Below are 48,692 nucleotides of genomic sequence, written 5' to 3'. Positions count from 1 at the left end.
CGAGCTATGAGGACCTGGTGGAATCCGAGGGCCGGCCACGGCTGCGGATGTGGCTGGACCGGATGCACACCGACAACCTCCTGGAAGCCGCGGTGGTATACGGGTACTACCCCTGCCAGGCCGACGGCGACGACCTGATCATCCTGGACCCCGACACCGTCGACCCCGCACTCCTGCCCACCTCCCGCCACCACACGCTCCACGGCGTCGGCGCCGCACTGGCGGGCGTACCCGGCGGCGCGGGTGCGACGGCGGCCATGGCGACGGGAACAGGCACCGCCCTGCTGACCGCCCCCCGGCCGGTGACCGGCGGCGAACCGGCGGGCCGTGAACTGGTCCGCTTCTCCTTCCCCCGCCAGCGCCGGGACCGTCACCTGTGCCTGGCGGACTTCTTCCGCCCGGTGGGCTCGGGCCAGGTCGACGTGGTGGCCTTCCAGATCGCCACCATGGGCAACAGGATCGCCGAAGCCACCGGCGAGCTGTTCGCCAAGGACGCCTACCGCGACTACCTCGAACTCCACGGCCTGTCGGTCCAGCTCACCGAGGCCCTCGCCGAGTACTGGCACGCCCGCGTCCGCACCGAACTGGGCATCGGCGGCGACGAGTCGCTGGCCGACATGCTCAAGGTCAACATCGCCGGCTGCCGCTACTCCTTCGGCTACCCCGCCTGCCCCAACCTCGAGGACCAGGCCCAGCTGTTCACCCTCCTCGACCCCGCCCGCATCGGCGTCGAACTGTCCCCCGAGTACCAGCTCCACCCCGAGCAGTCCACCTCCGCCCTCGTCGCCCACCACCCCGAGGCCAAGTACTTCAACGTCTGACCTCACCCGGCGGGAACCGTCCCCACCCACCCCGCGATGCCGGGGTGGGTGAAGGGGAGGAGACCGCCGGGTTAATTGTTGGAGATTTGCCATGGGAGACGGTTAGAGGACAACGGGTGTGTAAGGGGGGGTGGTATGGATGCGGAGAGCGTGTTGCTGGTGTTGGTCGTGGTCACCGCGTTGAGCTTCGACTTCACCAACGGGTTTCATGACACGGCGAACGCCATGGCGACCTCGATCGCCACGGGGGCGTTGCAGCCCCGGGTGGCGGTGGCGTTGTCGGGGGTGCTCAACTTCGTGGGGGCGTTCCTGTCGCTGGAGGTGGCGGCGACCATCGCGAAGGGCATCGTGGACAGCGGGGCGATCTCGTTGAACGTGGTGTTCGCGGGGCTGGTGGGCGGGCTGCTGTGGAACCTCGTGACGTGGTACTTCGGGATCCCGTCGAGTTCGTCGCACGCGCTGATCGGCGGGGTGGTGGGGGCGACGCTGCTGGCGGCGGGCACGTCGGCGGTCAAGGGGGCGGGGCTCGTCTCCGACGTGATCATTCCCGCGGTCCTGGCGCCGGTGGCGGCGGTGTTCATCGCCACGATCGGGACCTTCCTCGTGTACCGGATCACCGCCCGGGTGTCGGAACGGATCCGGATCCGCGGCTTCCGCATAGGGCAGATCGGCTCGGCGTCGCTGGTGTCCCTCGCGCACGGCACCAACGACGCGCAGAAGACCATGGGGATCATAACGCTCGCCCTGATCACCAGCCACACGATCGGCCCGGACGACGGCACACCGCTGTGGGTGATCGTGTCCAGCGCGACGGCCATCGCCCTCGGCACCTACATCGGGGGCTGGCGCGTGATCCGCACCCTCGGCAAGGGCCTCACCGAGATCGAGAGCCCGCAGGGATTCGCCGCCGAGGGGTCCTCCTCCGCGGTCATCTTCGCCGCGTCGCACTTCGGCTTCCCGCTGTCGACCACGCACGTGTGCTCGGGCTCCATCGTGGGGTCGGGCATCGGCAAACGACTGGCCGAGATCCGCTGGGGCGTCGCCGGGCGGATGGCCGTCGCCTGGCTCGTCACCCTCCCCGCGGCGGCCGTCGGCGGCGCCGTCGCCTGGAAGGGCACCGACCTGATCGGCGGCGCCCTCGGCATGGGCGTGGTCTTCGCGCTCGCTGCCCTGGTCGCGGGCGGGCTGTACCTGGCGTCCCGCCGGTCGCCCGTCAACCACGCCAACGTGAACGCCCGCTGGACCGGCCGCACCCCCTCGGCCCACGCGGAGGAGCGTGCCGCATGAACGCATTCGAGAGAGGACGGACGGCATGAGCGACTACATCGACGTCGCCTCGCTGTGGAAGGTGCTGGCCGTCGGGCTGCTCGGCGGCGCCGGGCTGGTCGCCGTGTTCGCGCTCGGCCTCGTCGGCCTGTCCGCGTACGCCGACCGCCCACCGGGCGCGCGGGCCAGGGTGCCGGGGCTGGTGCTGGCCTGCGGGTGCTTCCTGGCCGTGGCCGGCGGCGCGGCGGCGGGCCTGGTCGCGATGCTGGCCAAGTGACGGCATTCCGACGGCATCCGGCGACACCGAAGGGGAGGCCTACGACGCCGGCCCGTACGCCTCCAGGCGGTCGGCCAGTTCCCGGGGACGGCTGAGGGCGACGGTGTGGCCGCCGTCCATCTCGTCCGGGGTGATGCCCAGCCGCTCCCCGGCGAGGCGGCGCAGGAAGGCGGCCGGGAGGAAGCGGTCGTCGCGGCACAGGAGGAACCTCGTGGGCACCTGGGGCCAGGACGGGAGAGGCCACGGGGTGGTGAACGGGGTGGCCGACTGGGGGCGGGATCGCTTGAGCGCCTCCTCGGCCAGCTCCCGGGGGACGTCGTGCAGGAACAGGGCGATGTCGTCGTCCGGGGCCCGGCCGTCGAGCTCGTCCTGTTCCCTGCGGGCCTGCTCCCAGCCGGTGTTCCCCCACCAGTCGCCGGGGGTCTCGCCCGGGACCGGGATCATCGCGTTCACCAGGACCAGCAGGCCGGCCGGGACGCGGTCGCAGACCAGCGGGGCGGTGAAGCCGCCGAAGGACTGGGCGACCACCGTCAGCCCGGTGCGACCGCCGATGGCGTCCACCACCGTGGCGGCGTACTCGGCGAGCCCCGCCTCGTCGTCGTCACAGGGCAGGTCGGGGGCCACCACGTCGTGGCCGCGGGCTCGCAGTTCGGCGGCCAGCAGATGCCAGTACCACGAGCCGGACGCGGCGCCGTGGATCAGTACGTAGGTCATTCGGGGTCCTTCCGGGTCGGTCTCCGTCGTTGAGACGGCACGGCGCCGGAAAAGGGGTCACGGCCAGGTCAGGGGGAGCCCGAACGCGGGGAACAGGCGGGGCTCGAACACGGTGATGTCCGTGATCCTGCCGTCCGCGACCCGCAGGACGTTGAGCACCTGCGCCCGGTACGCGGTGTCACCCGGCGCCCGGATGTAACCGGCCACGGCAGGTTGCCGGTTCGCACGCGTGGGCACACTGTGCCACCGCGCCCGGTACAGCGGCGACTCCGGCCCGAAGGCGTGCGCCGCGAAGGCCTCGACCGCCTCGCGGCCCGCGAACGTGAACGGCAGCGGCGGCATCGTCATCCGCACGTCCTCGCTCAGCAGCTTCGCCAGCGCCGCCGCGTCGGACCGCTCATGGGCCTCCATGAACCGCCGCACCAGATCCCGCTCCCTTGCGCTCGCGACCGGTGACACCCACTCCGAACGGCGCTCCGGCAGATGGTCCCGCAGCGTCGCCCGCGCCCGCCGTAGAGCGCTCTTGACCGAGTCCCCACTGGTACCGAGCAGGGCGGCGGTCTCCTTGGCGGGCCACCCGAGCACGTCCCGCAGGATCAGCACGGCCCGCTGACCCGGCGGCAGATGCTGCAGCGCCACGAGGAACGCCAGCTCGACGGTCTCCCGCCCGATCACGGCGACATCCGCCCCGCTCTCGCCGGCCGGCTCCAGAAGCCGATCCGGATACGGCTGCAGCCACGGAACCTCGTCCGTGCCGGGCCGGCGCGGGTGGCGGTCGAGATGGTCCAGGCAGGCGTTGGTCGCGATCCGGTACAGCCACGCACGGAAGGTGGCGCGCCCTTGAAACGTCGCCCGCCCCCGCCAGGCCCGCAGAAACGTCTCCTGCACCAGGTCCTCGGCCTCCTCGAACGACCCGAGCATCCGATAGCAGTGCACCCGCAACTCCCGCCGGTACCGCTCCGCGAGCACGCCGAACGCCGCCTCGTCCCCCTCCCGCGCCGCGACGGCGACCGCGCCCTCGTCCATCCGCACCCCCGGCCGGCGACTCAAGGCCTTCCTGGTCGCCGGTGCGATCCCCATCCTGCCGCGCACCCGGCGGGACGGCCACGCAGAATGTCGATCAGGGTCGTCCAGACGGGAGCGGATGGATGCTTAATCGAGTAGTGGTCGGTTCGTTGCTCGGTGTGATCGTGCTCCTCGTCGCGGTCATCGTGGTCATGCGCGTCACCGGTGACGATGACCCCGTGGCAGGCGCCTCGACCGGCACCTCGGCGACCGCTTCGGCCACCGCGCCCAGCCCAGTGGCGAGCCCGTCGCCGACGCCGTCGACCCCTTGGGCGAAGGGAGCGTGCGTCGACGTCGCCGCGGTGCCCGGCGGCACCCTCGTCTCGTCGAGCGGCGGATCGGCGGGAACCGTGACCAAGGTCGAATGCGGCGCGGACGGCGCCGGCGCGCAGATCCTGAGCCTCGTGGACCGCGGCGAGGGCCCCACCCGCTGCCCCCGTGACACCGACGGCTTCGTCGACACCCCCACCGGCCTGGGCGACCTGCGAACGGCCTGCGTGCGCAACCTCACCCGCCCCCACCCCGCCGAACGCGGCAAAGGCGGCGGGATCCTGATCGCCGGAGACTGCGTCTACGTCCCCGACGAAGGCGAGATCGAAGAACGCTCCTGCAAGGACTCCCGAGGCCCCGGCCGCGTCTGGGGCCTCTACAAGAAGAAGTCCCAGTGCAAGGACTCCCGAGGCTTCCTCGACTACCACTACTCCCACCGCCGCACCCACCCCACCCACCCCATCGTCTGCGCGGGCCCCGGCGACACCGCCCAGGAAACCACGGCCAAATACTCCAACGGCACCTGCTTCCGCAAACCCCCCACCCTGTCCACCAAACTGGGCGACCTGATAATCGGAGGCCTGGACGAAACCCCATGCGCCTCCAAGTCCGCCTGGGCAAAAGTAATAGCCACCGCCCCCACCGCCGAAGACTGCCCGTCCCGCGCCACCACCTCCATAAACGACAACGACCACTACCCCGGCACCACCTGCCTCCGCAAACTCCGCTGACCGCGTCCATCAGCCCTGATATCACCGCCCTCTTCCATCGCTTTCGACACCGGGTTCGCGTCGCCCGATGTACGGGTTTTCCTGGATACCGGTCTGTTGACCGCGTGAAATCATTTGCCGGGTGACCTGGTGCGTCATCGGGTCACCGTGCGGTGGCCGGCGGAGATCGATCGTTTCGTCGGTGAATTCCGTCGGGTGAGGCTCGTGTGATCGTTGTTGCTCTCACATGATTATCAAGAGGTTGGCTGTGCGGACTTTGATGACCACTGATCATCTGTCTGTCGGTGACCGGCTGGCCCATTTCCGGGAGGCGGTCCTGCTGGATGCCGCTCCGGCCGAGACGTACAGCGACCAGGACGCCGGATTCTGCGGGCGTATGGAGGGCGGCACGCTGGGGGCCGTCACCATGGTGCAGGTGGCCACTCGGAGCGAGGTGGGCCGCCGGGGGTTGCGGCGCGGCGCGAGGTTGATTCGTCAGGCGGATCCCTGCCGCTACCAGCTGGTGCTTTGCCGTAAAGGGCCCACCGTGGTGGCTCACAACGGTCGTCACGCGGAGCTTCTTCCCGGTGACATGGTCCTGGTCGACACGTCCCGTCCTTACGACGGATGGCAGGAGTCAGGCAGGAGCAGTTTGCTGGGGGTGCACTTTCCGCGAGAACTGCTGCCGGTTTCCGGGACGGCCGCCCGAGACGTCATCGGGGCCCGGCTGTGCGGGCGGGACGGCATCGGTGCTCTGGTGTGGAACTTCGCGACCCGGGCCGCGGCGGACCTGGAAGGCTACGGCGGGACAGAGGCCGTGCGTGTGTCCACCACGCTGATCGATCTGATAGGCGGGCTGATCGCCGGCCGGCTGGAACGGGATGTCGTCCTGGCTCCCGAGTCGCATCAGGGAATACTGCGACAGCGGATTCAGGCGTTCATTCAGCAACGGCTCAAAGACCCGGATCTGGCACCGGCGATGATCGCCCAGGCTCATCACATCTCCATCCGGACCTTGCATCGGCTCTTCGAATCCCACGGCTGCACGGTCGTCGAGTGGATACGCGCCCTGCGCCTGAACCGCTGCCGGCGCGACCTCGCCGACCCCGCGCTGCGCGGTCATCCCATTCACGCCATCGCCGCCCGCTGGTGTTTCACGACCCCCGCGCATTTCAGCCGGGCCTTCCGCAACGCCTACGGGCTCAGCCCTCAGCAGTACCGCGATTCCACCGCCGCCGCCTCGCCCGAGCCGTTGAGCGATTTCGCCAGGACGACGACGCCGCACGCGCAGACGGCCACTATGGCCAGGCCTCCGCGAAGACCGGTCAGCGAGGCGATGTAGCCGATCACCGGCGGCCCCATGAGGAAACCGAAGTAACCGACGGTGGAGACCGCCGCGATCGCGCCGTCGACGCGGTCTCGCGCGTGACCGGCCGCCGCGGCGAGCGTGCTCGGGAAAACGACCGACAGCCCGGTGCCCAGGAAGGCGAATCCCGTCACGGCCACGATCGTGCTGGGCGTGAGCAGAATCACGACGGCTCCCAGCAGGGCGACGCCACCCGCCGCTCTCACCAGCCGGCGCGGGCCCCAGGCGACGCCGAGGCGGTCACCGATGAGCCGGCCTGCCGCCATGGCGCACGCGAAAGCCGCGTACCCGGTCCCCGCGGCGCCCGGGGAGGCGTCCATCTGATCACGCAGGTACACCGTGCTCCAGTCGGTGACCGCCCCTTCGCACAGCAGCCCGCAGAAGGCCAGGACGCCGAACGCGAGCAGGCCACGGTCCGGCAGCGCGAAGGCGGGCGTGCCCCGAGCCGGCGGGGCGTGTATCAGGAAGGGCGCGATCACCATGGCCAGGACCGTGAGGAGGGCGCCGGCCCCCGCCAGATGGACCGCGGGGCTGACTCCGGCATCGGCCAGAGCGCCCGAGGAGAGGGAGCCGCCGAGGGCGCCGAGGCTGAATATCCCGTGGCATGAGGACAGGATGGGAATGCCGAGACGTTGTTCGAACAACGAGGCCTGGGCGTTCATGGCCACGCCGAGCATTCCGTTCACCGCCCCGAAGAGCAGGAGCGCCAGGCACAGCCCCGCGTAGCCGGGGGCATGGGGGATGAGCGCCAGCGCGACGGCGAAGGCGACGGCGTAGTCCCGGGTGCCGGGGGCGGCGTCGCGCCTGGCGGCCAGGGCACCGGCCAGAGCCATCCCGATCAGCGAACCGATCGCGATGGCCAGCAGGGCGGTGCCCAGCATGGGCTTCGACAACGCGAACTCCGCCTGCACGTCCGGAATCCGGACCGCCCAGCTCCCGAAGCCCGACCCCAGGATGAAGAACAGCGCACTGATCGCCATCCGGGACCGTACCGGCCGGGGGAGCGGCCGGTTCGCGTGCGTGCTCACACGGACATCCCCGCCGCCAGCAGCAGAGGAACGGGCTCCTCGATCGGCGTGGTGGAGCGGGAATAGCAAAGCGAGGTCTTCAACGACCCTCGCGCCCCGTAGCCGGCGAAGGCCGAAACGACCAGGTCCTCGTCCGTCGCCGGGACGACATCGGTGATGAGCGACTCGGCCTGTATGACGCCGCTTTCGATCAGGGTGAGGGCGATCCGGGCCACGTGCGCCGAACGCGACATCGGGAACAGCCGGACGTCGAACGGTGTGGCTCGCACCTGAAGTCCCTTCGCGAGGATCATCCAGGTGTGAATCGGCTGCGCCAGCTCGGTGGCGCCGTAGATCACATACGTCCCGCCCGGCCGCAGCATGCTCATCCCCATGCGGCGCACGTCGTCGCCGTTGTCGACGGTCGCGACGTGGGGCAGCGCGTCGAAGACGTAGTCGGCGAAGTGGTCGCGATGCTCGCGGACGAGCCTCTTCAGCTCCCCGGACTGGGTGGCGATGTCGAAACCGTGCGTCGCCCCCAGCGAGAGTGCCGTCCGTATCCGCTCCGGATCCTTGTCGATGACCGTCACGGCCCCCGCGCCCAGCAACCGATCCAGCACCTGCGTCGCCAGGAGCCCGCTGGGCCCCGCGCCCAGCACGACGCACACGTCTCCCGGGCGAGGCGGATTGACCAGAAGCGACCGCAGGACCGAGGTCAGCGGCTCGACGAGGGTGGCGAGCCGCGAGGGCACCGTCTCGGGGACGACGATCGCCGCCGCCTGGTCGGCGTCGTAGAAGTTGCGCTCGGTGTACCACGACGTCTCACCGGCCTGGTTGGGCAGCAGCGGCCGGATCGCACGAAACTCGGCCATTCCCCCGAAATCCGTCTGCCCCCAATAGACCAGCCGATCACCCGGTCTGATCGGAGCCTCCACCCGGGAGCCGATCTCGACGACCTTGCCCACGTATTCGTGACCGGGGATGATCGGCCACTGCCCGGGGGAGAGGTGCCCTCGGAAATAAGAGACGTCCGTCGAGCAGATCGATACCGCCTCGGTACGCATCAGCACTTCATCCGGTCCACACACCGGCTCGCGCATGTCCTCGATTCCGACACATCCGGGACCACGCATCACAACGGCCTGCACGTCTACTCCTTTGTCCTGGCTTTCCCGCACGGCGGCCGAGATCTACCGGCCCTCGCCATGGGTGCGCTTCCTGGGTGTTTCCAGGTGCGCGATATCCCCTGACCGCGAGCCTGACGCTCGCGCCGTCTCGAGTATCGGGGACACAGGAAAAGGCGTCGTTATCCGGCAGTGCCTCCTCGTTGACGACGAGTGCCATACGGGTCCGCGGCCGTTGTGCGGCTCTCCGGCACGGCGAGCCTCGCCGTGCCGGAGAGCCGGCCTCCTCCGTTACCCGGCCGCCGGGGGGCCTACTGGAACGAGGCGTCGTCGATGGAGAAGCCGTCGGTGCCCGAGGACGTCTCCACGTAGAAGCTCGCGTTGGACAACGTGCCGGTCCATGACACGGCGGCCGTGCCGGAGAGCTGGATCCAGCCGCTTGAGTTCGCCGTCGCGGCCGGAGTGAGCTGGATGTAGCGCGTCGTGCCGTCGGCGGTCAGCGTCAGGGTCGCCTTCACGCTGGGCGTGCCGCTCTGCGCGCGCACCCAGACGCTCGTCGTGTAGTTCCTGCCGTTGACCAGCTTCGACGTCACGTTCTGGTGGGGGCCGTTCCACGACGCCGTGCGGCCGGTGATCTGCAGCGACCGTGTGCCGCCGTGCGCGGCGCTCGTGCTGGACGACAACGTTCCGCCGGACGCGGTCCAGCCCGTCGTGCCGCCCTCCATGTCGCCGTTGGTCAGCTGGTTCCCGCCGCCTCCGGAGGTGGTGAACTGCCACCAGTTCACGTTGAAGAGGTTGCCGCTGCCGCCGGTGAACCGCAGGAACAGGTCACGGGTCCCGGTCGCGCCGCTCACCGGGCAGGTGACGGTGGTCCAGGTCTGCCAGCCACCGGTGCCCGGGACGTCGCACGTCCCCACCAGCGTGCCGGTGGCGCTCCCGAGGCGCAGCTCGATCCTGCCGCCGCCGCTCCCCGAGGCCACCCGCGCGGTGAAGCCCGTGGCGCCGTTGCCGAAGGCGACGCCCCTGACCTTGACGTAGTCGCCGTTCTCGATGTAGCCGACGTTGATTCCGCCTTCGCCGGCGGGCTCGGTCTCCACGCCGGAGGACCAGGCGGCCGTCTCCGCCTCCTGGCGGACGTAGGGGTCGAGCGTGCCCACCTGGGGCGGGCCCGTCGTGGTCATGTTGATCGTCGGAATGGTGCCGTCGGCGTTGTAGCCGAACTTCTCCACCGCGACCGAGCGGGTGTAGCCGCCGCCGCCCGGCAGCGCGCCGTTGTGGTAGAAGAAGTACGAGCCGCCTTGGAAGTCGATGACGCCGGGGTGGTTGGTGAAGCTGCCGCCCTGGGTGGGCATGACGGTGCCGCGGTAGGTCCACGGGCCGGTGGGGCCGGTGGCGGTGGAGTAGGCGATGAACTCCGAGCAGCACTTGGCGGCGTACACGTTGTAGTATAGGCCGTTGCGCTTGTAGACCCAGGGCGCCTCTTCGTACAACGTGGGGCGGCCGGCGGTGCCGGTGCGGGTGCCGAACCCGGCGGTGGTGAGGGGGATCTGGGTGGGGCTGCCGGAGTAGGAGATCATGTCGGTGTTGAGGCGCACGTACCACAGGTTGGGGTTGCCCCAGTACAGGTAGGCCTGGCCGTTGTCGTCGATGAACACGTTGGGGTCGATCTCGCCGTTCCTAACCAGCGGGCGGCCCAGGGCGTCGCTGAACGGGCCGGTGGGGCTGGTGGACACCCCCACGCCGATGGCCATCTGGCCGCTGGCGCGGTCCTTGACCGGGACGTACCAGTAGAACTTGCCGTTGCGGTAGACGGTGTGCCCGGCCCAGGCGTCCTGGCTGGCCCAGCTGAAGGTGGCGAGGCTCATCGGCGAGCCGTGGTCGGTCCAGTTCACCATGTCGGCCGAGGAGAACACCCGCCAGTCCCGCATGGTGAAGTACGTCGAGCCGTCCTCGTCATGCCCGGTGTAGAGATAGACCCGTCCGTTGTAGACCAGCGGCGCCGGATCAGCCGTGTAAATCGTCTGGACGAGCGGATTGTCCGCCCTGGCCGGCGCGACCGGGAGCAATGCCACGACGCACAGCAGACTCACGATCCAAAGGACACTACGCCTGGATCCGCTGTCGATGAACGGAAATGCGACCTTCACAATCACCCTCCTGGTGAGTGGTGGATGGATCAGGCGATTGGATTTCCAGTGACCGGGCTCGGAACGCGGGCGGCACTCGAAAGCAGACGAGCTCAGAGCCCATATTTTGTTAGCGCTAACATATGATGTCTGGTGCCAATCACTTCCTTCTGCGGGGGGACCGGAGCCGGTGGTGGGGTGGAGCAAATACGACGCGATCGCTTTCGTCAACGGCTCGGCCTTCGATGTCACACCAGCTCCCGGCCCTCATGGCGGCCTGTCATGCGGATATCCGGCATCGGCGATGACGCTCGCGGGTCTGATGTAGGTGAAACTTTCATCGGCGGATATCCCATGTCCGTTCTCCCCCGCCCGGGGATCGACACGGGTGCCTGCTCGTGGCGGCATTGTTCCGGCAGTGGTCTTGGCATGTGTCTTTCTTGATCCCGCAGTCCGTGGTGGCGGACGTGATCGCGCCGCGCGTGGGGGCGGGTGGTCGTCTCCCGGCCCTAGGGACGAAAATTCATCTATGTCGTTGACCGAGCAGGCGATCGAGCACATCAGGCGGCTCATCATGGAAGGAGTGCTGTTGCCGGGTTCCCGGTTGCCTCCCGAACAGGAGCTGGCCGTGGAACTGGGTTTGTCCCGGAATCTGCTCAGGGAGGCCGTGCGCTCCCTCGTCACCATCCGCGTGCTGGAGGTGCGCAGGGGCGACGGCACGTTCGTGACGAGTCTCAAGCCCGACCTGCTGCTCGAAGGAGTCGGCCTCGCCGTCGAGATGATGCGGGGCGACGACCTCCTGGAGATCATGGAGGTGCGCCGGCTGTTCGAGCCCGTCGCCACCGGGCTGTCGGCCACGCGTATCAGCGCCGGCCAGCTCGCGGTGGTCGAGCGCCACCTCCAGGCGATGGTCGCCGCCCAGGACGACGTCGAGGCGCTCAACCACCACGACGACGCCTTCCACCGTGCCGTGTTCGAGGCGACGGGCAACAGATCGCTGTTCGCCCTGCTCGGCGGCATCTCGGGCCGGACACTCCGTGCCCGGGTGTGGCGCGGGCTGGTGGAGGACAACGTGGCCGGCCGCACCGTCGCCGAGCACACCGCCATCTACCAGGCACTGGCGGACGGCGACGCCTCCCTCGCCCACGCGGCGGCGCTCGTACACGTGAGCACCACGGAGACCTGGCTGAGGAGGAACCTCGCCAGATCGTTCACCGACGCCGAGGCGCGGGAGCGCACCGCTCGCACCGACGCCGATGGCGCGGTGGTCGCGCACTGAGAGGGGTGCGGCCGCCCGAGCCGTTCGTCAGGTGATCGTGCGGGCGGTTCGGTTTCGCCGCGGGCCGTCAGGCGGGTCAATGGGGCTGTTAGCGCTAACAGCGAAGCCTTGAATGACCGCCCCTTTCGTGCGCCGGGGGTGGCGGTGCGCGGAGCCCATACGACCCGGACGGTTCCCGTCAAGGCGCCGCGTCTCGCCCTCGCGGGCGCCGCGTCCGCGGGGGCCATGGACTCATCTGGTCCCGCGAGGGTCCGGTCGCACCGGGCCGGGGCGGAGCGGCGGTGAAACGTTCAACCGGGGCCCGACCCGCGGGCATGAAGTTTTCGGCGGGGTGCGGTGCTCCCATGTGTGACCGGCCCCCGAATCACGAGCACTCGGACCCCACTCGGCCCTCGGAAGGCCGAGGCCGGGCCTTGACGGGATTCAGATCCTTCGTATTTGCTCCGCCGTGTCATCGAATCCTTGGCGCTGCCGTCGAGTTAGTCCTTGCCGGGACGTTGTTCGCGCTAACAAACCTGGCTCCGCGTCGAGAGCCGGGGCTGTGCGGGGCTGTGATCGCCGCGAGGCCCGGGCGCATGGCTCTCCCCGCTCACCTGTAGGAGGAAACATTGCGAAAGGTGGGATCTCGCCCCCTCTCGGTCGCACTCGCCGCCGGGGTGCTCGCCGGCGGCCTGCTGGCCGTCCAGCCGGAGGCCGGCGCCCTGGAGAACGGCGTGGCGCGCACACCGCCCATGGGCTGGAACTCCTGGAACACGTTCGGCTGCAACATCAGCGAGTCGCTGATCAAGGGGATGGCCGACGCCATCGTCAACTCCGGGATGCGTGACCTGGGTTACCAGTACGTCGTGGTCGACGACTGCTGGATGAACTCCACCCGGGACTCGGCGGGGAACCTCCAGGCCAACGCGTCGCGGTTCCCGAGCGGGATGAAGGCGCTCGGGGACTACCTGCACGCCAGGGGGCTGAAGTTCGGCATCTACCAGGCTCCGCTGGACAGGACCTGCGCGCAGTACTTCGGGTCGTACCCGGGCGCGACCGGCGCTCAGGGACACGAGACCCAGGACGCCAGGCAGTTCGCCGCCTGGGGGGTGGACTACCTGAAGTACGACTGGTGCTCGCCGAGCGGCACCATCGACGACCAGGTGCGCACGTTCGCGAGGATGCGCGACGCGCTGGCGGCGGCCGGGCGGCCGATCCTGTACAGCATCAACTCCAACAGCATCCACGACAAGACCGGGCCGCGGCGCAACTGGGGCGACGTCGCCAACATCTGGCGGACCACCGAGGACATCACCAACGCGTGGAACACCGGTCAGACCAACGGGTACCCGATGGGCATCCAGAACATCGTCGACGTCACCGTCCCGCTCGCCTCGTACGCCAGGCCGGGGGCGTTCAACGACCCCGACATGATGGAGGTCGGCCGTGGCGGCATGACCGACACCGAGATGCGCAGCCACTTCGCCCTCTGGGCGATGATGGCCTCCCCCCTGATCGCCGGGAACGACCTGCGCAACATGAACGCCGCGACACAGACGATCCTGAAGAACCAGAACCTGATCGCGATCAACCAGGACACGCTCGGCCTGCAGGCCACCCAGATCAGCAACGACGGGTCGCGGCGCGTGCTGGCGAAGAGGCTCGGCAACGGCGACGTCGCGGTCGCCCTGTTCAACCAGAGCGGAAGCACCACGACCGTCAGCACCACCGCGTCCGCGATCGGTCTCTCCGGGGGCTCGTTCACCCTGCGCGACGCCTGGACGAACGCGAGCAGCAGCAGTACCGGCGCCATCTCGGCCAGCGTGCCGTCCCACGGCACGGTGGTGTACCGGGTCACCGCCGGCACGACCCCGACCCCCACCCCGACCGTGACGCCGACCGTGACGCCGACCGTGACACCGACACCGACCGTGACGCCGACCGTGACGCCGACGCCGACCCCCACGCCGAGCGGTCAGCCGGGCGGGTGCGCGGCGACGTACCGGCTGGTCAACAGCTGGGGCGGCGGCTTCCAGGCCGAGGTGACGGTCGCCAACACCGGGTCCCCGGCCATCAACGGCTGGACCGTGAGGATGACGCTGGCCGGCGGGCAGGCCATATCGAGCCTGTGGAACGGCGTGAACACCGGCACCAGCGGCACGATCTCCGTGGCGAACGCCCCCTACAACGGCGGCATCCCCGGCGGCGGCTCGACGACGTTCGGATTCACCGCCAACGGCGACGGCTCGGCCACCCCGACCGGCGTGTCCTGTACGAGCCGGTAAAACTCCCGTCGGTGACGGAGACATCACATGTCTCCGTCACCGACGCTCGTCTACGGGGACAGACATCGGATCACTGAGGGTAGTTCGCCACTATTTCCAGGGATTTTCGCGATTCTCACGCCGAGGTCTGGACACCGGCCGAGGTTTGGTCATAGAAAGACATCCCATGTCCTGTCGGTGATTGAGCGGGCCCGAGGCGATCCCCTGGAGATCCACCTGCCAGAGGCCTGGGCCCGTCTGAGTGCGATGCGGCCGGCGACGGCGACGCAGCCGTGTGCTTCAAGAGGAGAGACGATGGAACGCAGACGGTTCGCGCTCGTCGCGGCCTTGGCCATATCGGGGTGTCTGGTCGCGGCCTGCGGCGGGAACGGCGGGGGCGGGGGCGGAGGCGGGAGCACCGGGGCCGGGAGCGCGCCGGCGAAGCCGGTCATCGGCGTGGACTACCCGCGCTCGGACACCGACTTCTGGAACTCCTACATCAGCTATGTGCCGAAGAGCGCCGACGAGCTGGGGGCGGAGCTCAAGATCACCAACTCCCAGAACGACATCGCCAAGCTGACGGCCAACGTGCAGACCCTGATCGGGCAGGGTGTGCGCAGCGTGGTGATGGCGCCGCAGGACACCGCCGCCGTGGCTCCCACGCTTCAGCAGCTCGAGGGAAAGAAGATCCCCGCCGTGCTGGTGGACACGCGGCCGGACACCGGCAACGCCTTCATGGTCGTGCGCGCCGACAACCGGGCGTACGGGGAGAAGGCCTGCCGTTTCCTCGGCGAGAAGCTCCAGAGCACGGGCAAGGTGGTCATGCTGCAGGGCGACCTGGCGTCCATCAACGGCCGGGACCGCACCGAGGCGTTCAACGAGTGCATGAAGCAGAACTACCCCGGCATCAAGGTCTTCGGTGAGGCCACCAAGTGGGACGGGGCGATCGCCGCGCAGAAGCTGTCGACGGTCCTCACCGCGAACCCGGACGTCAAGGGCGTGTACATGCAGTCCAGCTTCGCCCTCGCCGGCACGCTCCAGCTGCTCAAGCAGCGCGGCCTCCTGGTCCCGCCGGGCGACCCCAAGCACGTCTTCGTGGTCTCCAACGACGGCATCCCGCAGGAGCTGAAGGAGATCGCCGCCGGGAACATCGACGCCACCGTCTCCCAGCCGGCCGACCTCTACGCGAAGTACGCGCTGATGTACGCCAAGGCGGCGGTCGACGGCAAGACCTTCCAGCCCGGCAAGACCGATCACGACAGCACGATCATCCAGGTCCGTCCGGGCCTGCTGGAGGACCAGCTGTCCGCGCCTCTCGTCACGGCCGACGGCGCCACGTACGGAGGGATCCCCAGCGTGAAGAACGACGACAAGTCGCTGTGGGGCAACAACCTGAGCTGAGAGGTCCTGTCATGGGCGAGTTCGCGGGAGGGCCCGCGAGCCCTTCACCCGCCCGAGGCGGCGAGCCGGTCCACACGGGCCGGCCCGCCCTGGCGGAGGCTGAGCGCATATCCAAGAGGTACGGCGAGACGGTGGCTCTGCACCGTGCGCACATCGCGATCGAACCGGGGGAGGCCCACGCCCTGGTGGGCCGCAACGGCGCGGGCAAGTCGACCCTGGTCTCCATCCTCACCGGCCTGCAGGGGCCGGACGAGGGCGAGGTCCGTTTCTCCGGGGTCCCCGCTCCACGGCTGTCCGATCGCGACGCGTGGCGCGCGCGGGTCGCCTGCGTGTACCAGAAGTCCACGATCATCCCTGAGCTGACCGTGGCGGAGAACCTGTTCCTGAACCGGCACGAACGCAACAGGCTGGGGCTGGTCGGCTGGAAGAACCTCTGGCGGAAGGCGGCCGGGCTGCTGGAGATGTGGTCGGTGGACGTCGACGTCCGGCGGCCGGCCGGCGAACTCGGGGTCGAGCAGCGGCAGTTCGTGGAGATCGCGCGGGCGCTGTCGTTCGGCGCGAGGTTCATCATCTTGGACGAGCCCACCGCCCAGCTCGACGGCGGGGCGATCTCCCGGCTCTTTGAGCGGATGCGGGCGATGCGGGAGCAGGGCGTCACCTTCCTGTTCATCAGCCATCACCTGCAGGAGATCTATGAGATCTGCGACACGGTCACGGTCTTCCGGGACGCCCGGCACATCCTCACCGCGCCGGTGGCGGAACTGCCGCAGGGGGACCTGGTGGCCGCGATGACCGGCGAGGCCGCGGGCCTTCGGCGGCACGTCGCCCGCCCACCGGTCCGGCCGGACGCCTCGGTCGTCCTGGACGCCGAGGGCCTGACCGACGGCGGCACCTACCACGAGGTGGACCTCCGGGTCCGCTCGGGTGAGATCGTCGGTCTGGCCGGTCTCGGGGGCAGCGGCAAGACGGAGCTCGCCGAGACCATCGTGGGCCTGCGGGCCCCGCGGGCGGGAACCGTGCGGGTGGCCGGCGGCAGTCCGCGTCCCGGGAGCGTACCGGCCTCGCTGGGCGCCGGCGTGGGGTTCGTGCCGCGGGACCGTCACCACCAGGGCCTGGTGCCGTTGATGTCGATCGCCGACAACGCCACGATGACCATTCCCGAACGGCTCGGCTCGGCGGGCTTCGTCAGCGGCAGGCGCCGGGACGAGCTGGCCCGCGAAATGATCGGCAATCTGGCGATCAAGACGCCCGGCCCCGAACTGCCCGTCTCGGGTCTGTCCGGCGGCAACCAGCAGAAGGTCGTCATGGCCCGCGCCCTGGCGAACGATCCCCGCCTGCTCGTGCTCATCACGCCGACCGCCGGCATCGACGTCCGATCGAAGGAATTCCTGCTGGGCAAGGTCGAGGAGATCGCCGGGAACGGGACCGGCGTCGTGATCGCCTCCGACGAACTCGACGATCTGCGGCTGTGCGACCGGGTGCTCGTGATGTTCCACGGCCGTGTCGTCGCGGAACTGGCCGCCGGATGGCACGACAACGAGATGGTGGCCGCCATGGAAGGAGTCGACCTCGATGCCTGAGACCACCGCCGCGCAGGCCGCGACGGGACGCCCGCCGGGCTCCCCGCCGCCGGAGGGCGGGCAGAGGCCTCGCGCCGGGCTCCGCCTGGCACGGCTGCGGGACCTCGCGCTGGTCCCCGCGGTCGTCGTGATCGCGGTCGTCGGGCAGATCGTCAACCCGATCTTCCTGCAGGGCGACAACGTGATCAACATCCTGCAGACGATGTCGGAGATCTCGCTGCTCGTGCTGGCGCAGACGCTCGTCCTGGTCGGCGGGAGGATGGACCTCTCGCTCGAGTCGACCTTCGGGCTGGCGCCCGGGGTGGCCGCCTGGATGACGGTCGCGGCGGGGGCCGGGCACGGGCTCGGGCTGCTTCCGGGGGCGTGGGCCATCCCGGTGACCCTCGCCGTCGGGGCGCTGGCGGGGGTGGTGAACGCGCTGTTCATCGTCCGTTTCGGGCTCAACGGCTTCATCGTCACCCTCGGCATGCTCATCGTGCTGCGCGGGCTCCTCACCGGCATCTCCGGGGGGCAGACCTTCTTCAACCTTCCGCCGTCCATGACCTACTTCGGCTCGACCATGTGGTTCGGCGTGCCCGCGTCGATCTGGATCTGCCTGCTGCTGTTCGCGCTGGGCATCGTGCTCCTGGGGTACACCCGGTTCGGCCGCTCGCTGTACGCCATCGGCGGGAACATCGACGCCGCCAAGGCGGCCGGCATCCACACCGGCCGGGTCCTGTGGATCACGCTCGTCTCCGCCAGCCTTCTGGCCGCGATCGGCGGCCTCCTGCTCTCGGGCCGGCTGGCCTCCGTCGCCGCGGGCCAGGGCAACGGAGCGATCTTCACGGTGTTCGCCGCCGCCGTCATCGGCGGCGTCAGCCTCAACGGCGGCAAGGGCACGGTGTTCGGCGCCTTCACCGGCATCCTGCTGCTCTACATGATCCAGAACGTCCTCACCCTCGCGGGCGTCCCGGCGCAGTGGATCGAGGCGCTCAACGGCGGGATCATCCTCACCGCCCTCGCCATCTCCCGCCTCACCGGCGGGAAGGTCCAGGAATGATCGGCCGCGGGGGCCGGCCGCTACGAAGGGAGCAGCGGCAGCAGCGCGTTGAGGCGGCCGGACGCGAACCCGGAGAGATCCAGCGAGCAGAACGTGAAGCCGGCGCCGCGGACCGCGGCGTCGACCCGCTCGCGCAGCTCACCGACGCGGGGGATCTCGGCTCGCGGCACCTCGATCCTGGCGACCGTGCCACCGGAGTGGGCGCGTACCCGGCACACCGGGAAGCCGAGATCGCGCAGCGCCGCCTCCGCGGCCTCGACCCTGCCGAGGACCTCGGGAGTGACCGGCTCTCCGTAGCTCACCCGCGAGGCCAGGCAGGGCGCGGCGGGCTTGTCCGCGGTGGACAGGCCAAGCTCCCGGCTGACCGTGCGGACGCCGGCCTTGGTCAGCCCGGCGTCCACCAGCGGCGCGATGGCCCCGCGCTCGGCGGCGGCGCGCTGCCCGGGCCGGTGGTCGCCGAGGTCGTCGAGGTTGGTGCCGAGGGCGACGCGCGCGCCCATCGCCGCCGCCAGCGGCGCCAGCGCGTCGAACAGCGCCGACTTGCAGTGGTAGCAGCGGTCGGCGCCGTTGGCGGCGTACTCGGGCCGGTCGGATTCGTCCGTGCACACTTCGAGGTGGGCCAGGCCGTGCCGTCGCGCGAACGCGCGGGCCGCCGTCCGTTCGGAGGCGGCCAGGCTGGGGGAGACCGCGGTCACGGCGAGCGCCCGCGCGCCGAGCACCCGGGAGGCGGCGAAGGCCAGCAGCGCGGAGTCGGCGCCGCCGGAGTAGGCGACGACGACGGCCTCCTCCCGGCGCAGCCGGGCCGTCAGGCGCTCCATGCCGTCGCCGGCCGGTCGCGCGGAGGCGGGGTGATCAGTCATCGACGGCACCGCCGAAGGCGTGCGCGCCGGTGAGGCTCTCCTCCACGCCGAGGACGTGCAGGGCGGCGTGGAGACGGGCCCGCTCGGGGTCTCGCTCCCGCAGGGCCCGGAGGATGGCCCGGTGCTCCCGCAGGGTGCGCCGGACCGCGCCGGGGTCGGTCACGCCGCGCCAGATCCTGGCCCGTACGGTGCGGCCGGACATGTTCTGGATGACGGCGGCGAGCACGGGGTTGCCGCAGTGCGAGATGATCAACGAGTGGAAGTCCTCGTCGAGGGCGATCAGTTTCCCGTGGTCGACCTCGCTCTCGGCGACGAGACTCTCGGCCTCGTCGAGCAGCTCGCCCAGGCGGTCGAGGTCGGCGCCGGGGATACGCGTGGCGGCCATCGTCGTCGCCTCCGACTCCAGGATCCTGCGCACCTGGAGGAACTGCCCGGCCCCGGCGGCCACGTGGAAGTCGGCGGCGAAGCCCATCCCGCCCAGCAGGACGTCGGGCGACAGGCTGGTGACGTAGGTGCCGTCGCCCTGGCGCGTCTGGAGGACCCGCATGGCGATCAGCGCCCGGACGGCCTCGCGCAGCGTGTTGCGGGCGACGCCGAGCTGCTCGGCGAGGTCTTTCTCGACGGGGAGCTTCTGTCCCGGGCGCAGCTCCCCATCGATGATCATCTGCTTGATCGTGTCGATCGCGCCTTCGATGACACCCATCTCAGCCTCCCCAACGGTGTCCATCAGGGTAGCGGTGGGCGGCCACGGATTCAGGGTGCATGCGGCCGCTGTAGCCGGGCGCCTCGGGCAACCGGTAGCGGCCGCGCTCGACGCGCACGGGGTCGGTGAAGTGCTCGTGCAGATGGTCGACGTATTCGAGGACGCGTCCTTCGAGGCTGCCACTCACGCAGACGTAGTCGACGATCGCCATGTGCTGGACGAGCTCGCACAGGCCCACGCCGCCGCCGTGCGGGCACACCGGCACCCCGAACTTGGCCGCCATCAGCAGGACCGGGACGATCTCGTTGACCGAGGCCAGGCGGCAGGAGTCGATCTGGCAGTAGTCGATCGCCCCCGCCTGCAGGAACTGCTTGAACATGACGCGGTTGTGGCAGTGCTCGCCGGTGGCCACTCCGACGGGCGCGACCGCCTTGCGGATGGCCGCGTGGCCGAGGATGTCGTCGGGGCTGGTCGGCTCCTCGATCCAGAGCGGCTCGTACGGTGCGAGCCGGTTCACCCACTCGATGGCGTGCGGCACGTCCCACACCTGGTTGGCGTCGATCATCAGCGTCCGGTCGCCCAGCTCCTCGCGGGCGATCGACAGCCGGCGGATGTCGTCCTCCACCTTCGCGCCGACCTTGAGCTTGACGTGGGTCCAGCCTTCGTCGACGGCCTCCCTGCACAGGCGGCGGAGCTTGTCGTCGTCGTAGCCGAGCCACCCGGGCGAGGTGGTGTAGGCGGGATACCCGTGTTCGGCGAGCTCGGCGATCCGCGCCTCGCGCGTGGGGGCGAGCGCGGCCAGCATCTCGACGGCCTCGGCAGGTGTGAGCACGTCGGACAGGTAGCGGAAGTCGCAGGCGGCGACCAGTTCCTCGGGCGGCATGTCCGCGACGAGGCGCCACAGCGGCTTGCCCGCCCGGCGCGCCGCCAGGTCCCAGGCGGCGTTCAGCACGGCCGCGGCGGACAGGTGCACCACGCCCTTCTCCGGCCCCAGCCAGCGCATCTGGCTGTCGGCCATGATGTCGCGGTACAGGTCACCGAGGCCGGCCGCCACCGCGTCCACGTCGCAGCCCGTCAGGCGTTTCGCGATCTGCGTGGCCGCGGCCACGCACAGGTCGGTTCCCCGGCCGATCGTGAACGTCAGGCCGTATCCCGCCAGGTCGCGGTCGTCGGTCTCCAGCACGACGTACGCCGCCGAGTAGTCGCCGTCCGGGTTCATCGCGTCCGAGCCGTCGAGGGTGAGGGAGGTCGGGAACCTGATGTCGATCACGTTCACGGAGGTGATCGTCGGCATGGGGCGACTCCAATTGACCCGATGAATACGCTTTCGACAGTAAGGTGCTGCATGGAAGAGGTCAAGCTAACCGGCAGATGTCATAGCAAAGGGCTTTACATTAACCCGATGAATCTGACAGTCTCGCCACAACACATGCTCTTGGGAACCAGCGGAGAAGGCAGACCGTGAAGCTGATGCGTGTGGGTCCACCGGGCCGGGAGCGGCCCTGTGTCATGGGTCCCGACGGCCGGGTGCTGGAACTGTCGTCACTGACGGCGGACATCGACGGCGCCTTCTTGGAAGGCGGAGGGATCGAGCGGGTGCGGTCCGCCCTGGCGGACGACCGGCTCCCCGAGGCCGGGCCGTACGAGCGGATCGGTGCGCCGGTGGCCAGACCGGGGAAGATCGTCTGTATCGGGCTGAACTACTCCGACCACGCGGAGGAGACCGGGGCCACGGTTCCTCCCGAGCCGGTGGTCTTCCTGAAGGCGCCGGACACGCTCGTCGGTCCGGACGACGAGGTCCTGGTGCCGCGCCGCAGCGTGAAGACCGACTACGAGGTCGAGCTGGCGGTGATCCTCGGCGGCAGGGCCCGTTACCTGTCCTCGCCGGAGCAGGCGGCGCGGGTGATCGCCGGGTACGCGATCGCCAACGACGTCTCGGAGCGCGAGTTCCAGCTCGAGCGCGGCGGCCAGTGGGACAAGGGCAAGTCGTGCGAGACGTTCAACCCGATGGGGCCCTGGCTGGTCACCGCGGACGAGGTCGGCGACCCCCAGGCTCTCGGCCTGCGGCTGTGGGTCAACGGCGAGCTCCGCCAGAACGGCAGCACCAAGAACCAGATCTTCGGCGTGCACCACGTGATCTGGTACCTCAGCCAGTTCATGGTGCTGGAGCCCGGCGACGTGGTGAACACCGGCACCCCGGCGGGAGTGGCGCTCGGCCGCGGCCCCCGGGCGTACCTGCGGGGAGGCGACGTGGTCGAACTGGAGATCGACGGCCTCGGCCGCCAGCGCCAGCGGATGGGCCAGGCATGAGCGAGCCGGCCGGCGCCGGCGGGGAGTTCGGCGGCCTGGTGGCCGTCGTCACCGGCGGCGCCTCGGGCATCGGCCAGGCGGTCGCCGGGGAACTGGCCGCGCGGGGCGCCCGGGTGGGGGTCCTGGACCTCAAGGACACCGAGTTCGTGTGCGACGTCACCGACGACGCCTCCGTACGGCGGGCGGTCACGGCCGTGGCGGAGCGGTTCGGCCGGATCGACGTGCTCGTCAACAACGCGGGCATCGGTGCGCAGGGTACGGTCGCCGACAACGAGGACGCCGAATGGCTCGGGGTGTTCGACGTCAACGTGGTCGGCATCGTCCGCGTGACCCGGGCGGCGCTGCCGTACCTGCGCCGGTCGCCGCACGCGGCGGTCGTCAACACCTGCTCGATCGCCGCCACCGCCGGGCTGCCGCAGCGGGCGCTGTACTCGGCGTCCAAGGGCGCGGTGCTCGCGCTGACCCGCGCGATGGCGGCCGACCACATCCGCGACGGCATCCGCGTCAACTGCGTCACCCCCGGCACGGTCGACACCCCCTGGGTGGGACGGCTGCTGGACGCGGCCCCCGACCCGGTCGCCGAGCGCGCGGCGCTGTGCGCCCGGCAACCGCACGGGCGGCTGGTGACGCCGCAGGAGGTCGCCCACGCCGTCGCCTACCTCGCCGGCCCCGCCGCCGGATCGACGGTCGGGATCGAGCTGCCCGTGGACGGCGGTATGGCGGGGCTGCGCCTGAGACCGGCGGCCTCATGACGGCCGGCTCCGAGCCGGCCGCGGCGCCGCGGGAGGAACCTGGCCGTGCGGATTGACCTGGCCTACGGCACGGACGGGCTCGCCGTGGACCTCCCGGACGACCGGACCACCGTGATCACGCCGGTCGACCGGCTCGCCGTGGCGGACGAGGCCGCCGAACTGCGGCGTGCCCTGCGCGACCCCGTCGCGGGGCCGCCGCTGCGCGAACGCGTGCGGCCGGGGCAGACGGTCGCCATATCCGCCTGCGACGGCACCAGGCCGCAGCCGAGGCACCTCATGATCCCGGCGATCCTCGCCGAGCTGGACGGCGTGATCGGCCTGGACGACATCGTGATCCTGATCGCCACGGGCACGCACCGCGGCAACACCGGCACCGAGCTGCGCGCGATGTTCGGAGACCAGGTCGTGGACGCCGTGCGGATCGTCAACCACGACGCGCGCGACGCCTCCTCGCTGCGCTGGGCGGGCCGGCACGGCAAGGACGTCCCGGTGTGGCTCAACCGGGAGTGGCTCGACGCGGACGTGCGGATCACGACCGGTTTCGTGGAGCCGCACTTCTTCGCCGGGTTCTCCGGCGGCCCCAAGCTCGTGGCGCCCGGGCTCGCGGCCCTGGAGACCGTGCTCACCCTGCACGACGCGGCCCGCATCGGCGACCCGCGGGCCACCTGGGGGGTCATCGAGGGCAACCCGGTCCACGACGACGTCCGGGCCATCGCCGCCGCGACCGGCGTCACCTTCGCCCTCGACGTCATGCTGAACCGCCGCCAGAGGATCGTGCGGGCGTTCGGCGGCGATCTGCTGCCGATGCACGCCGCGGCCACGGCCGCCGTCCGGGCGACGGCGATGCGGCCGGTCGCGAGGCCGTTCGACGTGGTGGTGACGACCAACGCGGGCTTCCCGCTCGACCAGAACCTCTACCAGTCGGTGAAGGGCATGAGCGCCGCCGCGCAGGTGGTCAGGCCCGGGGGGACCATCGTCTGCGCCGCCGAGTGCCGGGACGGCTTCCCCGACCACGGCTCCTACCGGGAGGTGCTCACCTCCGCGGCGTCTCCGGAGGCGCTGTTCGAGGAGATCTCCCGCCGCGCCGTAACCGTGCCCGACCAGTGGCAGGTGCAGATCCAGGCACGCATCCAGCGCGCCGCCCGCGTGATCATGTACACCTCCGGCCTCGGCGACGCCGACCTGGCCACCGCCCACCTGGAGCGGACCCACGACGTCGCCGCCACCGTCGAGGCCCTCGCCGGGCGGGTGTGCGTGTTGCCCGAGGGCCCCATGACCGTCCCCTACCTCGCGCAGGAGTAGCCGTGCTCCGCTGTCCCCCGATCCACCCCCCGCCGCCCGGCGCGCTCGCGGCGACCGGTGGCCTCCTGCCCGTCGCCGGCCACGTCGTTCCCGCATGAACGGATCGTCCGACCTCGGGTACGCGCGGGTCGATCTCGGCCGGGAGGCCCGCCAGGGGCTGCCGGAGATCGTCTACGGCCCGGGCAAACAGGTGACCGAGATCGCCGGAATCGTCACCACCCTGCTCGACGGGAACACCGGGCCCGTCCTGGTGACGCGCGTCGAGCCCGGCGCGGCCGCGGCGGTGCTCGCGTCCGTCCCCGCCGGCCGGTACGAGCCGGCCGCGCGGCTGCTGGTCTGGCGCGAGGCCCCTCCGGCCGGGCACACCGTGGCGGTGGTCACCGCGGGGACCGCGGACGGCCCGGTCGCCGCGGAGGCGGCCGCCGTCGCGTCCGCTCTCGGCCTGCGCGTGACGGTCGTGCGGGACGTGGGAGTGGCGGGGCTGCACCGGGTGCTGGCGGTCGCCGCGGACCTGCGCGCGGCCGGCAGCGTGATCGTGATCGCCGGTATGGAAGGGGCGCTGGCCAGCGTCGTCGGTGGCCTCGTCGAGACGCCGGTGATCGCGGTGCCCACCTCCACCGGCTACGGCGCGGCGCTGGAGGGGGTGACGGCCCTGCTGGCGATGCTCACCTCCTGCGCGGCCGGGATCACCGTCGTGAACATCGACTCCGGGTTCGGCGCCGCGCTCGCGGCCTACCGCCTCACCAGGAGGCCGAGGTGATCCTCCATCTGAATCCGTTCAGCGGCCTGGCCGGGGACATGCTGCTCGGGGCGCTGCTGGACGCGGGGGCCTCCCTCGACGCCGTCCGGCGCGCCGTCGCCCTCACCGGCCTGACCGGATGGACGGTGGACGCCGAGGAGGTCCGCACCGGCCCGCTGATCGCCGTCCGTGTCCGGGTCGAGGTCGAGGACGACGCCACGGAGCGCTCCGCGTCGGAGCTGCAGATGATGGCGGCCCGGACCGGCCTGCCGATCGCCGAGGCCGCGCTCACCGCGATCGCCGAGGCGGAGGGCGCCCTGCACGGCGTCCCGGCCGCCGACGTGCACCTGCACGAGCTCGGCGGGCACGACACGCTGATCGACATCGTCGGCTGCGCGGCTGCGCTTCTCGACCTCGGTGTGACGCGCGTCCACTGCGCGCCGCTGCCGCTCGGCCGCGGCACCGTGCGCACCCGTCACGGTGTGCTGCCCGTGCCCGCTCCCGCCACGCTCGCCCTGCTCGGGGGGGCGATCGTCCGGGACGGGGGGGAGGGGGAGGCGGTGACCCCGACCGGGGCCGCGCTGCTCCGCGCCGCCGGGACGGTCTACGGCGCGGTGCCCGAGATGACGCTGCGGGCCACCGGGTACGGCGCCGGCACCCGGGAGATACCGGACCGCCCGAACGTGGTCGTGGCGATGCTCGGGGAGCCCACGGCCGAGACCGTCCGTCAGGTGGTTCTCTCCACCAACCTGGACGACGTGACCGGCGAGGTCCTCGGGTACGTCATCGAGCGGGTCCTGGCCGCGGGCGCGGCCGACGCGTGGGTCACGCCCGCGGTCATGAAGAAGGGCCGCCCCGCCCATGTCCTGAACGTGCTCACCTCTCTGGAGCTGGCCGGCCGCCTGCAGAAGCTGATCCTCGCCGAGACGGGCAGCCTGGGGCTGCGGCGCGGCATGGTCGAGAAGGTCGCGCTACCCCGTCGCTTCGAGACCGTGCGACTGTACGGGCAGGAGGTGCGGATGAAGCATGGGCCGGGGGGCGTCAAGCCCGAGCACGACGACCTGGTAAGGCTGGCCGCGGTCACCGGCAGACCGCTGAGGGAACTCGCACGAGAGGCTCTGGACGCACTGTGACTCGAATCGACGCGCACCATCACATGTGGGATCTGTCCCGGCGGTCACAGTCCTGGCTGGAGTCCCCGGCGATGGCACCCATCCATCGTGACTTCACCCTCTCCGACCACGCCGCCGAGGCGGCGAAGGCGGAGATCGGCGGCTCCGTCCTGGTGCAGGTCCTGGCCGACGCGGAGGAGACGCGTGAGTTCCTCGCGCTGGCGGCGCGGTCGGAGACGGTCGCCGCGGTGGTGGGCTGGGCCGATCTGACCCGGCCCGGCCTCGGCGACGAACTCGCCGCGCTGGCCGGGTCGCCCGGTGGGGATCTGCTGCGCGGGATCCGTCACCTGGTCCAGGGAGAAGCCGACCCGCGCTGGCTGGCGCGGGACGACGTGCGCGGGGGGCTGCGGCGGGTGGCGGCGGCCGGGCTGGCCTACGACCTGCTCGTCCTGCCGCACCAGCTGCCCGCCGCGATCGAGACCGTACGCGCGCTGCCCGAGCTGAGCTTCGTCCTCGACCACCTGGCCAAGCCGCCGATCGCGTCCGGAGACCTTGAACCGTGGGCCGGCCTGATCCGCGAGCTCGCCGCGGAGCCCAACGTGACGGCCAAGCTCTCCGGCCTCATCACGGAAGCGGCGTCCGACTGGGACGCGGACGCCCTGTGGCCGTACGTCGACGTCGCACTCGACGCGTTCGGCCCCGGGCGCCTGATGTTCGGCTCCGACTGGCCGGTATGCCTCCTCGCCGGCTCCCTTCCCCTGTGGGCGGAGACGGTGACGGAGTTGCTGACGCGGGCCGGGCTGCCGGCCGCCGAGCGTGAGGCGGTGTTCCGGGGGACGGCGGCACGCGTCTATCGCCTGAGCGGATGAGCGCCCGGCGGGCCGTGACCCGTCCGCCCGTGCCGGACGAGTGGCGCCCCGCGAGGAGCCGAAGTCGGCGGCTTCGGCACCGTGCGGGCTCGCCCGGACAGGCGGACGGGAGCATGCGGGATCAAAGGACGGTGTGCGTCAGGCGCGGCACGGGTCTCGGCACGCGCGCGATCGGACCGGCGCCGTGCGGCCGTCTCGCGGGAGGAGGTTCCGAAGCGCTGACGTGGACATGGGATGTCTTTCTACGGCTTTGATCCTTTGGTTGTCCAGACCCTATGTGACGCCTCCGTGTAAGTCGAGGTGCGGGGTCCGCCTTGAGGCTTGACCCCAGGAGTTCTCCATGGTGTGATGCGGCGACATCCCATGTCTGTACTGAAATTTTCAGGTGAGACGCTTCATGCCCTCCTCTTTTCTCCGGTGGAGGAAGCCCCCGGCGTCCGCCGTCCGCACCGAAACTCCTGGTGCGGGCCATATCCCGCGTCATCGAGTCATAGATCCGATGTATTTCTTGATCGATGACCTCTTTAGACCCTTGACACTACGAAACACCCGCTTAACATCGGGTGTCTGAGGCAGAGAGCGGCATAATCACCGCTCAACCCTCATCTGGCAACAGCGCGACGGCGCGCGCCTTGCCTGACTGAAATCTTCATGTCAGGAGGGAACAGTCCCCATGTCCCGACGCCCGTGGCTCCGTGCTCTGGCCATGCCCCTCGCCGAGCTGGAGCCCCGTCCGCACCCCCCCTTCGGGATGGAGAAGGTAGATGTCCGACTTTTCGCGTAGGCAGCTGTTCAGGTTCGGTGCGGCGGGCGCCGGGGCGGCGTTGTTGCCGTTGCAGTGGACGGCGGTGGCGCGGGCCGCGTCGGTGGCGCCGTCGCAGGTGCTGGCGGCCAATGATCTGGCGTTGTGGTACGACGAGAGCGCGGGTACCGATTGGCTGCGTGCGCTTCCGATCGGTAACGGGCGTCTGGGTGCGATGGTGTACGGCAACGTCGATGTGGAGCGGTTGCAGCTCAACGAGGACACCGTCTGGGCCGGTGGGCCCTATGACCAGAGCAACACCCGGGGCGCGGGGGCGCTGGCGCAGATCCGGCAGCTGGTCTTCCAGAACCAGTGGAGTCAGGCGCAGACCCTGGTCGACCAGAACATGCTGGGCAGCCCCGCGGGCCAGCTCGCCTACCAGACCGTCGGCAACCTGCGGCTCACCTTCGGCGCCGGCGGGAGCGGGGTCTCGGAGTACAACCGCATCCTGGACCTGACCACGGCCACCACGGTGACGACGTACCTGCAGAACGGAATCCGGTACCGGCGCGAGACGTTCGCCAGCGCCCCCGACCAGGTCATCGCCATCCGGCTGACCGCCGACCGGGCCGGTTCCATCTCCTTCACCGCCACGTTCGACAGCCCGCAGCGCACCACCCGCACCAGCCCCGACACCACGACCGCGGGCCTGGACGGCATCTCGGGCGACATGGAGGGCAAATCCGGCTCGGTCCGGTTCCTCGCGCTGGCCCGGGCCATCACCGACGGCGGCAACGTCACCAGTTCCGGCGGCACGCTCCAGGTACGCGCCGCCAACAGCGTGACCGTGCTCATCTCCATCGGCTCCAGCTACGTCAACTACCAGAACGTCGGCGGCGACTACGGGGGCATCGCCCGCAACAACCTGAGCGCCGCCGCCGGCAGGTCCTACGACGACCTGCGGTCCCGGCACGTGGCCGACTACCAGCGGCTGTTCGGCCGCACCACCTTGGACCTGGGCCGTACCGCCGCGGCCGACCAGCCGACCGACGTGCGCATCGCCCAGCACAACAGCACCAACGACCCGCAGTTCTCGGTGCTGTTGTTCCAGTTCGGCCGGTACCTGCTGATCTCGTCGTCCCGGCCGGGCACCCAGCCGGCCAACCTGCAGGGCATCTGGAACGACTCGCTGGCCCCGTCGTGGGATTCGAAGTACACCATCAACGCCAACCTGCCGATGAACTACTGGCCGGCCGACACCACCAACCTCGCCGAGTGCTACGACCCGGTGTTCAAGATGATCAGCGACCTGTCGGTCACCGGTGCCCGCACCGCCAGGGTGCAGTACAACGCGGGGGGCTGGGTCACCCACCACAACACCGACGCCTGGCGTGCCTCGTCGGTCGTCGACGGGGCGCTGTGGGGCATGTGGCAGACCGGCGGCGCGTGGCTGGCCACCCTGATCTGGGACCACTACCAGTTCACCGGCGACACCGCGTTCCTCCAGCAGTACTACCCCGCGCTCAAGGGCGCCGCGCAGTTCTTCCTCGACACCCTGGTGAGCGAGCCCAGCCTGGGTTACCTGGTCACCAACCCCTCCAACTCCCCGGAGCTGCCGCACCACTCGGGGGTCAGCGTGTGCGCCGGGCCCACGATGGACAACCAGATCCTGCGCGACCTGTTCAACGCCTGCGCGCAGGCCAGCCAGGTACTCGGCACCGACACCGACTTCCGGTCGCGGGTGCTCGCGGCCCGGGACCGGCTGGCGCCGATGAAGGTCGGCTCACGCGGCAACATCCAGGAATGGCTCTACGACTGGGTGGAGACCGAGCCCAACCACCGGCACATCTCCCATCTGTACGGCCTGCACCCCAGCAACCAGATCACCCGGCGCGGCACCCCCGCCCTGCACACCGCCGCGCGGCGCACCCTGGAACTGCGCGGCGACGACGGCACCGGCTGGTCCCTCGCCTGGAAGATCAACTACTGGGCGCGCATGGAGGAGGGCGCCCGCGCGCACACCCTGATCCGCCTGCTGGTGACCACGGCCCGCCTCGCCCCCAACATGTTCGACCTGCACCCGCCGTTCCAGATCGACGGCAACTTCGGCGCCACCTCCGGCATCGCCGAGATGCTGCTGCAAAGCCACAACGGCGAACTCCACGTCCTCCCCGCCCTCCCCTCGGCCTGGCCCAGCGGCAAGGTTCAAGGTCTGCGGGGCCGCGGCGGCTACACCGTCGACACCACCTGGAGCTCCGCCGGAACCGACCAGATCCTCCTCAAGTTCGACCGCGCCGGGAGCGTCAACGTGCGCAGCCGCATGTTCACCGGCACCTACGAGGTCGTCGACACCACCACCGGGGAGGCCGTCGGCGTCACCAAACCCGAGACCGACGTCATCAGGCTCACCGGCCAAGCCGGCCGCACCTACCGCCTGACCGCCCTGCAACGCAGCAACGCCGTGGCCACCGTCTACGCCGACGCCAACTACTCCGGCGCCAGCGCCGCCCTGGCACCCGGCGACTACACCGCCGCGCAACTCCAGTCCCTCGGCATCGGCCTGCGGGCCATCTCCTCCCTGCGCGTCACCAGCGGATACCAGGTGACCGGCTTCGCCAACGACAACTTCACCGGCACCAGCTGGACCTTCACCGCCGACAACGCCAACCTCGGCAACACCGGCAACAACGACGCCATCGCCTCGCTGAGGGTGACCACCGCGGGCACGCCGGCGGGCTACGTGCGGATCGCCAACGGCACCACCGGCCTGGTGCTGGACAGCGGCGGCAACGTCGCCTCCGGGTCCAACGTCAAGCAGTGGAACTACGACGGCAGCACCAACCTGCAGTGGCAGCTCGTCGACCTCGGCGGCGGCTGGTACCGCATCGTCAACCGCACCAACGGCATGGTCATCGACAGCTTCGGCAACACCGCCAACGGCGCCCCCGCCAGGCAGGCCGCCTGGAGCGGCGGCAACAACCAGCAATGGCGCCTCAACAGCACGGGCAGCAACCGCTACCAGATCATCAACCGCGGCACCGGCACGAGCCTGGACGGCATGGGAAGCGCCACCGCCGGCTCCACCGTGGCCCTGTGGACCCCGAACTCCAGCACCAACAACCAATGGACCATCACGGGCGTGTGACGGCCTCCGGGCCGCCTCACGTGTGACCGGACATCTCCTTCGCCGCGACCGGCCACCGGTCGCGGCGAAGCCGTGTGCGCCCGGCCGGGGTCACACCGCGGCGATGGTCCACTGGAGGTTGGTGCTGGAGTCGGGAGCCCAGAGCTTGACGTTGGAGCCCGCCGTGGTGTTGCCTCCGCTGTCCAGTGCGGTGCCGGTGCCGCGGTTGACGATCTGGTTGCGGCCGTTGCCGAGGTTGTTGAGGCGCCATTGCTGGTTGTTGCCGCCGTTCCAGGCGGCCTGCATGCACAGGGCGCCGTTGGCGGTGTTTCCCCAGCTGTCGGCGACCATGCCGTTGGTGCGGTTGACGATGCGGTACCAGCCGCTGCCGAGGTCGGCGAGCTGCCACTGCAGGTTGGTGCTGCCGTCGTAGTTCCACTGCTTGAGCGCCGACCCGGAGGCGACGTTGCCGCCGCTGTCCAGCACCAGGCCGGTGGCGACGTTGGTGATCCTGACCCATCCGGTGGGGGTGGGGCCCGAGCCGAGAGGTGGGATGGTGCCGGAGAAGGTCAGCTTCACCACGTACGCCGGGGCGCTGAAGGGAGGGTTGGAGGACGGCATGGTGATGTGCAGGCCGGAGCCGTCCTGGGTGCGGGACGGGAGGTTGGTGTACTGGCCGGCCGTGGAGCCCAGCAGCTGCGCCGAGGCCAGCGTGCTCAGGTTGATCCGGTTGGAGCCCAGGCCGGTGATGTGGAAGGTGCCGCCGGGCCAGCCCATCACGGTGGCGTACAGCACCCGGTTGTCCTTGCTGCGGGTGAAGCGGATGTCCTGGTTGGTGCCCGGCCGCGGCGTGACGAAGGAACCGCCGCCCATCTGCGTCGGGCCCTCGCCGAAGGTCGTCCAGGCGCGGGTGGAGTAGATGGACTCGCCGAAGCGGCGCAGGTAGTCGCCGATGCCGAGCAGGATCGACCGTTGCCCCGAGGGGATGGTGCCGTCGGCCATGGGGGCGATGTTGAGCAGCATGTTGCCGTTCTTGCTGACCCTGTCGATGAGTGAGTGCAGCATGGCGTTGAGCGAGTAGTAGCCGATGCCGTTGGTGTAGCACCAGCTGGAGCTGGAGATGCTGTCGTCGGTCAGCCAGTAGGGGGTCTGGATGCCGGCCGGGCCGCCACGCTCGTAGTCGACGACCTCGCCCCTGGTGTTGAAGCCGTCCTTGTAGGTGGCGACGACGTCCTTGTTCCCGGCGACGGCCCGGTTGAAGTAGTACGAGAGGAAGTTCAGCCGGGTGCTCTCGGGGATGCGGCTGAGGTCGAAGTCCTGCCAGATGATGTCGGGCTGGTAGCCGTCGATCACTTCTTTGAGCTTGTCGTACCAGAGCTGGTACTCGGTGGCCGCGTCGAGCTGGCCGTACAGCTTGCGCAGGCTGGTGGTGGACTGGGCCGGCGCCCACTGGTAGAAGCCGGTGAAGTTGAACGCGTGATGCAGGGCCGTCAGCAGTTTGAGGCCCTTGGCGCGGATGGCGTCGGCGTGCAGCCGCAGCAGGTCCAGCCGGGGACCGGTGGCGACCGAGTTCCACTCGTTCACCTGGCTGTTCCACATCGAGTAGCCGTCGTGGTGCTCGGCCACCGGCCCGGCGAACCTTGCCCCGGCGTCGACGAACAGCTGTGCCCACTCCCCGGGGTCGAAGTTGCCGCCGGCGGACTTCAGCCGGGGGGCGAACTGCACGAAGTTACCGGCCCGGTCCCGGGCGCCGTTGATGAAGTTGTGGTACGGCCAGGCCGCCGGCTCGCCGTAGACGCTGCGGTGGTGGTTGTTCTCGCCGGAGCCGTTGTTGTACATGTTGCGCGGGTACCACTCGCTGGCGAAGGCGGGGACGCTGAAGACGCCCCAGTGGTAGTAGATGCCGAACTTCGCGTCCTGGAACCACTCGTGCGCCGGTGGGTGCTGGTCCACCGACGCCCAGGTCGCGCTGTAACTCTGCGGCCCGTCGGTGGCCCACGCGGTACGGACCCCTAGAAGGGCGGCGGCGGCGACACCCCCCGTCCCGGCGAGCAGTGCACGGCGACCGAACCGATATGAGGGCGAGGACATGGGGCGTGCCTTTCGGGGACGAGCGGCGCTCTCTTTCCGGCTCACACGAGGAGAGCTCCACTGTTGAGACATCGGATGTCTTTGTAAATCAGCCCGCACGGCAAGTCCAGACGCCTGCGACAAGCCCGCGAATGTGCCGACTTCCGGAGCGTGGCGACATGGGATGTCTCTGAAAATTTCAGTACACCGGTTCCCTGAGAGGCCGGGGCGTCCGGCGCGCGGAAGAGGCGTGGACACCGGAGAGTTCGAGGACGGGGCACGAAGACCTCGCGTATGCGGAGATGGCCACGGGACGCCTTCTCGGGGCGAGGGGAGCCTCTCTGGGGCTCATCTGAAGCCTCGTTGGGTGGACATTGGATGTCTTTGCCACGTCAGCCCGGGGCCGTACCTCCAGGGCTTCCGGCGAAGCAGGTTAACCGTGCCACGCATTGATCATATCGACATGGGATGTCTGTACGTGGTTCGCGGCGCCGTTCGGTGAAGGCCGCTCTGCGGCACGGGGTGGCGGTCGTCGCACCTGGCCCGTGAGCGTGCCGCGCTGAAACTTTCATGGCTACGACGTGTCCCAGGCGCCGGTACCGCGACGTGTCCGAGGGCCGGATAGGCGGCGGGGCCTGGGGGGTGTTCGCCGAGTGGGGGGCCGAAACTTTCTGGATAGGCTTGACACCTTTCGCCAGGCTTTTCACACTTGGTCCCCGGGACGGTCCTCCTGTCAGGTCGGTGGTGCGCGGGAGAGATCGCCATGTAACGCCCTGGTGGTGCGTGTTCCCTGCCGCCACCCCGGAGGCTCGGCCGGAGTCAACGACGAGACGAACGCCGCCATCAAGCCGGCTATGCCAATAGGAGTTACCGTCACATGCCTCCGCAGTACGCTCCCCCCAGCCGATCCGCGAGCATCCGGGACGTCGCCCGAGCCGCCGGTGCCTCTCCGGCGACCGTCTCCCGTGTCATCGACGACGAGACCCGGGTCGGCGAGGAGGCCCGGGCCAAGGTGTCGCGGGTCACAGCCGGGCTGGGCTTTCGCCCCGACCCGCTGGCCCAGGCGCCGGCCGGTGGCCGGGTGCCGTGGGTCACCGTGCTGACATCGGACATCGCCCCCTACGGCGCGGCCGCCACCCTGCGCGGGATGGAGGCGGAGGCGAGGGCGGCCGGGTTCTCGGTGGTCACGAGCGTGCTGCCGCACGGCTGCGACCAGATGGACCTGGCCATGCGGGTGAACCGGCCCGGAGAGGCCGTCATGGTGATCGCCTTTGACGACGTGGGCGTGCGCGCGCTGCGTGCGCTCCCCAGGGACGTCGCGGTGGCGGCCGTCGTCGAATGCCGTCCGGACGACGAGGATCCCGCCGCGTGGCAGGTTTGTCTCGACGGCCGGACCGCGGCCGCGCACGCGACCCGCCATCTGCTGAGCCTGGGGCACCGGACCGTTCACCACGTGGCCACACCTTCGCCGGGCGGGCGGCAGCGGATCCAGGGATGGCAGGACGCGCTGTCCGCCGCCGGACGGCCCGTGCCCGATTTCGCGTGGGCCGGATCGAGTCTCCGCTCCGGTCATCTCGCCGGACGCTCGCTGATGGAGGACCGTTCCGTGACCGCCGTCCTGTGCGGCGACGACGCCCTCGCGCTCGGCGTCATGCTGGCCGCGCGTGAGTCGGGGCGGAACATCCCCGGCGACCTCAGCGTGGTCGGCTTCGGCGACTCGCCGTCCTCCGCCTACCTCGTCCCCTCCCTCACCACGGTCCGTTTCGATTTCGAAGGGCTCGGCCGTGCCTGCTTCGGCCTGCTGCATCGCGACATGGGGCTGCGGACCTCCGCGGATGTCCACGCCTGGAGCGAGCCGGAGCTCGTCGTCCGGGAGAGCAGCGGCCCCGCGCCGGCTTGACCGCACCACCTCGCGCCGGATGCCGTCCGCCGGATGACCACCATCCGGCGCCCGACTCCCGCGGTTCATCCGGAACCTATTTCAAAGGCCGGAATATCCGGCGGGAAATGAGTCGTATCTAAACGATGGTCTGAGGGCTGTGGCCGGGTGAAAGTTTCAGGTTTGGCGTGCCGTCGCCGTTTCCGCCCACAGGGCTCTGGGGTCCAGCTCAGAAAGGGCGTCGCGGTTTGTGCCCCGGATCCGGGGAGACCGGGGCACTTGACCCTCTGCCGGGCATGGGATTGGCTCCGCGCGTAGCGGCGACGGTGGCCGCCTTGGCGTGACCCGCGGGGAATGTGTGCGGCGCGCCTCCCACAATCGAAGACATTCCTTTTTCGCCGAAGCTCTTATGTGAGCGCTAACAAAGGTCCGTTGAAGGGGCCCGCCAGGTGAACCCTCCTCCGGCCGCCATCTGGGAAAGGTGATCATGAGATTCGTGTCACCGGTATCGGTCAGCCCCGGGTTCAGGCGGGGGGTGGCCTGGGTCGCGGGCCTGATCTGCCTGATGGCTCTGCTGCCGGCCATGCCGGCCAGGGCGGACAATCCGCTGGTTCAGACGATCTACACGGCTGATCCCGCGCCGCTGGTGTACAACGGGCGGGTCTATCTCTACACCGGGCATGACGAGGACGGCTCGACGTACTTCACGATGCGGGACTGGCGGGTGTGGTCGTCGGCGGACATGGTGAACTGGACCGATCACGGTTCGCCGTTGAGCCTTTCCACGTTCAGCTGGGCGAGCGCGGACGCGTGGGCGGGTCAGACGGTGTACCGCAACGGCAAGTTCTACTGGTACGTGCCGGTGAAGGACCGCGCCAGCGGGCAGATGGCGATCGGGGTGGCGGTCTCCAGCAGCCCGACCGGGCCGTTCACCGATGCCATCGGCCGGCCGCTGGTCCGCAACGGTGAGATCGATCCGACGGTGTTCGTCGACGACAACGGGCAGGCTTACCTGTACTGGGGCAACCCCAACCTGTGGTACGTCCGCCTCAACACCGACATGATCTCCTATTCCGGCAGCCCGACGCAGATCGCGCTGACCACCGCGGGGTTCGGTACCCGGACCGGGAACGCCAGCCGGCCGACGTTGTACGAGGAAGGGCCGTGGGTGTTCAAACGCAACGGCCTGTACTACAACGTGTTCGCGGCCAAGTGCTGCTCGGAGTTCATCGGTTACTCCACCGCCACCGGGCCGACGGGACCGTGGACCTATCGCGGGACGGTCATGTCCACCCAGGGCAGTAGTTTCACCAACCATCCCGGCGTCGTCGACTTCCAGGGCGGGTCGTATTTCTTCTATCACAACGGTGCGCTGCCGGGCGGTGGTGGATACACCCGTTCGGCCGCGGTGGAGAAGTTCAGCTACAACACCGACGGCACGATCCCGGCGATCAACATGACCACCACCGGGCCGCCGCAGGTCGGCACGCTGAATCCCTATGTGCGGCAGGAGGCCGAGACCGCCGCCTGGTCGCAGGGGGTGGAGACCGAGACCGCCGGTGAGGGCGGCCGCAACGTCGGCTACATCGACAACGGCGACTACGTCAAGGTCAAGGGCGTCGCGTTCGGCTCCGGCGCGACGGGCTTCACCGCGCGGGTGGCGTCGGCGGCCAGTGGCGGCCGGATCGAACTGCGGCTGGACGGCACCGGCGGCACACTGGTGGGGACGTGCACCGTCGCCGGCACCGGCGGCTGGCAGACCTGGACCACCGTCACCTGCCCGGTGACCGGCGCCACCGGCACCCACGACCTGTTCCTGAGGTTCACCGGCGGCAGCGGCACCCTGTTCAACTTCAACTGGTGGCAGTTCAACGGCGGCGGAACACCCGACCCGACCCCGACGCCAACTCCGACGCCAACTCCGACCCCGACGCCCACCCCGACGCCGACACCAACGCCGACGCCGACGCCGACACCGACGCCGACGCCGACGCCGACGCCGACGCCGACACCAACTCCGACGCCGACCCCGACGGGGAGTGGTGCCTGCAGCGCGACCTACCGCACCGTCAGCACCTGGTCCGGCGGTTTCCAGGGCGAGGTCACGGTGACGGCCGGCGCTTCGGCCATCAACGGCTGGACCGTCAGATGGAGTCTGGCCAACGGCCAGACGATCAGCCAGGTCTGGAACGGCACGCTGACCACCAGCGGTACGACCGCGTCCGTGAGCAACGTCTCCTACAACGGCTCCCTCGCGCCGCGGGCCTCCACGACATGGGGCTTCCTCGCCGGTGGTGCGGCTTCCACACCGTCCCTGACCTGCACCGGTTCGTGATGGTGACGGCACCTTGACCGGTGCCCGTCGCCGGACGGCCCGTCACCGGCCTCAGCGGCGATGTCCGCGAGGCCGGTGACCGGCGTTCATGTCGGTCGTACCGTTCGAGTTGGGAACTCAGGTGCGGGTCCAGCGTTGGTTGGCGCCGCCGTTGCAGGACCATATGGCGAGTTTGGTGCCGTTGGCGGTGGCGTTGTTCGGCACGTCCAGGCACTTGTTCGCGCCGACGGCGGTGATGGAGCCGTCGGAGTTGAACCGCCACTTCTGGTTGTTCTGACCGTTGCAGTCCCAGATGATCACCGCGGCGCCGTTGGCGGTGCCCGCCCCGTTCACGTCCAGGCACTTGCCGCCGTAGACCCGCAGCTCACCGGAGCTGGTCGGTGTCCACTGCTGGTTGGTCTGGCCGTTGCAGTCCCAGATCTGCGCCTGCGCGCCGTTGGTCTGCGTGCCGCCGGTGACGTCCAGGCACTTGCCCGAGCCCGCGCCCCGGATCGCACCCGTGGCGGGGGGCGTGGGCGTCGGCGTCGGGGAGGGAGAGACCGTGCCGGCGGTGACGGTGAGGAGCACCGCTTCCCTGGCGGGCACGGTGGTGGTGTAGCTGCCGCTGTACGTGCCGGCGTCGGTGCCGGTCCACAGGTTCCGCACCGTCCCCGAGCCGCTCAGGCCGAGGTCCGTCCACCGGGCGGTGATGGAGGCGGCGGAGGTGGTCCGGTTGAGCAGGAGCACCGCCCGGCGGTTGGTCCCCGACAGGACCTTGCTGTACACCTGGCGTCCGGTCGAGTCCTCGGCGACCTTCACGCCCTGGCGCCCGAGCTCGTCCTGGTCGACGGCCAGGACCTCGCGGTTGGTCAGGATCGCCCTGGTCTCCGCGCTCATCTCGGTGAGCTTGTTGCCCGCCAGCAACGGTGCCCCCGAGATCGCCCACAGGCCCATGTGCGTGCGGTTCTGCGCGGGGGAGAAGCTCGGCATCCCGACGATGAGCATGTCCGGGTCGTTGTAATGACCGGGGCTCTGGGCGTTCGGATGCTGGGCGGAGTCGAAGTTGGCCAGCACCCGGTCCATGGACGCGCTCTGGCCCCAGTAGATGATGTCACCGCTGGTACGCCACATCGCCGACATGCCCGGTGCCCAGTCCCACGGGCTCGCGACTCCCCAGTTGCACACCGACAGCACCATCGGCCGCCCGGTCTGCGCGGTGGCCCGCCCGATCGCGTCGCTGATCGCCTGGTAGGTCCTGCGCGAGTCCAGGCCCTCGGCCGACCCCCCGCACCAGTCCACCTTGACGAAATCAAAACCCCACCGGGAGAACTGCAGGAAATCCTGGTCGTAATGACCCTCGCTCCCCGAACCCGGGGCCGCGGGACGCCCCGTCGGGTAGTAATACCCGCATCCGTCACGGCCCGCGTCGGTGTAGATGCCCGCCTTCAACCCCTTGCTGTGGATGTAGTCGGCGATCGCCTGCATCCCGCCCGGCCACTCCGCCGTGTCGACGGTGATGTTGCCCGCGGCGTCCCGCGTCCCCTGCCACCAGCCCTCATCGATGTTGACGTACTCGTATCCGGCGTCCTTCATGCCAGAGGACACCAGCGCGTCCACCTGCGCCTTGATCACGTTGTAGTTGATCTGCGCGGCGAAGGTGTTCCAGGACGCCCAGCCCATGGGTGGCTTCGTCACCGCGGCGGCCACGGCGGCCGGGATGGCCACTCTCCCTCCGGTGGCCGCCGCGCCGTCCGCGAGGGCCCATGCCGCCGCCACCGTCAGGATCACCAGTTGCACGGTGAGTGCCAGTCGTCGCCCGTGCCGTCGCCGGACTCCGCCGGCGGGTGAGGGATCCGTGCCCATGCCTGAGCCTCCACTGCTGTGTCGATTGGGGGGACCGCGAGGAAGTGCTCCGCGGGACGGCGCGCACCGGTCGAGGCCGTGCACGGCGAAATGTGCGACCGGCTTCACCGAAGGTTCCTGCCCGCTCACCACCGAATCCGGCAGGAGGCCGCTTGGGGACTCAGTGTGGAAATCAGTACGAAACATGTCAAGGCCGCGCCACCGGAGCTCTGGCCGGGACGGCGAGGCGTGCGGGCGTGAGTGACAGGGGTGACGAGGCTGGTCGCACGGATTCGAGAGGCAGGCCGGGTGCCAGGGAGATCCGTCGTTCTCGCTGAACGTTTCATCACCGGGCCGATCGGCGACGGTGCGATTGTGTACTCATCCGAGCAGATGGGAGACCCCTTACGGCGGGGAGGCCGGCGGGGGAGGGGGTGGGCGAAACCTTGACATCCCACGGCCGTGTCGTATTTGCTCCGCGCACCACCACCTCCCCTGCGACGAGAGGAGCAGCCATCCAAGGAACTGATTGTTAGCGCTAACAATAAATTAGTGATCTGCTGTGATATCGGATCGGACCGGCCTGACCCCGGTCCGGCCCGTCCGCACGCAAAGCTTCAGAGTGGTATCCCATGCCCAGCTTGTTAGCGCTAATCAATAGCGACGGCGAGTCGAGTACGCCCATGAGCACCTGGCGACGACGGCCGGCCGTCATGCCGGTGAGCCCTGCCCCGGCGGCGGCCCGGGACCGCCGCGAGCGCGATGTCCGATGGCGGGGGCTCCCGTCATGCCGCGGTTCGTCCTTCCTTGACTTGAGAGGAGTCGAATGAACAAGATCCTTCGATGGGTGCTGGCGGCGACGCTGGCGGCGGGGTCTCTGGTCGCGCTGGGTGGCGCGACGTCGCCGGCCACCGCCCTGGAGAACGGCCTGGCTCGCACCCCCCAGATGGGCTGGAACGACTGGAACAGCTTCTTCTGCAACGTCAACGAAGGCTTGATCCGGCAGACCGCGGACGTCATGGTGTCCAGCGGCATGGCGGCGGCGGGCTACAAGTACGTCAACATCGACGACTGCTGGTCCACCATGAGCCGCAACGGCAGCGGAGATCTGGTCGCGGACCCCGCGAAGTTCCCCAGCGGTATGAAAGCCCTGGCCGACTATGTCCACGGCAAAGGGCTGAAGCTCGGCATCTACTCCTCGGCGGGCACGACGACGTGCGCGGGGTACCCGGCCAGCCTTGGCAACGAGCGGCGGGACGCCGCTCTGTGGGCGTCCTGGGGGATCGACTATCTGAAGTACGACAACTGCGGCGACCACCAGGGCAGGAACGGGCAGCAGCGGTACACCGCCATGCGCGACGCGCTGGCCGCCACCGGCCGTCAGATCCTGTTCAGCCTGTGCAACTGGGGCCAGGAGAGCGTGTGGACCTGGGGTATGCCGGTGGGCAACTCCTGGCGCACGACGGGCGACATCGCCGCCAACTGGAACTCGATCACCGGCATCCTGGACCAGCAGGTCGGCCTGGAGGGGTACTCGGGGCCGGGCGGCTGGAACGACCCCGACATGCTGGAGGTCGGCGTCGGCTCGCTGACGGGGACCGAGGGCCGGGCGCACTTCAGCCTCTGGTCGTTGCTGAACGCCCCGCTCATCGCGGGCAACGACATCCGCTCGATGAGCGCCGAGACCCGCACGACCCTCACCAACACCGAGGTCATCGCGGTCAACCAGGACTGGGGCGGCCGGCAGGGCCACAAGATCAGCGACAACGGGAACCTGGAGGTGTGGCGCAAGCCCATGTCCAACGGCTCGGTCGCGGTCGTGCTGCTCAACCGGGGCACCGGCACCGCGACCGTCTCCACCACCGCCTCCGCTCTCGGTCTCGGCTCCGCGTCCTCCTACTCCGTGCGCGACCTGTGGGCCCACACCACCGGCACCTCCTCCGCGACGATCAGCGCGTCGGTCCCGGGGCACGGAGCCGCCATGTACATCGTGAGCGGCGGCGGCACTCCCTCCCCGACGCCGACGCCCACGGCCCCCGCCACGGGCGGGATCCGGGGCGCGGGCTCGGGCAAGTGCCTGGACGTCACCGGCGGCACGCAGACCAACGGCGCGCAGGCGCAGATCTGGGACTGCAACGGCCAGACCAACCAGCAGTGGACACCGACCAGCTCCGGTGAGCTGCGGGTCTACGGCAACAAGTGCCTGGACGTGTACAACCAGGGCACCGCCGACAACACCTCGGTGATCATCTGGGACTGCAACGGCCAGAACAACCAGAAGTGGCGGTTCAACTCCGACGGCTCCATCACCGCCGTCGGCGCGAACAAGTGCCTGGACGTGCCCGGCAACGCCACTGCCAACGGCACCAAACTCGTCATCTGGTCCTGCAACGGCGGCGCCAACCAGCGCTGGACCCGCACCTGACGAGCACCCACCTTCACGGTCGGGGCGTGAAGGTGGGTGGCCCCCGGCGCTCTCGTCACCTGGCGGGAGCGCCGGACCCGGCGCCTTGGTTCAGGCGGTCAGGTCGGTCGGAGGGGAGAAGATGCGTTGCTGGATCTCCCGGCGGTAGTCGTCCAGGGTGTTGTCGATGTGCATGGCCGCGGCCTGGGCGGCCGCCTCCGGGTCGCCGGCGCGAATGGCCTGGTGGATGGCCTCGTGCTCCTCGACGGCCTTGGCCGCGTGGCCGCCCACGGAGCCCCGCAGTCCGATGAAGCTGGACTGGGCCTGCAACCGGCGGGCCTCCCGCACCGCTATCTGGAGGAACATGTTGTGCGAGGCAGTGGCGATGTTGGTGTGGAAGGCGTCGTCGCCTTCGTTGAAGATGTCCTCGCGGCCGGTGTCGAATCCGAGGCGGCACCGGACGGCCGCCTTCTCGATGGCGCCGAGTTCCGCCGGGGTCGCGTGCAGGGCGGCCAACCGGCTGGTCTCCATCTCCTGTACCCGCCTGAACTCGAAGAGCATGTAGACGTGATCCAGGTCGGTGGGGAGAAAGAAGGACGCCCAGCGTCCCGTGCCGAGCATCCCTTCGTCGTCGGCCACATAGAGACCGCGACCCTTCTGCGCCCGTACCCTGCCGAGCGCGGAGAGAATCTTCACCGCCTCGCGCACCACGGTGCGACTGGTGCCGAGGCGCTGGGCCAATTCGTTCTCGGTGGGCAGGCGGTCGCCTGGATTCAGCCTTAACCGAACGATCAATTCCAGCACTTGCTCGGCGGCCACCTCATAACCCGGGCGGTATCCGCCCCCGGCGTGCGGGGTTTCGCTCATGGCGCCCCTCCCTCCCTGGTTCTGCAAGGGTACGACTTATTTGACCACCCTCAGTCCAGCGGAATAGACCGGCCTCCGCGACAAAGAGCCGTTAGGCGGCCTAGGTAAACGAGGTCGAGAGATCGATTCCGCGCACGGCGCGGTGTGCTCGGTGTTCCGTTTCAGGAGACAGGGTCACGGGGGCGCGCGGGCCCGGTCGTCCCGCGCAGCGAGATGGCCGGGGCGAGGAGGAGGTTGAGGTGCGGGGTGGCGGGGTCGGCGATGCGCTGGATGAGCAGCTCGACGGCGCGGGCGCCGAGTTCGTCGGCGGGTACGTCGGCGGCGGTGAGCGGCGGGTGCAGGTTCTCGGCCCAGTGCTGGGCGGCGACGCCGGCGACGGAGAAGTCCCGGGGCACGGCCAGGCCCGCCTGTTCGAGCGCGCGGTACATGCCGGGCATGGCCGCCTCGTTTATGGTGGCGATGGCGGTCAGGCCAGGGTGCTCACCGAGAAGTGCCTCGACGCAGGCCACCCCGGACTGAGCGTCGTCGGCGCAGCATTTCTGCACGCTGTCCAGCCCGCGCTCCGCGACGGCGCGCGCGAAACCGGTCTGGGCCCGGTGACCGGGGCCGTACCCCGCGGCCACCAGCTCGGCGGAGCGATTGACCAGGGCGATGCGGCGATGGCCGAGGTCCGCCAGGTGGTGCACGCACCTGGAGATCAGCGTCTCGTAGTCGATGTCCACCCAGGACATCTCCTCCGGGCGGTTGGTGCGGCCGATGCCGACGAACGGCAGTCCGGTCTGCCGCAGGCGGGTGACGCGGTCGTCCTCCAGCCGGATCTCCATCAGGACGACGCCGTCCACGCGTTTGCCGCCGACCATGCGCTCGAACGAGCGGTCGTGCTCGCCGCCTGACGGCGACAGCAGGACGTCCAGGTCGGCGCGGCCGGCGGCGTCGACGACGCTGGCCACGAAACCGAGCTGCATGTCGGTCAGGCGCCGGCCGGCCGGCGGGATCACCAGGCCGATGGTGCGGGTCCTGCCCTCCTTGAGGGCCCTGGCCGTGGCGTTGGGGCGGTAGCCGAGTTCGTCGATGACCGCCTGGATGCGCTGCTGGGTCACCTTCGACACCCGGCGCTTGCCACTCAAAGCATAGGAAACCGTGCTGCGCGACACGCCCGACCGCCGGGCGATCTCCCCGATGTTCACCTGGCGCTCCTCGTCTGGTCCTACCGACACGCGCCATCGTAAGTCGAATCGATCGTATTCCGGAACCGGTGCCTGGCTCCGGCGTGTTCTCATCGACCCCATTGACTAGTGGTGAGAGCGGGCCTATCTTCAGTCGAACCGATTCGACATCGGGGGATAAACAGCCGCGTCATGCGCAGCGGAGGTCACGAACATGGGATCAGCGGCAACTAACCGGCGTGCTGCCGGCCTGAGTTTGGCGGTCCTGACCGCCCTGGGAGGTCTGGCCGCGTGCTCATCGTCCGGCGAGGCGCCGGCGAACACGAGCCAAGCCGCTGGTGGCGGGAAATACACCATCTGGGACCCGTATCCCCAGTACGACGGCGCCTCCGCGTGGGTCAAGCTGCTCCAGGCGTGCGGCAGCCAGGCGGGCGTCACGGTCGAGCGCACCGCGTACGACACCAGCGACCTGACGAACAAGGCGCTGCTGGCGGCGCAGCAGGGCAACGCGCCCGACGTGCTCATCGTCGACAACCCGGTGGTGTCCACCCTGGCGGAGGCGGGAGTTCTCACCACGACGCAGGAGAACAAGCTCGACACCTCGGCCATCGCGCCGAACCTGCTGGCCGCCGGGCAGAGCGGGGGCAAGGCGTACGGTGTCCCGATCGGCGCCAACACCCTGGCCCTCTACTACAACAAGGAAGTACTCAAGAAGGCCGGTGTGGACATCGCGTCGGTCAAGGACTGGACATCGTTGACCGAGGCCCTGCGGAAGGTGAAGGCGTCCGGCGGTAAGGGCATCACGTTCTCCGCGATCGGCACGGAGGAGGGCAGCTTCCAGTTCCTGCCCTGGTTCTGGGGCTCCGGCGCCCAGCTGACCAAGCTCGACTCCCCAGAGGGGGTCGCGGCGGTGACGCTGTGGACGGACTGGCTGAAGAAGGGGTACGCCCCCAACTCGGTCATCAACAACACCCAGACCACGAGCTGGCAGGAGTTCGCCACCGGCGACTACGCCTTCGCCGAGAACGGCACCTGGCAGCTGGCCAACGCCGCGAAGGCCGGCTTCGGCTACGGCATCATCCCGATCCCCGGCAAGGACGGCGGGACGGCGCCGGCGCCGACGGGCGGCGAGTTCGTCGGCATTCCCGTGCAGAAGGACACCGCCCGCTACGCGACCTCGCAGAAGCTGGTCGCCTGCCTGACCAACACCGGCAACTCGCTCGCCACGACGACCACCCTGTCGTACGTCGCCCCCACCGAGCAGGTGCAGTCCGAGCAGGTGGCGCAGAACCCCGATCTGAAGGTGTGGGTCGAGGCGGTGAAGGCCGCCAAGGGCCGGACCAGCGACGACCTCGGCACCAAGTATCCGAAGATCTCCGAGCCGATGTGGGGCGCGGTACAGGCGGCGCTGAGCGGGTCGGCGAACCCGCAGCAGGCGATGACCGACGCGCAGACCGCGGCGGCCAGTGCCACCCAATAGGCACTCGGACGACACGGGCATGAATCGAGTCACACAGGCGCAGGCCCCTCCCGCCGCCAGGCCGGTCCCGGCGGCGGGAGGGGGCCGCCGGGCGGTACCGCGCCCCCGGTCCGCCCAGTGGGCGGCATGGGCCTTCCTGGCCCCGGTCGCCGGGTACCTGCTGTTGTTCTACGCCTACCCGCTCTACCGCAACGTCGAGCTCAGCCTGCGCGACTACACGGTGCGCTCGTTCGTCCAGGGTGACGCGCCGTTCATCGGGTTCGCCAACTACGCCAAGATCCTCGGCGACCCGGCGTTCGGGCCCGCGCTGTGGCACACGGTGGTGTTCACCCTGGTGTCACTGGCCTTCCAGTTCACCATCGGTCTCGCCCTGGCCATGTTCTTCCTCAAGAACTTCCGGCTGTCGGCCACGTTGCGCGCGCTGTTCCTGGTGCCGTGGCTGCTTCCGCTGATCGTGTCGTCCTCCACCTGGTCGTGGATGCTCAACAGCGACTCCGGCATCGTCAACGCCTTCCTCTCCGTGTTCGGCGCCGGCCCCGTGCACTGGCTGACCTCGCCGGACTGGTCGCTGTGGTCGGTGATCATCGCCAACATCTGGATCGGCATCCCGTTCAACCTGGTGGTGCTCTACTCCGGTCTCCAGGCCATCGACCCGGTCATCTACGAGGCGGCGGAGCTGGACGGCGCCAACGGCCGGCAGCGGTTCTGGAAGGTGACCTTCCCGCTGCTCCGCCCGGTGTCCGCGGTCACGCTGCTGCTCGGCCTGGTCTACACGCTGAAGGTCTTCGACATCATCTGGATCATGACAAGGGGCGGGCCCAGCGGTTCCTCCACGACGTTCGCCACCTGGTCGTACCGGCTGGGCTTCGGCAACCTGCTGCCGGCGTTCGGGCCCGGCGCGGCGGTCGGCAACCTGCTGATCGTCATGGCTCTGGTCTTCGGGTTGATCTACATCCGCGCGCAGCGAAGGCAGACCTTCTCATGAACACCTCACGCAGCTGGTGGAAGACCGTGATCGGGCTGGTGCTCACCGGCGTGATGCTGTTCCCGGTCTACTGGATGGTCAACGTGTCCTTCACCCGCGACCAGGACATGCGCAGGAGCCCACCCTCGTTGTTCCCGGTGAACGGCACCCTGGAGGGATACCGCGCGGTTCTCGACCAGCAGTCGCCCTACCTGGGCATCAGTGTGGTCGTGGGCCTGGGCACGGTGGCCCTGACCTTGCTGGTCGCGGCGCCCGCCGCGTACTCGCTGGCGAAGCTGAGACCGCGCGGCGGCGGGGTGCTGGGCTTCGTCCTGCTGATCGCGCAGATGATCCCCGGGATCATCATGGCGATGGGCTTCTACGCCATCTTCCTCAACGTCGGCGTGCTCAACACGATCCCCGGACTGATCGTCGCCGACTCCACACTGGCGGTGCCGTTCGCGGTACTGATCCTCACCGCGTTCATGTCCGGGATCCCCGACGAGCTGACACAGGCCGCGCGGGTGGACGGCGCCGGAACCGTGCGGACGTTCTGGTCCGTCGTCCTGCCGGTCAGCAGGAACTCCATCATCACGGTGTCGCTGTTCGCGTTCCTGTGGGCTTGGTCGGACTTCGTCTTCGCCAGCACGCTCGACGGCGGAGGCCGTCTCCAGCCGATCACTCTAGGCATCTACCACTACATCGGTAACAACAACCAGCAGTGGAACGCCGTCATGGCCACCGCCGTGGTCGCCTCCATCCCCACCGCCGTCCTGCTCGTCATCGCCCAGCGTTACGTCGCCGCCGGTGTCACCGCGGGAGCGGTGAAGAGCTGAGCGGTTCGCCCCACGACAGAAGGGACTCTCACTTCATGACCGTCGCCGCAGGCCCGGTTTTCGCCTCGCAGGAGATCCCGTTCAGCTACCGCGGATCCTGGTTCGACTTCTCCCCGGTGATCGCGGAGAAGACCTACGTGGAGGACGTCCATCTGGTCTCGCACCAGACCGGGATGCATCCGATCCTGCGGCTGATTCCCACCGTGGCGGACGTGCGCGCCGAGGCGGACGTCATCGCCACCCCGCACCGGCTCACCTGGAGCTGTGATGCCGGCCGGATCGACCTCGCGTACGAGAACCCGGACACCGTGCGCGTGCGCGGTCAGGGCCTCGGCCTGCGCCTGCTGGCGGCCGACGCGGTGCTGACCCCGTTCCGCGGCCCGTACTTCTACCAGGACCCCGGCGACGGCGCGTGGGTCTTCACCGTGTACCAGACGGGGCGGCGCTACCGTGTCACGCTCCTCGCGGGGCGGGTCGCCGAGCAACTCGGTACGGAGGTGCTCGGCACGGCCGAGCGCGGCATCGTGCTGCCCGGCGACGGCGAACCGTGGGAGATCGCGGTCGAGGAGTACGAGACCGCCCGCGCGCCCTACCGGAGCGGGAACGGCTTCGAGCAGGTGGTCACGGCCGCGCGGTCGGAGTTCGAGACGTTCCGCGACGCGGTGGCGCCGTGGCGCGGCGACCGGACGCCCGCCGCCGAGCTGGCCGCCTACGTACTCTGGTCGGCCACGGTCCGGCCCGCGGGGTTCGTCACCCGCCCCGCGGTGCTGATGTCGAAGCACTGGATGGACAAGGTGTGGAGCTGGGACCACTGCTTCAACGCCATCGCTCTGGCCGAGGGACTGCCGGCCCTGGCGTGGGACCAGTACTGGCTGGTGTTCGACCATCAGGACGCCGCCGGCGCGCTGCCGGACTCCATCACGCACTCCGAGATCCTGTACAACTTCGTCAAGCCGCCCATCCACGGCTGGGCCCTGCGGCATCTGGACCCGTCGCGCGAACACGGGTCGGCCGAGGTCTACGGCCTGCTGGAGCGGTGGACGTCCTTCTGGCTGACCCGCCGGCGCGTGCCCGGTCACGAGCTCGCCCACTATCAGCACGGCAACGACAGCGGCTGGGACAACGCCACCACCTTCGATCCCGAGCGCGTCGTCGAGACCGCCGACCTGGCGGCCTTCCTCATCCTCCAGATGCGCGAGCTCGCCCGTCTGGCCGACGACCTCGGCCGGCCCGAGGACTCGGCCCACTGGTCGCAGGCGGCCGGCCGCATGCGCGACGCCCTGCTCACCGAGCTGTGGACCGGGGAGAGGTTCGTCGCCCGGGGCGCGCGTTCGGGACGCACCTGGTCCAGTTCCAGCCTGCTCGACCTGATGCCGATCGTGCTGGGGGAGGAACTGCCGGAAGCCGTCCGGGCGTCGCTGGCCGGCGGCATCGAGAGGCACCTGACGGAGTTCGGGCTCGCCACGGAGCTGACCACGTCCCCGCATTATCGGGACGACGGGTACTGGCGGGGGCCCATCTGGGCGCCCTCCACCGTCCTGATCGAGGACGGCCTCCGCCGGGCCGGCTACACGGAACTCGCCGACGAGATCAGCACCCGCTTCCGCGCCCTGTGCGAGCGGTCGGGGTTCGCGGAGAACTTCGACGCCCGCAGTGGCGCCGGCCTCCGGGACCGCGCCTACACCTGGACGGCCAGCGCGTATCTCATTCTCGCCGCCGCCCACGAGCGCCGGGAGGCCAGGGTGACAGCGCTCTCCCCGTGAGGGCGACAACGGCCCGCCCATGATCGAATCGATTCGCGTACGAGAGGCCCGGCGGCGAGAACGATCTCGCCGCCGGGCCTCTCGCTGCCCTGGGTCAGCTGCGCAGGCTCCATTGCTGGTTGGCCTGGCCGTTGCAGGACCAGAGGATGAGCTTGGTGCCGTTGGCCGTGCCGGCGGCGTTGGCGTCCAGGCATCGTCCGGACTGCACGCCGGTGATGGTGCCGTTGGAGTTGACGTTCCATTGCTGGTTGGTTCCGCCGTTGCAGTCCCAGATGATCACCTGGGTGCCGTTGGCGGTGCCCTGGC

Annotated in this window: 36 protein-coding genes and 1 pseudogene; 24 read left to right on the top strand and 13 right to left on the bottom strand. The window is 69.8% G+C overall.

The window, feature by feature from the left end; translation table 11 throughout:
• The 3 genes from ACFP1K_RS32540 to ACFP1K_RS32530 all read left to right on the top strand — a co-directional run.
• On the top strand, window positions 1-821 hold an 821-nt coding region (locus tag ACFP1K_RS32540; protein WP_380760597.1), incomplete at its 5' end, for a vitamin B12 dependent-methionine synthase activation domain-containing protein.
• A 135-nt stretch (window positions 822-956) separates the two neighbouring features.
• Complete coding sequence (locus ACFP1K_RS32535) at window positions 957-2,108, top strand: inorganic phosphate transporter (RefSeq protein WP_380760594.1); 1,152 nt, start codon at window positions 957-959, stop codon at window positions 2,106-2,108.
• A 25-nt stretch (window positions 2,109-2,133) separates the two neighbouring features.
• On the top strand, window positions 2,134-2,364 hold the full coding sequence (locus ACFP1K_RS32530; RefSeq protein ID WP_380760592.1) for a hypothetical protein: 231 nt from the start codon (window positions 2,134-2,136) through the stop codon (window positions 2,362-2,364).
• A gap of 39 nt (window positions 2,365-2,403) precedes the next feature.
• Here ACFP1K_RS32530 and ACFP1K_RS32525 read toward each other — a convergent pair whose 3' ends face one another.
• Window positions 2,404-3,078: an alpha/beta fold hydrolase gene (locus ACFP1K_RS32525; RefSeq protein ID WP_380760591.1), complete on the bottom strand. Its 675-nt coding sequence runs from the start codon at window positions 3,076-3,078 to the stop codon at window positions 2,404-2,406.
• Between the two features lie 57 nt (window positions 3,079-3,135).
• Window positions 3,136-4,128 (bottom strand): RNA polymerase subunit sigma-70, encoded by a 993-nt coding sequence (locus ACFP1K_RS32520; protein WP_380760589.1) that lies wholly within the window; start codon window positions 4,126-4,128, stop codon window positions 3,136-3,138.
• Window positions 4,129-4,226: 98 nt separating this feature from the next.
• Here ACFP1K_RS32520 and ACFP1K_RS32515 point away from each other — a divergent pair, with 98 nt between their 5' ends.
• Complete coding sequence (locus tag ACFP1K_RS32515) at window positions 4,227-5,144, top strand: hypothetical protein (protein WP_380760588.1); 918 nt, start codon at window positions 4,227-4,229, stop codon at window positions 5,142-5,144.
• A gap of 226 nt (window positions 5,145-5,370) precedes the next feature.
• A pseudogene (locus ACFP1K_RS32510) lies at window positions 5,371-6,303 on the top strand (AraC-like ligand-binding domain-containing protein); the annotation flags it as partial.
• Window positions 6,304-6,332: 29 nt separating this feature from the next.
• Here ACFP1K_RS32510 and ACFP1K_RS32505 read toward each other — a convergent pair.
• From ACFP1K_RS32505 to ACFP1K_RS32495, 3 genes are all read right to left on the bottom strand, one after another.
• Entirely contained in the window at window positions 6,333-7,517 is a 1,185-nt protein-coding gene (locus ACFP1K_RS32505; protein ID WP_380760586.1) for an MFS transporter, read from the bottom strand.
• Window positions 7,514-8,596: a zinc-dependent alcohol dehydrogenase gene (locus ACFP1K_RS32500; RefSeq protein ID WP_380760584.1), complete on the bottom strand. Its 1,083-nt coding sequence runs from the start codon at window positions 8,594-8,596 to the stop codon at window positions 7,514-7,516. Before ACFP1K_RS32500 ends, ACFP1K_RS32505 begins: the two co-directional genes overlap by 4 nt.
• 335 nt (window positions 8,597-8,931) lie before the next feature.
• A complete protein-coding gene (locus ACFP1K_RS32495; protein ID WP_380760582.1) occupies window positions 8,932-10,710 on the bottom strand; it encodes a family 43 glycosylhydrolase in 1,779 nt (592 codons plus the stop codon).
• Window positions 10,711-11,275: 565 nt separating this feature from the next.
• Between ACFP1K_RS32495 and ACFP1K_RS32490 the strand changes: the two genes are divergently transcribed.
• The 5 genes from ACFP1K_RS32490 (at window position 11,276) to ACFP1K_RS32470 (ending at window position 18,288) form a co-directional block, all read left to right on the top strand.
• Complete coding sequence (locus ACFP1K_RS32490) at window positions 11,276-12,025, top strand: FadR/GntR family transcriptional regulator (RefSeq protein WP_380760579.1); 750 nt, start codon at window positions 11,276-11,278, stop codon at window positions 12,023-12,025.
• Between the two features lie 617 nt (window positions 12,026-12,642).
• Window positions 12,643-14,289 carry a cellulose binding domain-containing protein gene (locus ACFP1K_RS32485; protein ID WP_380760576.1) on the top strand — a complete coding sequence of 549 codons (1,647 nt, stop codon included), beginning with the start codon at window positions 12,643-12,645 and terminating at the stop codon, window positions 14,287-14,289.
• A 294-nt stretch (window positions 14,290-14,583) separates the two neighbouring features.
• Window positions 14,584-15,669 (top strand): sugar ABC transporter substrate-binding protein, encoded by a 1,086-nt coding sequence (locus ACFP1K_RS32480; RefSeq protein WP_380760574.1) that lies wholly within the window; start codon window positions 14,584-14,586, stop codon window positions 15,667-15,669.
• Window positions 15,670-15,680: 11 nt separating this feature from the next.
• Window positions 15,681-17,249: a sugar ABC transporter ATP-binding protein gene (locus ACFP1K_RS32475; RefSeq protein WP_380760572.1), complete on the top strand. Its 1,569-nt coding sequence runs from the start codon at window positions 15,681-15,683 to the stop codon at window positions 17,247-17,249.
• Complete coding sequence (locus ACFP1K_RS32470) at window positions 17,242-18,288, top strand: ABC transporter permease (RefSeq protein WP_380760570.1); 1,047 nt, start codon at window positions 17,242-17,244, stop codon at window positions 18,286-18,288. Before ACFP1K_RS32475 ends, ACFP1K_RS32470 begins: the two co-directional genes overlap by 8 nt.
• Before the next feature lie 20 nt (window positions 18,289-18,308).
• Here ACFP1K_RS32470 and larE read toward each other — a convergent pair whose 3' ends face one another.
• The 3 genes from larE to ACFP1K_RS32455 are packed head-to-tail and all read right to left on the bottom strand — an operon-like array spanning window position 18,309 to window position 21,145.
• Window positions 18,309-19,148, bottom strand: a complete 840-nt coding sequence (gene larE / locus ACFP1K_RS32465) for an ATP-dependent sacrificial sulfur transferase LarE (RefSeq protein ID WP_380760568.1) — start codon at window positions 19,146-19,148, stop codon at window positions 18,309-18,311.
• Window positions 19,141-19,851, bottom strand: a complete 711-nt coding sequence (locus ACFP1K_RS32460; RefSeq protein WP_380760566.1) for a FadR/GntR family transcriptional regulator — start codon at window positions 19,849-19,851, stop codon at window positions 19,141-19,143. Before ACFP1K_RS32460 ends, larE begins: the two co-directional genes overlap by 8 nt.
• Before the next feature lies 1 nt (window position 19,852).
• Window positions 19,853-21,145: an L-fuconate dehydratase gene (locus tag ACFP1K_RS32455; RefSeq protein WP_380760564.1), complete on the bottom strand. Its 1,293-nt coding sequence runs from the start codon at window positions 21,143-21,145 to the stop codon at window positions 19,853-19,855.
• Between the two features lie 215 nt (window positions 21,146-21,360).
• Between ACFP1K_RS32455 and ACFP1K_RS32450 the strand changes: the two genes are divergently transcribed.
• From ACFP1K_RS32450 to ACFP1K_RS32420, 7 genes are all read left to right on the top strand, one after another.
• Complete coding sequence (locus tag ACFP1K_RS32450; protein ID WP_380760562.1) at window positions 21,361-22,161, top strand: fumarylacetoacetate hydrolase family protein; 801 nt, start codon at window positions 21,361-21,363, stop codon at window positions 22,159-22,161.
• On the top strand, window positions 22,158-22,913 hold the full coding sequence (locus ACFP1K_RS32445) for an SDR family NAD(P)-dependent oxidoreductase (protein WP_380760560.1): 756 nt from the start codon (window positions 22,158-22,160) through the stop codon (window positions 22,911-22,913). Before ACFP1K_RS32450 ends, ACFP1K_RS32445 begins: the two co-directional genes overlap by 4 nt.
• A 45-nt stretch (window positions 22,914-22,958) precedes the next feature.
• On the top strand, window positions 22,959-24,215 hold the full coding sequence (gene larA / locus ACFP1K_RS32440; RefSeq protein WP_380760558.1) for a nickel-dependent lactate racemase: 1,257 nt from the start codon (window positions 22,959-22,961) through the stop codon (window positions 24,213-24,215).
• Between the two features lie 94 nt (window positions 24,216-24,309).
• On the top strand, window positions 24,310-24,975 hold the full coding sequence (gene larB, locus ACFP1K_RS32435) for a nickel pincer cofactor biosynthesis protein LarB (protein ID WP_380760556.1): 666 nt from the start codon (window positions 24,310-24,312) through the stop codon (window positions 24,973-24,975).
• Window positions 24,972-26,087, top strand: coding sequence for a nickel pincer cofactor biosynthesis protein LarC (gene larC, locus ACFP1K_RS32430; protein WP_380760553.1), 1,116 nt, complete (start codon window positions 24,972-24,974; stop codon window positions 26,085-26,087). Before larB ends, larC begins: the two co-directional genes overlap by 4 nt.
• On the top strand, window positions 26,084-26,935 hold the full coding sequence (locus ACFP1K_RS32425; protein WP_380760551.1) for an amidohydrolase family protein: 852 nt from the start codon (window positions 26,084-26,086) through the stop codon (window positions 26,933-26,935). The genes larC and ACFP1K_RS32425 overlap by 4 nt, the downstream gene beginning before the upstream one ends.
• 764 nt (window positions 26,936-27,699) lie before the next feature.
• On the top strand, window positions 27,700-30,822 hold the full coding sequence (locus ACFP1K_RS32420) for a glycosyl hydrolase family 95 catalytic domain-containing protein (protein ID WP_380760549.1): 3,123 nt from the start codon (window positions 27,700-27,702) through the stop codon (window positions 30,820-30,822).
• A 90-nt stretch (window positions 30,823-30,912) separates the two neighbouring features.
• On the opposite strand, the gene ACFP1K_RS32415 is transcribed toward ACFP1K_RS32420, so the two are convergent.
• Window positions 30,913-32,892, bottom strand: coding sequence for an alpha-L-fucosidase (locus ACFP1K_RS32415; RefSeq protein ID WP_380760547.1), 1,980 nt, complete (start codon window positions 32,890-32,892; stop codon window positions 30,913-30,915).
• Between the two features lie 856 nt (window positions 32,893-33,748).
• On the opposite strand from ACFP1K_RS32415, the gene ACFP1K_RS32410 reads away from it, so the two are divergent.
• Window positions 33,749-34,771 (top strand): LacI family DNA-binding transcriptional regulator, encoded by a 1,023-nt coding sequence (locus ACFP1K_RS32410; protein WP_380760545.1) that lies wholly within the window; start codon window positions 33,749-33,751, stop codon window positions 34,769-34,771.
• Window positions 34,772-35,246: 475 nt separating this feature from the next.
• Window positions 35,247-37,085, top strand: coding sequence for a family 43 glycosylhydrolase (locus ACFP1K_RS32405; protein ID WP_380760543.1), 1,839 nt, complete (start codon window positions 35,247-35,249; stop codon window positions 37,083-37,085).
• A gap of 117 nt (window positions 37,086-37,202) precedes the next feature.
• Here the strand turns inward: ACFP1K_RS32405 and ACFP1K_RS32400 are convergent, their stop codons facing one another.
• Window positions 37,203-38,852, bottom strand: coding sequence for a glycoside hydrolase family 27 protein (locus ACFP1K_RS32400; protein WP_380760541.1), 1,650 nt, complete (start codon window positions 38,850-38,852; stop codon window positions 37,203-37,205).
• Window positions 38,853-39,732: 880 nt separating this feature from the next.
• Between ACFP1K_RS32400 and ACFP1K_RS32395 the strand changes: the two genes are divergently transcribed.
• Window positions 39,733-41,331, top strand: a complete 1,599-nt coding sequence (locus ACFP1K_RS32395; RefSeq protein WP_380760540.1) for a lectin — start codon at window positions 39,733-39,735, stop codon at window positions 41,329-41,331.
• 90 nt (window positions 41,332-41,421) lie between these two features.
• Here the strand turns inward: ACFP1K_RS32395 and ACFP1K_RS32390 are convergent, their stop codons facing one another.
• Complete coding sequence (locus ACFP1K_RS32390) at window positions 41,422-42,177, bottom strand: FadR/GntR family transcriptional regulator (protein ID WP_380760538.1); 756 nt, start codon at window positions 42,175-42,177, stop codon at window positions 41,422-41,424.
• A 161-nt stretch (window positions 42,178-42,338) separates the two neighbouring features.
• Complete coding sequence (locus tag ACFP1K_RS32385) at window positions 42,339-43,364, bottom strand: LacI family DNA-binding transcriptional regulator (RefSeq protein ID WP_380760536.1); 1,026 nt, start codon at window positions 43,362-43,364, stop codon at window positions 42,339-42,341.
• A gap of 235 nt (window positions 43,365-43,599) precedes the next feature.
• Here ACFP1K_RS32385 and ACFP1K_RS32380 point away from each other — a divergent pair, with 235 nt between their 5' ends.
• The 4 genes from ACFP1K_RS32380 to ACFP1K_RS32365 are packed head-to-tail and all read left to right on the top strand — an operon-like array spanning window position 43,600 to window position 48,386.
• Window positions 43,600-44,823, top strand: coding sequence for a sugar ABC transporter substrate-binding protein (locus tag ACFP1K_RS32380; RefSeq protein ID WP_380760534.1), 1,224 nt, complete (start codon window positions 43,600-43,602; stop codon window positions 44,821-44,823).
• 19 nt (window positions 44,824-44,842) lie between these two features.
• Window positions 44,843-45,808, top strand: coding sequence for a carbohydrate ABC transporter permease (locus ACFP1K_RS32375; protein ID WP_380760532.1), 966 nt, complete (start codon window positions 44,843-44,845; stop codon window positions 45,806-45,808).
• Window positions 45,805-46,623, top strand: a complete 819-nt coding sequence (locus tag ACFP1K_RS32370; protein ID WP_380760530.1) for a carbohydrate ABC transporter permease — start codon at window positions 45,805-45,807, stop codon at window positions 46,621-46,623. Before ACFP1K_RS32375 ends, ACFP1K_RS32370 begins: the two co-directional genes overlap by 4 nt.
• A gap of 35 nt (window positions 46,624-46,658) precedes the next feature.
• Complete coding sequence (locus tag ACFP1K_RS32365) at window positions 46,659-48,386, top strand: amylo-alpha-1,6-glucosidase (protein ID WP_380760528.1); 1,728 nt, start codon at window positions 46,659-46,661, stop codon at window positions 48,384-48,386.
• 94 nt (window positions 48,387-48,480) lie between these two features.
• Here ACFP1K_RS32365 and ACFP1K_RS32360 read toward each other — a convergent pair.
• Window positions 48,481-48,692, bottom strand: a 212-nt coding sequence (locus tag ACFP1K_RS32360) for a ricin-type beta-trefoil lectin domain protein (protein WP_380760526.1), incomplete at its 5' end; no start/stop codon positions are given.

The organism is Sphaerisporangium aureirubrum (assembly GCF_042658925.1).
Taxonomy (GTDB): Bacteria; Actinomycetota; Actinomycetes; order Streptosporangiales; family Streptosporangiaceae; genus Sphaerisporangium; species Sphaerisporangium aureirubrum.
This window is presented reverse-complemented; position numbering and strand designations above follow the sequence as displayed.

Coding starts and splice junctions, on each gene's coding strand:
- ACFP1K_RS32415 (WP_380760547.1), bottom strand. CDS start 32,892: ATGTCCTCGCCCTCATATCGGTTCGGTCGCCGTGCACTGCTCGCCGGG.
- ACFP1K_RS32470 (WP_380760570.1), top strand. CDS start 17,242: ATGCCTGAGACCACCGCCGCGCAGGCCGCGACGGGACGCCCGCCGGGC.
- ACFP1K_RS32365 (WP_380760528.1), top strand. CDS start 46,659: ATGACCGTCGCCGCAGGCCCGGTTTTCGCCTCGCAGGAGATCCCGTTC.
- ACFP1K_RS32480 (WP_380760574.1), top strand. CDS start 14,584: ATGGAACGCAGACGGTTCGCGCTCGTCGCGGCCTTGGCCATATCGGGG.
- ACFP1K_RS32450 (WP_380760562.1), top strand. CDS start 21,361: ATGGGTCCCGACGGCCGGGTGCTGGAACTGTCGTCACTGACGGCGGAC.
- ACFP1K_RS32515 (WP_380760588.1), top strand. CDS start 4,227: ATGCTTAATCGAGTAGTGGTCGGTTCGTTGCTCGGTGTGATCGTGCTC.
- larB (WP_380760556.1), top strand. CDS start 24,310: ATGAACGGATCGTCCGACCTCGGGTACGCGCGGGTCGATCTCGGCCGG.
- ACFP1K_RS32475 (WP_380760572.1), top strand. CDS start 15,681: ATGGGCGAGTTCGCGGGAGGGCCCGCGAGCCCTTCACCCGCCCGAGGC.
- ACFP1K_RS32500 (WP_380760584.1), bottom strand. CDS start 8,596: ATGCGCGAGCCGGTGTGTGGACCGGATGAAGTGCTGATGCGTACCGAG.
- ACFP1K_RS32525 (WP_380760591.1), bottom strand. CDS start 3,078: ATGACCTACGTACTGATCCACGGCGCCGCGTCCGGCTCGTGGTACTGG.
- ACFP1K_RS32420 (WP_380760549.1), top strand. CDS start 27,700: ATGTCCGACTTTTCGCGTAGGCAGCTGTTCAGGTTCGGTGCGGCGGGC.
- ACFP1K_RS32375 (WP_380760532.1), top strand. CDS start 44,843: ATGAATCGAGTCACACAGGCGCAGGCCCCTCCCGCCGCCAGGCCGGTC.
- ACFP1K_RS32460 (WP_380760566.1), bottom strand. CDS start 19,851: ATGGGTGTCATCGAAGGCGCGATCGACACGATCAAGCAGATGATCATC.
- ACFP1K_RS32530 (WP_380760592.1), top strand. CDS start 2,134: ATGAGCGACTACATCGACGTCGCCTCGCTGTGGAAGGTGCTGGCCGTC.
- ACFP1K_RS32410 (WP_380760545.1), top strand. CDS start 33,749: ATGCCTCCGCAGTACGCTCCCCCCAGCCGATCCGCGAGCATCCGGGAC.
- ACFP1K_RS32535 (WP_380760594.1), top strand. CDS start 957: ATGGATGCGGAGAGCGTGTTGCTGGTGTTGGTCGTGGTCACCGCGTTG.
- ACFP1K_RS32490 (WP_380760579.1), top strand. CDS start 11,276: ATGTCGTTGACCGAGCAGGCGATCGAGCACATCAGGCGGCTCATCATG.
- larE (WP_380760568.1), bottom strand. CDS start 19,148: ATGACTGATCACCCCGCCTCCGCGCGACCGGCCGGCGACGGCATGGAG.
- ACFP1K_RS32455 (WP_380760564.1), bottom strand. CDS start 21,145: ATGCCGACGATCACCTCCGTGAACGTGATCGACATCAGGTTCCCGACC.
- ACFP1K_RS32390 (WP_380760538.1), bottom strand. CDS start 42,177: ATGAGCGAAACCCCGCACGCCGGGGGCGGATACCGCCCGGGTTATGAG.
- ACFP1K_RS32445 (WP_380760560.1), top strand. CDS start 22,158: ATGAGCGAGCCGGCCGGCGCCGGCGGGGAGTTCGGCGGCCTGGTGGCC.
- ACFP1K_RS32370 (WP_380760530.1), top strand. CDS start 45,805: ATGAACACCTCACGCAGCTGGTGGAAGACCGTGATCGGGCTGGTGCTC.
- ACFP1K_RS32395 (WP_380760540.1), top strand. CDS start 39,733: ATGAACAAGATCCTTCGATGGGTGCTGGCGGCGACGCTGGCGGCGGGG.